Raw genomic sequence first — 55,869 nt, forward strand, 5'->3', positions numbered from 1 at the left:
TATCTTCACCTGTCAGGCCCCCTTTGGCTGTCTGCATCCGGACGCAGATTGAAACGGTTTGCGGTGTCATGACCTATATTGCGCAACAAAATTTCGCAAGCGCAGCATTGGTATTGGCCATTGGGTCATATTTCTCTCAGACCCAGCGCCGGGTTTTTTGCGCGTATCGCGCGAAGTCTGCCCGGAACGTGCGGCGCAGTGCTTTTTCTTCGGGAAGGATGAATCGGCGCTCTAGCACCCAGACGAAAATCGGAAGCAATGGCAGTGACAGAACCGCGTCAAAACGCAGGATCAGGCCCAGCAGGATCAGCGCATCCCCAAGATAGATCGGATTGCGCGTGCGCGAGAATATTCCGCTGGTGACCAGGGCCGAGGCCGTCTGATGCGGGATCGGTGTGGTGCGATAGCGGCGCAATTCCATCAGCGCCAGCACCATCAGCAAAATCCCCGCACCCACGCAAAGCCCGCCCAGCAGATCGGTCCAGGCCCCGCCAAGGCTGAACCCGAACGCGGCCCAACGCGCCTGCGCCCAGGCAATCAGGATGAAGCCGACCAGCCAGATCGGTGGGATATCGAGCCATTTCATCTTTCGGCCTCCGGGGTGATTTGCGCGCAATCTGCCACATCTGTCGCCCGGCTTCGCCAAGACGCAACGCCGCAGCACCCCTTGCCCACTGGCGCCGGGCAGGCCATCGTCGCGGCAATCACCGCCGACAGGATCACAGATGACCGATTTCGCCGCCACCAAAGCCCTGTTCCATCTGCCTGAGGGCATGATCTATCTGGATGGCAACTCGCTGGGTCCGCTGCCGATTGCGGCCATCGACCGCATGAACGACGTCATGCGCGGGCAATGGGGCGAGATGCTGATCACCGGCTGGAACAAGGCAGGCTGGATGGCGCAGCCCACGCATCTGGGCGACCGGATCGGTCACTTGATCGGGGCGGAACCCGGCCATGTGGTGGTGGGCGACACGCTGTCGATCAAGGTCTATCAGGCGCTCGCCGCTGCTCTGGAGCTAACCCCTGACCGGCGCGTGGTTCTGTCGGATACCGGCAACTTTCCAACCGATCTTTATATGGCGAGAGGGCTGCTGGACACGCTGGGACGGGGTCATGAGTTGCGATTGGTGCAACCGGACCAGATCGAGGCCGCGCTAAGCGACGAGGTTGCGGTGCTGATGCTGACCGAGGTCGACTTCTGCACCGGCCGTCGTCATGACATGCAGGCCCTGACCACAAAAGCACATGAGCTTGGCATCGTAACTATCTGGGATCTTGCGCATACAGCCGGAGCCGATGCGGTTGATGTCGCAAATATCGGGACGGATTTCGCGGTCGGTTGCACCTATAAATATCTCAATGCAGGCCCCGGCGCACCCGCTTTCATCTACATCGCACCACGTCATGCGCAGAACGCGCTGCCCGCCCTGTCCGGCTGGCTGGGCCATGAGGCGCCCTTTGCCTTTGATCTGGACTATCGCGCCGGGCCGGGCATCGAGCGGATGCGGGTCGGAACCCCGCCGGTTCTGCAGATGGCGGCGCTCGATGCGGCGCTGGACGTTTGGGATCGCGTTGATCTGGCGGATGTCCGGGCCAGATCGGTTGAACTGAGCGAGAGGTTCATTGCCAGGGTCGAAGCGCAATGCCCTGAGTTGCACCTTGCCAGCCCGCGCGATCCCGATCTGCGCGGCAGTCAGGTCTCATTCCGGTTTGCCGAAGGGTATGCGGTGGTTCAGGCGTTGATTGCGCGCGGCGTGATCGGTGATTTCCGCGAGCCTGATATCATGCGCTTTGGTATCGCGCCTCTGTTTCTGGACGAAAATGACATCGACAGGGCAGTTGCGACCCTGTCCGAGATCATGCGCGGCGCCCTGTGGGATCGCGACGATTACAAAATCCGACAACGGGTGACCTAAGCTATTTGGTGATGCCAGTGCCAAGCAGCACGGCCAGCAGCTTCGCCGATCTGCAATAATCCTCGTAAGACCGGGCCGTCATCTTTGCCCCTTTCAGCGAAGACGTGATCAGTGCGGCGGTATCTTCTGCGCTACCCGGCAAAGTCGCAGCACCCTCATCTGCGAGCCGGTTCAACCATCCTACGTAGATCTCGCGCAGCTTTGCCTCGCCCTCATGAACCGCTTCCGACGATGTCGTGGTCCCAGCCTCCAGCAATTCCATACCATGCGCCGAACTGAGCATCGGCTTCACAACAATCTCACTCTGCGCAAGAAAGGCTGCCTCCAGCACGTCTGACACCGCGCCGCCCCGAGACAGCGCCTCGCTAAGCGCGGCGGCGCACATATCGTAACAATATCGCACAAGCGTCTGAAAAATATCATCCTTGTTGCGATACTGCAGATAAACAGCCGCCCGTGACATACCCGCCCCACGCGCGATGTCGTCCATGGACGTCTTGCGATAGCCATAGGTTGCAAAGGCGGTCCAGGCTGCCTCAAGGATCGCTTTCTGCTTGGGATCGATATCCAAATCTTTCATGAATTCAGTCTTTGACATTTTGTGTTGATATTGTCAATTGACACCTTGACATAATTCGCTATTTTTGTCAGGACCCAGCCGATGCGGAGAAACGCGCCATGCCAATATCCCTGACCATCAACGGAACCGCTCATGAGGTCGATTTGCCCGAGGACGTGCCCCTGCTCTGGGTGCTGCGCGATGAGGTCGGGCTGACCGGCACCAAATTCGGCTGCGGGGTCGCTGCCTGCGGCGCCTGCACGGTGCATATCGATGGCGAAGCGGTGCGGTCCTGTCAGGTCGCCCTGTCGGATGTCTGGGGCGATGTCACCACCATCGAAGGCGTCGGCACGCCTGACGCGATGGCCAAGATCCAGCAAGCCTGGGTAGACCATCAGGTCGCGCAATGCGGCTATTGCCAGTCGGGCCAGATCATGCAGGCCGCCGCCTTATTGGCCGAAAACCCCAGCCCCTCGGATGCCGAGATTGATGAGGCGATGCAGGGCAATCTCTGCCGCTGTGGCACCTATCCCCGTATTCGCGCCGCGATCCACACCGCCGCTGGCAAGCTGAAGGAGGCGTGAACCATGGCATCTATTGGAAAAATCCTCCGCCGTACCTTCCTGATCGGGTCAGCAGCCATCGTGGGTGGCGTGGCCTTTGGCGTCTATTACGTCAATCGTCCCGCCCCCAACCCGCTGAAGCCGCAGGAGGGCGAAACCGCGCTGAACCCCTTTGTCCTGATTGATCAGGAGGGCGTCACGCTCTTTGCGCCGCGCGCTGAAATGGGTCAGGGTGTGATGACCACATGGGCGGCCCTGATCGCCGAAGAACTGGATGTGGAACTGGACGATATCCGGGTTTTGCATGGGCCAGCAGCCGCCGCATACTACAACAGCGCCATGCTGGGTGAAGCGCTGCCCAACAAGGGCTATGACATCTCCGATTTCCAGCACAATCTGGCCGAGGCGCTGGGTGTGCTGGGCAAGGTGCTGAGCCTGCAGGTCACCGGTGGATCGACCTCGATGAAGGACGGGTTCGAGCGCATGCGCGAGGCCGGGGCCACGGCGCGCGAGACCCTGAAGCAGGCAGCAGCCGATCAGCTTGGCGTCGACCGCGGCCTGCTGAAGACCGCAAAGGGCGCGGTCATCGCGCCGGATGGCACAACCATTCCCTATACCGAATTGGCCGTGGCTGCCGGTCAGATCGATCCGCCTCATGTTGAGCTGCGCGACCCTTCCGAATGGCGCATTCTGGGCAAGCATCATCCGCGTGTGGACATGGTGGAAAAATCCACCGGCACCGCAGAATATGCCATCGATGTGCGCCCCGAAGGCCTGAAATTCGCCAGCGTGCGGATCAACCCGAAACTTGGTGGCGAGATGAACAGCTTCGATGCCAGCGCCGCCGAATCCATGCCCGGCGTCGAAAAGATCGTCGATCTGGGCAATGGCGTTGCGGTTATCGCCTCCAACACCTGGCTGGCCATGCAGGCGGTCGAGGCCATCGAGGTGGACTGGGGCGAGGCCCCCTACCCGCCGGAAACCGACGCCCTGTTCGACGTGATCGCCGCCAGTTTCGATGGCAAGGCCAATTCCGCTATGCGCGACGATGGCGATGTCAGCGTGATGCCCGAGGGCGCGACCGAGATCACCGCGGCATACAAACTGCCCTATTTGGCCCACGCCACGATGGAGCCAATGAACGCCACCGCGCTCTTCACCGGCAAGACACTCGATATTTGGGCCGGCAATCAGGCCCCCACGATCATCCAGTCAAAAGCAGCCGAAGTAGCCAATCTCGACACCGAGGCGGTCAATGTGCACACCACCTATCTGGGCGGCGGGTTTGGTCGCAAGGGCGAGTTCGACTACACCCAGATCGCCACAAAGGTCGCCATGGCGATGCCCAATGTGCCGGTCCAGACCACGTGGTCGCGCGAAGAAGACATGCGCCATGACTTCTACCGCCCCGGCGCGATGGCCCGGATGCGCGGCGCGGTGAAAGACGGCAAGGCGGTGCTGTATGACGGCCAGATCGCCGCGCAATCGGCGGTCTATCAGGCGATGGGCCGGATCGGCGTACCCTCGGGCGGGCCGGACAAGGTGCTGGTCGAAGGCGCGTTCAACCAGCCTTATGCGATCCCCAACTACCGGGTCCGGGGCTACGTCACTGATCTGCAAGTACCCGTCGGCTTCTGGCGCTCGGTCGGCAACAGCTTCAACGGCTTCTTCCACGACACCTTCCTGGATGAGATGGCCCATGCTGCCGGGCGTGATCCGCTGGAGTTTCGGCTGGAGTTGATGAAATCCGAACATGCACCATCGGCAGGCTGCCTTGAAGCGGTGCGCGAAATGTCGGGCTGGAGCGGTGAGACACCTGACGGTGTCGGGCGCGGCGTCGGCTTCTGCTACAGCTTTGGCACGCCGGTGGCGCAGGTGATCGAGGTGGTTGACGAAGACGGCACGATCCGCATCAACAAGGCCTGGATTGCCTGTGATATGGGTCTAGCGCTTGATCCCAACACGGTCGAGGCGCAGATGGTCGGTGGCATGATCTATGGCCTGTCGGCGGCGGCCTATGGTGAGATCACCTTCGCGGAGGGCGAGGTCGAGCAATATAACTTCCCCGACTATGACGCGATCCGCATGCACACGGCCCCGGTGACCGAGGTGCGGGTGCTGGAAACCAACCGCCATATGGGCGGCGCGGGCGAGCCGGGCACGCCGCCTGCGATGCCGGCGCTTGGCAACGCGCTTTTTGACCTGACCGGTCAGCGCGCACGCACGCTGCCGCTGTCCCATAGCTTCGATCTGCTGATCTGAGCGAAGTTGGACGCACCGCCGGACCTTTGGCGGTGCGTTCGCTTGCGCAAAAGCGGCAAGTGCCCTTCCCCTTCCCGACCCCATTCGCTATTGCAGGCCTGACCCGAATTCGTTGACGCAGGACGCATCCCATGGCGATGGAAAAGACATTCAACGCGGCCGAGGCCGAGGCCCGCATCTATGAGGCTTGGGAACAGGCCGGAGCCTTCAAGGCAGGCGCGAACAAATCACGCGACGAAAGCTTTACCGTCATGATCCCGCCGCCCAACGTGACGGGCGCGCTGCATGTGGGCCATGCCTTCAACAACACGCTGCAGGATATTCTGATCCGCTGGCACCGCATGCGCGGCTTTGACACGCTCTGGCAGCCCGGTCAGGACCATGCAGGCATCGCCACCCAGATGCAGGTGGAAAAAATGCTGATGCTGACCCAGCAACCCGGTCGTCGCGAGTTGGGGCGTGAGAAATTTCTGGAAAAAGTCTGGGAATGGAAGGGCGAATATGGCGGCACGATCATCGAACAGCTGAAACGCCTGGGTGCCTCGTGTGACTGGTCGCGCAACGCCTTCACTATGGCAGGTGCCACGGGAGATCCGCGCACCGGCCATGAGAACTCGGCCAACTTTCACGACGCGGTCATCAAGGTTTTCGTCGATATGTACGAAAAGGGCCTGATTTATCGCGGCAAGCGGCTGGTCAACTGGGACCCGCATTTCGAGACCGCAATCTCGGACCTTGAAGTCGAGAACATCGAAACTCCGGGTCATATGTGGCACTTCAAATACCCGCTGGCGGGGAGCGAGACCTATACCTATGTCGAGAAGGACGAAGATGGGAATATCGTGCTTGAGGAAGAGCGCGACTATATCTCGATCGCCACCACACGGCCCGAAACCATGCTGGGCGACGGCGCGGTGGCCGTTCATCCTTCGGATGAACGGTATGCGCCAATCGTCGGGAAACTCTGTGAAATCCCGGTTGGCCCGAAAGAGCATCGCCGCCAAATTCCGATCATCACCGATGACTACCCCGATCCAGATTTTGGCTCGGGCGCGGTGAAGATCACCGGCGCGCATGACTTCAATGACAACATGCTCGCCAAGCGCGGCGGCATTCCGATGTACCGCCTGATGGACACCAAGGGCGCGATGCGAGCCGATGGCGCGCCCTACGCCGAGGAAGCGGGCAAGGCGCAGGACTACGCACGCGGACGCGCGTTCACCGAGAACGAGATCGACGCGATCAACCTCGTCCCCGATCACCTGCGCGGGCTCGACCGATTCGAGGCGCGCGCAAAGGTCGTCGAAGAGATCACCGCCGACGGTCTGGCCGTCATGACCCGCGCCGATGATCCGGTTCTGGGCACCAAGCTGGGCGAAGATGACGATCCGGCAACGTTCGTCCCGCTGGTCGAGAGCAAGCCGATCATGCAGCCCTTCGGCGACCGCTCGAAAGTTGTCATTGAGCCGATGTTCACCGACCAGTGGTTTGTCGACGCCGAAAAGGTTGTTGGGCCTGCGTTGAACGCGGTCAAGGACGGCACGGTCAGGATCATCCCCGAGTCGGGTGAGAAGACCTATTACCACTGGCTGGAAAACATCGAACCCTGGTGCATCTCGCGCCAGCTCTGGTGGGGGCATCAGATACCGGTCTGGTATGGTCTCGATCTGTCCGCCGAAGACTTCAAGAGCGACGAGGATGAGGGCGCGCTTGATCTGGTCGAACTTGGTCGCCTGCTGAACGAAGGCGGCATGCTGCATCGTGGCAATGTCATGGAATGCGCCGCAAGCCTTGAGGCCGTTACCGAAAAGTTCTTCGATGACAACGCCAATATTCCCAGCCCGCTGAGCCATGCAAGCGTTGTCGAGGTTGCCGACAAGCAGGAAGCGATTCATCAGTTCGCGGAAAGCCTCGCCCAATACGCGGTTGAACAGGACCCGACAAAGCTGGTCTACCCGGTCTGGCGCGACCCCGACGTGCTCGACACGTGGTTCTCTTCCGGCCTCTGGCCCATCGGCACGCTGGGCTGGCCCGAGCAGACCGAGGAGTTGGAACGCTACTTCCCGACGGACGTTCTGGTCACCGGCTTCGACATCCTGTTCTTCTGGGTCGCCCGGATGATGATGATGCAACTGGCCGTGGTCGATCAAATCCCGTTCCACACCGTCTATCTGCACCAGCTCGTCCGCGACGAGAAGGGCAAGAAGATGTCCAAGACCATCGGCAATGTCATCGACCCGCTGGAGATCGTGGACGAATTCGGCGCCGACGCGCTGCGCTTCACCAACGCTTCGATGGCGGCGATTGGCGGCGTGCTGAAACTGTCTCGCGAGCGCATCACCGGCTATCGCAATTTCGGCACCAAGCTTTGGAATGCCGTCCGCTTTGCCGAGATGAACGAGGTCTTTACGGACGCTGTGCCGCAACTGGATGTTGCAGACCTGAAACCCAAAGCCGCCGTGAACCGCTGGATCATCGGCGAAACCTCCCGCGTGCGCGAAGAGGTCGACGCGGCGCTGGAAAGCTACCGCTTCAACGACGCGGCGAACGGGCTTTATGCCTTTGTCTGGGGCAAGGTCTGCGACTGGTATGTGGAACTGTCCAAACCGCTGCTGCAAGGCGACGATGCCGAAGCACAGGCCGAGACCCGCGCCACCATGCGCTGGGTTCTGGATCAGTGCATGGTACTGCTGCACCCAATCATGCCCTTTGTCACCGAAGAGCTGTGGGGCCTGACCGGCACCCGCGCGAAAATGATCGTCCATGCCGACTGGCCCAGCTATGGCACCGAACTGGTCGATCTGGATGCGGATCGTGAGATGAACTGGGTAATTTCGGTGATCGAAAACACTCGCTCAGCCCGAGCGCAGATGCGGGTTCCGGCAGGGCTCTATGTGCCGATGCTGGTGACCGAGATCGACGCGCATGGACAGGCCGCCTGGGAGCGCAATGTGGCGCTGATCAAGCGCCTGGCGCGGATCGACAGCCTGACCAAGGCGGATGAACTGCCCAAGGGTACGATTTCCATCGCCGCCCCCGGCGCGTCCTTTGGCCTGCCGCTGGCGGATATCATCGACATCGGCGCCGAAAAGGAACGGCTGGAGAAAGCCAAGGGCAAGCTGGCCAAGGAGTTGGGTGGATTGCGCGGGCGTCTGAACAATCCGAAATTCGTCGCCTCGGCCCCGGAAGAGGTTGTGGCGGAGGCCAAGGCCAATCTCGCCGCCCGTGAAGAGGAAGAGGCCAAGCTGAACGAGGCGCTGGCCCGTCTGGCTGAAATCGCCTGATCTTCTTCTCGTACCAAATACGGAAGCTCCGAACCCCGCCGCGCTCGCGCCCGGCGGGGTTCTGCGTTAGGCTGCACCCATGACACGGACCACACGAAATCTTGCCGAACGTCAGATCCTCAAGGCCAGGGCCGAGGGTCAGCTTGACGGGCTGCAAGGCGAAGGCCAGCCCCTGCCCGACCGCTCGGGCGAAGCGATGAGTGACCCGGCGCTTGCGGCCGGGCACCGGATCATGGCGCAGGCCGGGGTTCTGCCGGAAGAGTTCGCACTCAAGAAAGAGCTGGATGCCGCGCGGGCGGATTATCCGAACCTGACCGATCCCGACGCGCGCAAAGCGGCGATGGCGCGGATCGCGGAGCTGGAGATGCGCTATAACATGGCCCGCGACGCGCGACACAGCTTCATGCGTTAGCGCCTGACAAAGGCGCGACTGGAAACCGAGATCGCATTTTTCGACGGGTCTTTGGCATTTGCAAACTCATACCCGTCAGCTTTGTGGATCGCCCCGAATTCCAGCCCTCTTTCGCGCGCCTGCACACAGAACGCTGCGACATCGGGCACGTCAAAGACCAGTTTGACGCTCACCTGACCTTCGCGCGTGGCCTTGCCCGCGGGGTGCAGCATCAGGTGAGCGCCCCGCCCTGGTGGGATAAGTTCGACGATCCGATCACCCTCGCGCCGATCCGCGCGATATCCGAAATGGGTCTCGTAAAACGTGATCATCGCGTCCATACGCTTTGTATAAAGCACCAGACGCGACAGCGGCGGAGGCATAGCGACACCCTTATTTGAAGTCGGGCTTGCGACCTTGCATGTTGGAGGTGATGACCTCCATCTGATCGGCCTTGCCGATCAGCGAGAGCTGCTCGGCGGTTTCGGCCAGCAAGACATCCTGACGCCCGGCATGTTCGGCCAGATCGATCAGCCGCTTGGCAGCGCGAATGGCCGAAGGCGATTTCCCGGCGATCTCTTCGGCCAGCGCGCGCGCCGCCGAGAGCGGGTCGTCATGGATTTCGGTCACCAGTCCCCAATCCGCGCCGCGCTCGGCTGAGACGGGGCGGGCGGTATAGACCATCTGGCGCAGCACGTCCGAGCGCATCAGATGCGGCAACAGGACCATGCCGCCCATGTCCGGGATCAGGCCCCATTTCATCTCCATGATCGCCAGTTTCGTGTCCGATGCGGCGATACGGATATCCGCACCCAGCGCCAGTTGCAGCCCGCCGCCATAGACCGCACCCTTGAGCGCAGCGATCACCGGCACGGGGACGCGCCGCCAGACCAGCGCCACTTCCTGCATCTCATTGGCGTCGTGATAGTCGCGCGCATTCAACCAGGCCTCATTATCGCGCCCAGCAGCGGCTGCGAAACTGGCCACATCCAGACCCGCGCAAAAGCTTGGCCCTTCCCCCGACAGCACCACTGCGCGCGCATCCGAGGCGGCGACCTCCTGACCGGCGGCGATGATGGCCTTGACCATGGCGTCATCCAGCGCATTCATCTTGTCGCTACGGGTCAGCGTCACATGGGCTACGTGGTTTTCATATTCGACGGATACGCGCGCCATATCATCCTCCGGTCTGGTGTTCGCTTACTATGATGGGGTTCTGAGGGGCGGTCCATTCTAACGCGGCGGCAGGTCGGCGGCTGGCATGCGCGCGTACCAAGGCGAGGTCAGCGTCATGACATAGAAGGTATCATTGATCTTCTTGGCGCTGGTGGTGATCCCCAGCCGCCCCTCCGGGTCCTGCAGATTGCGCAGGATGTTCCCCTCGCCATCGAACTGGATAACCATGCCGCGACGGATGGGGGCCGGGCGCACCAGAGGTCCCAGTCGCCACAGCACCTTGCGCAGGAACGGGTATGGCATCAGCTTTTCCGAAGGCACGCGCGGGCTGGCAAAGGCCAGCCAATAGGTCCCGTCCCCCTGCGCCTTGAGATTGTCGGGATAACCCGGAAGGTTGTCGAAAAAGATCTCCTGCTGCCCCGCCTTCTCGCCGGTCAGCCAAAGGCGATGCACCCGCGCGCGCCCGGTCTCGGAGATCAGCAGGAAATCCTCCTGCGGCGACAGCGCCACGCCATTGGTATAGACGAACCCCTCCGCGATTTTCTTGACCGTGCCATCCGGGTCGCGCCGGGCGACATATCCGGTGTTGGATTGTTCCCAGATCGCCATGACCGATGTCGGCTTTGTCCCGCCCATTGTCTCGGGATCGAACCGGTCCGTCGAGTTCGAGAAATAGATCGTGCCATCGCGGGCCACATCGAGGTTGTTGGCATAGACCACCGGTTTGCCGTCGATCTCGGAAACCAGACTTTCCAGCGTACCAGGGCCGGACCAGCGCATCAGGCCGCGAAAGCTGTCGGCGATGTAAAGCGCGCCATCGGGCCCACCCCTCAGGCCCAGCGGACGACCGCCAAGCGTGTCGATGCGCACCGGTTCCGGCCCGTCAATGCGAAAAAGATCTCCGGACAGGCTGGTGGTATAGACATGGCCATCGGGTGTGACCGCGACATCTTCGGGACCCAGTTCGCCGTCGGGCAGCGAGATCAGCTCCATCTGGTCCAGCACCCTGTTGACGGCGAAATCGCCCGTGAACCCCGGGGCTCTGGGCGGATCATAGGCAACCGGGTTGACTGGAACAGGCCAGAACAACAGATAGGCGATGGCGATGACCACCAGCGATCCCAAAATGCGCATCACGATCCCTGCCCTTCCGTTGTGGTCAGGCAAGTCTTGGCGCAAGCCCGGGTTCGAGGCAAGGCTTGTTCCCCCGCCTGCGATCCGCTTATCTGCAGCCATGACCTATCCGCGCTATACCCCGCTTGCCCAATCCCTGCCCGCAACCGTTCCCTTTGTCGGGCCGGAAACGCAGGAGCGCGCGCGCGGCGCCGCTTTCGAGGCGCGGATCGGGGCGAATGAGAACGTGTTCGGCCCCTCGCCCAAAGCCATCACGGCGTTGCAGGACAGCGCCATCGGATTATGGATGTATGGCGATCCGGAGAATCACGACCTGAGGCAGGCGCTGGCCGCACATCATGGCGTGAGCCCCGACCATATCGTGGTTGGCGAAGGCATCGACAGCCTGCTGGGCTATCTGGTGCGCCTGATGGTGGGGCCGGGTGATGCGGTGGTGACCTCTGACGGGGCCTATCCCACCTTCAACTACCATGTGGCAGGCTTTGGCGGCGTTCTGCACAAGGTGCCCTATCGCGACGATCACGAAGACCCAGAGGCGTTGTTCACCAAGGCCGCCGAGACGGATGCCAAGCTGGTCTATCTGGCCAATCCCGACAATCCCATGGGCAGCTGGCACTCCGGCAGCCGAATCCTTGCCGCATTGGAGCAGCTGCCCGAAGGCACGCTGCTGGTGCTGGACGAGGCCTATATCGAATGCGCGCCCGAAGGGACCGCGGCAGCGATAGCCGCCGATGATCCACGGGTGATCCGCATGCGCACATTCTCCAAGGCGCACGGGCTGGCGGGTGCGCGTGTCGGTTATGCGATCGGCGCGCCGGAGCTGATCGCGGCTTTCAACAAGGTGCGCAATCATTTTGGCATGAACCGCTCGGCCCAGATCGCGGCCCTTGCGGCCTTGCAGGACAGCGCGTGGCTGAGCCATGTGACGGCCTGGATTGCCGGGTCGCGGGAACGGATCGCAGAGATTGCGCGACAAAACGGGCTGACGCCGCTGTCCTCCGCCGCCAATTTCGTGGCCATAGATTGCGGGCGTGATGCGAAATTTGCAAAGCGCGTGCTTGAAAACCTGATCGCGCTTGGCATTTTTGTGCGTATGCCGTTTTCCGCCCCCCAGAACCGCTGTATCCGCATCAGCTGCGGAACCGACGCTGATCTGGACGCCTTTGCTGCCGCCCTGCCCCGTGCGTTGGAAGGTGCATTGGACCGGGCCGCCAAGGGCTGATATCCTGCGCCAGCAACGGCACAGGAATCCGACAGGATCAGCATGGACGACCACAGGATACCCCGCGCACCGGATTACACTCTGGCCGCCCTGATCATGGCCGGGATCAACCTGACATGGATTTTTATCGTGATCTGGGCAATCTACGGGTTGCTGGCGGTGCTGGCGCTTGCGGCTCTGCTCAATCACGGCATCTCGCGCCTGCGCGCAAGTCGGCGCGCTTAGAGCCCCGCAATCACGCGTGCGGCAGCATCTACCGCTCCGCTGCCATGGGGAATGTCGAGCGCGGTCAGGCCCGCCTCAATCCCGCCGAGCAATCCCAGGATCATATGCCCGTTCACATGGCCCATATGGCCCAGCCGGAAATTACCGTCCCATTCTGGCGTCCGGTATTCGGCCAGCCCCAGCCCGATGCCAATGGTCAGGCCGAGATTCTGCTCGACCCAGTGCCGCAGGCGGGTGCCATCTGCCCCGTCCAGATGCAACGCAGTCACCGCATGCGAGCGCTGCGCGGGATCGGATATGTTGAACCTAAGCGCGCCTGCACTGCCCCAGACGTCGCAGGCCGCCCAGATTGCCTGTGCGAGAACCGCATGACGCCGCCAGACATTTTCCATCCCCTCGGCATGGATCAGGTCCAGCGCGGCGCGTAGACCAAAAAGATGCTGTGTCGGCGGCGTGCCTCCGAAATACTGATAGAACAGGGGCGGATCGACCCGCGTGGTCCAGTCCCAGTAGCGCGAGACCCGCTCCATGCCGCTGCGAACCGAGGCCGCCTTGTCGTTGAAGAAGACAAACCCGACACCGGCAGGCACCATCAGCCCCTTCTGGCAGGCGGCCACCGTGATATCGACACCCCAGGCGTCCATCTCGAACCGGTCGCAGCCCAGCGAGGCAATGCAATCGGCCATCAGAAGCGCCGGATGCCCGGCCTCGTCCAGCGCCCGGCGCAGCGCCGGGATGTCATTTCGCACGGAACTGGAGGTATCCACATGCACCGCAAGCACGGCCTTGATGCGATGCGTCTTGTCTGCGCGCAGCGCCTCGGCCACCTGCTCCGGGTCCCAGCCCGATCGGGTTCCGAAGTCGAGCATCTTGACCTCGGCCCCGAGCCCGCGCGCCATCTCAGCCCAGCCTTGGCCGAATGCGCCGGTCGCGACGCTCAGAACCCGGTCGCCGGGCGCGATGACATTGGCAAGCGCCGCCTCCCAGACGCCGTGACCATTTGCAATATAAATGGCCAGATCCCCGTCGCTGCGCGCCACCCGCAACAGATCCGGGATCAGCGCATGGGTCAGGTCGACCAACTCGCCTTCGTAGATATTGGGTGAGGCCCGGTGCATCGCGCGCAGCACCGCATCGGGCATCACCGAGGGGCCGGGAATGGCCAGATAACTGCGCCCATGGGACAGGCTGAATCCGTCGATCATGCTGAAACCTCTGGTGTTTTTTGTACACACTAGGGGGCCGTGATGCTGCGTCAATGCCCGAGCTGCAACCCCAACAGCTTGCAACGTGCCCCCCACCTGCTTAAATGGGCGCGTCATGACCAATCATATGTCATTCTCCGACCCTTTCCCTCACAAGGCCCTTTTATGAGCAAACCAATCTATACCGCCCGCGAACTCATTGCGTGGGTCTGGACAGACTATCTGCGGCGGTATCGCTGGGTATTGTTGGTTGCCTCGTTCTTCATGATTCTCGAAGGCAGCATGGTCGGCGCGCTCAGCTACATGATGCAGCCCATGTTCGACAACGTCTTCGTTCAGGGCAACCAAGACGCGCTGGTCTGGGTCAGTGTGGTGTTCTTTCTGATCTTCACGACACGCGGTCTGGCCGGTGTCGCCCAGAAGGTTCTGCTGGCCCGCGTGTCACAGAAGATGGCCGCGAATTTGCGTATCGACATGCTGGCGCAGATGGTAAGGCAGGACACGTCCTTTCACCAGGTCCATCCCCCCGGCTACCTTATCCAGCGCGTTCAGACCGATGTCGGGTCCGTCAATGCCGTCTGGCAGATGATCATCACCGGTATGGGCAAGAACGTTGTCTCGCTTGTGGTGCTGCTAGGCGTTGCGATGAATGTGGACGTGGTCTGGACCGCGATCATGCTGGTGGGCATCCCGCTGATGTTCCTGCCTATCGGTGCAGCGCAGCGCTATGTCAGGAAACAGGCCTCGAAGGTGCGCGACCTTGGCGCATCGCTTGCGGTGCGACTGGACGAGACCTTTCACGGGATCACGCCGGTCAAGCTGAACAGCCTGGAAGAGTATCAGGTCAGCCGCTTTGCCCAAGGCAACGAAAAGTTCGTCCGCGCCGGCATCAAATCGACAATTGGAACGGCCTCTATCACCGCCCTTATCGACGTCATGGCCGGTGTCGGTTTTATGGGCGTTCTGCTTTATGGCGGGGCCGAGATCATCAACGGGGACAAGACCGTTGGTCAGTTCATGAGCTTTTTCACCGCGATTGGTCTGGCTTTTGACCCGGCCCGGCGCATCGCGGCGATGAGCGGCAAATGGCAGGCCGCTGCCGCCGCCCTGGAGCGTGTGAAGCAGTTGATGGATGCGCCGGTCAAACTGCTGCCGCCCGACAAGCCCAAGCCTGCCCCCAAGGGCCGCCCGGGCGTAGAGCTGAAAGATGTTTCGCTCAGCTATGGCGACGCGCAGGTGCTGCGCGATCTGTCACTGGTGGCCGAGTCGGGCAAGACCACGGCGCTGGTGGGGGCGTCGGGGGCCGGGAAATCCACCGTTTTCAATGTTTTGACCCGTCTTGTTGATCCCGCGCAAGGCGAGGTGACTGTTGGCGGTGTGCCGGTCAACGCGTTGAGCTTTCCCGATCTGCGCGGGCTGTTCGCCGTGGTGACGCAGGATGCGCTGCTATTTGACGAATCCGTGCGCGAGAACATTCTGCTGGGCCGGACCGATGTATCCGAGGAAGACCTGCAGAAAGTGCTGGAGGCCGCGCATGTCGCGGATTTCATTCCCAAGCTGGCCAATGGTCTGGACACGCAGGTCGGCCCGCGCGGCTCGGCCTTGTCCGGTGGCCAGCGCCAGCGGGTTGTCATTGCGCGCGCGCTGTTACGCGACACGCCGATCCTGCTGCTGGACGAAGCGACCAGTGCGCTGGATGCGCAATCGGAAAAAGTGGTGCAGGCAGCGCTGGACCGTCTATCGGGCGGGCGCACGACCATTGTGATCGCCCACCGGCTTTCGACCATTCGCAACGCCGACAAGATCTTGGTGATGGATCGCGGTCGCGTCGTGGATCAGGGCACGCATGACGAGATGCTGGCGCGCGGCGGCATATATGCCGATCTCTACCGGCTGCAGTTCCAGGACGGGTTGACGGTCGTGGATCAGGCAGGCGTCGACGCATTGACCCCGAAAGCCCCGCATCTGGGCGCCCCCAAGGAAACCTGGTTCCGGCGCATGGTGAACAAACTGGCGAGCTGAGGTGCCCTCAGCCCAGCGCGGCGGCGTCGCGGGCCAGCGCCTCGATACCGGCCCAGTCACCGGCCTGAACCTTGTCTTTCGGGGCCACCCAACTGCCCCCGGCACAGACCACATTGGACAGTGACAGGTAGCTTTGCGCGTTGGAGGGCGAAACGCCCCCGGTGGGGCAGAACGAGATCTGCGGCAGCGGCGCGCCGATGGCTTTCAGAGCAGGTGCGCCGCCCGACGCCTCGGCCGGGAAAAACTTGAGCATGTCATAGCCCGCCTCCAGCAGGCGCATAGCCTCGCTGGCGGTGGCGGCCCCCGGCAGCAGCGGCAGATCCTCAGCCTCGCAAGCCGCGATCAAAGCATCCGTCGCACCGGGAGAGACACCGAACTGCGCCCCCGCGGCCTTTGCAGCGTGCACGTCATCCGGCGTCATCAAAGTGCCTGCCCCAACCACGCCGCCCGGCACTTGTGACATGGCGTGGATCACATCCAGTGCAGCAGGGGTGCGTAGGGTCACCTCAAGCGCGGGCAAGCCCCCCGACACCAGTGCCTGCGCCAGCGGCGTTGCATGTGCCACGTCATCGACCACCAGAACCGGAACGATGGGTGCGAGTGCGCAGATTTCACGAGCGCGGGTGGATTTCGATACCATCAGAAGTCTCCAAATACGGTTGCGCCGGCATCGGCACGGCTCACATTGCGGCGGAACAGGGCGAACATCTCACGCCCGGTGCCGAATTCGTTTCCACTCAGGTCGGCCTGTACCGGATCACGGTCCAGCACCCCCTCGGTCAGGATCTCAAGATCACCCGAGACCGCATCCACCCGGATAAGATCGCCGTCCTGCAATTGGGAGATTGGGCCACCATCCAGCGCCTCGGGACAGACATGGATCGCGGCGGGCACCTTGCCCGAGGCCCCGGACATCCGGCCATCGGTGACCAGTGCCACCTTCTGCCCCCGACCCTGCAGGATCGATAGTACCGGCGTCAGCGAATGCAGTTCTGGCATGCCATTGGCCCTTGGCCCCTGGAAGCGCACAACGACGACCACGTCGCCAGTGAACTCTCCGGCCTTGAACGCCGCTTTCACCTCTTCCTGATCGTTGAAGATACGCGCGGGCGCTTCGACGATGCGATGTTCGGGCGCAACCGCCGAGACTTTCATGACCCCGGTGCCGAGCGACCCGGTCAGCCGCGACAGACCGCCAGTGCCCTGAAACGGGTCTGCTGCGGGGCGCAGGATCTTTTCGTTCAGCGACGTGCCTGCACCATCCTGCCAGACCAGCGCGCCATCGATCAGCTTGGGCTCGCGGGTATATTCAGCCAGCCCCTGCCCCGCCACGGTGGTGGTGTCGGGATGCAGCAGGCCTTCGTCCATCAAGGTATGAATGGTGTAGCCCAACCCACCAGCGGCGTGGAAATGGTTCACATCCGCCAACCCGTTGGGATAGACCCGCGCGACCAGCGGCACGACTTCGGAAATCTCGGAAAAGTCCTGCCAATCCAGATGGATACCACCTGCGCGCGCCATCGCCAGCAGATGGATGAGCAGATTGGTGGACCCGCCTGTGGCCATCAGCCCGACGATGCCGTTCACATAAGCCTTCTCATCCAGAACCTTGCAGGCAGGTGTGTAATTGTTGCCCAGCGCGCTTAGCGACAGGGCGCGTTTCGCGCCCTCCTCAGTCAGCGCGTCGCGCAGGGGCGTGTTGGGGTTCACAAAGCTGGCACCGGGCAGGTGCAACCCCATGAACTCCATCAGCATCTGGTTTGTATTCGCCGTGCCGTAGAAGGTGCAGGTGCCCGGCCCGTGATAGGCGGCCATCTCGGCGGCCATCAGCGCGTCGCGCCCGACCTCTCCGGTGGCGAATTGCTGGCGCACCTTGGCCTTTTCGTCATTGGGCAAGCCGCTGGTCATCGGACCGGCGGGCAGGAACACGGCAGGCAAATGACCAAAGCTTTGCGCCGCGATGACAAGCCCCGGAACGATCTTGTCGCAGACCCCCAGAAACACGGCCGCATCAAAGGTGTTGTGGCTGAGCGCCACGCCGGTCGCCATCGCAATCGCATCACGCGAAAACAGCGATAGTTCCATCCCCGCCTCGCCCTGCGTGACACCATCGCACATGGCCGGAACCCCGCCCGCCACCTGCGCCGTGCCGCCCGCGTCACGGGCAGCCGACCGGATCAGATCGGGGAAGCGTTCAAATGGCTGATGCGCCGAGAGCATGTCGTTATAGGTGGTCACAATCCCCAGATTGCCCGCCGAGCCGGTGGCCAGCGCCTGCTGGTCCGATCCCGCCCCGGCATAGGCATGCGCCTGCCCGCTACAGCTGAGATGGGCGCGCGCCGGACCTTTGCTGGCGGCCTGATCCATCCGGTCCAGATAGCGGTCGCGCGAAGGGGCGCTGCGCTCGATGATGCGCCGGGTCACATCGTCAATGGTGCGGTGCACGTCCATGTCACCCTCCTATATGGCGCCAGCGGCGGTCGTCACGATGCATCAGCATAAGCGCTTCTTCGGGGCCGGAACTGCCCGGATCATAAGCTGCTGGCCGATCGCCGCTTTCTTCCCAGTTTCGGATGATGGGATCAACCCAGGCCCAGGCCGCCTCGACCTCATCGCCGCGCATGAACAGCGTCTGATCGCCGCGGATCACATCCATCACCAACCGCTCATAGGCGTCCTGCTGACGCATATCCGCGCCCAGCGCCTCGGCAAAGCTCATATCCAGCGACACCTCGGACAGGCGCAATCCGCCCGGTCCGGGGTCCTTGATCGTGGTGCGCAGGGTGATCCCCTCATCCGGTTGCAGGCGGATTACCAGAACGTTGCCGCGCAACCGACCCACATTGGGGAAGATCGTATGGGGCGGGTCCCGGAACACCACAGCGATCTCGGATTCCCGCGCCCGCAGCCGCTTGCCCGTGCGTAGATAAAACGGCGTGCCGGACCAGCGCCAATTGGCGACGCTGACCTTCATAGCGATGAAGCTTTCGGTATTGCTGGCGGGATTGCCGACGTGGTCGCGATAGCTGTCGCCGCCCGTGTCGGCCCGGTACTGGCCACGCGCGATATCGGCGGAGTCAACCGGTTCCAGCGCTTCGATCACCTTGACCTTTTCGTCACGCACCGCGTTGGGCGTGAATTTCGAGGGTGGCTCCATCGCGGTCAGGCACAAGAGCTGCACCAGATGGTTCTGCACCATATCCCGCATCGCGCCGGACTGATCATAATAGGCCCCGCGCCCGTCGATACCGATGCTTTCGGCCACCGTGATCTGCACATGGTCCACATGGGTGGCATTCCAGAGCGGCTCGAACAGCGAGTTGGCAAAGCGCAGCGCCATCAGGTTCTGCACCGTTTCCTTGCCCAGATAATGGTCGATCCGGTAAATCTGATGCTCTTCGAAACAGGCCCGCAGCCCTTCGTTCAGGGCACGGGCCGAGGCCAGATCGCGGCCAAAGGGTTTTTCAACGACGATCCGGCTGTCCGGCGTGGCCAGACCGCAATCGTGCAGGCGCCCAGCGATATCGGCAAAAAGCGAGGGGCCGACCGAGAGGTAGAAGGCCCGCACCACATCCGGCCTGAGTGTCTGCGCCAATTCCTGCCAACCCTGTTCGGAGGAGACATCGACCGTCACATAATCCAGACGCTCAAGGAACGCCGCCAATGTCTTGGCGCGAGTCGGGCTGTCGGGCGTGAACTGCTCGATGGCGTCTTTGGTGGCCTGACGAAACGCCTCTGCATCCATCTCGGTCCGGGCGGAACCGATGATGCGCGCTTCGGGCGGCATCTGACCGACCTCGAAGCGGTGAAACAGACCCGGCAAGATCTTGCGTTTCGCCAGATCACCGGTCGCACCGAACAGGACGAGGTCAAAGGGGTCCACGGGGATGACACGCGACACCATGGCTTGGCTCCGGTTCTGGCCTGCAGGCGGGTTGCTACCCGCCGCATAGCGGTCACTGTTAGCGATAACATTCACCGGCTTAATTGCCGATCTGAACCCGAATTGCAAGAGTGAACTCACTCAAACGGTCCAAAGCCCCGTCTCGCCGCCGGTTATCGGTTCTGCCGAAACCATTCCATCACCGCCGGGCGCACGCTTTGTTCCCCTCGATGGCGGGCATCGAGGATGACCTTGCGCAGATCATCAAGGTTTGTCCGCAACAGCAGGCTTTTGACCGGTCCGATAGAGGCCGGGCGCATGGACAGCGTCCGCATCCCCATCGCGGCCAGGCACACCGCCTCGACCGGGCGGCCCGCATCCTCGCCACAGAAACTCAACGACGTGCCCGATATGGCACAGCGTTCCACGATCCGTTCGATCAGGCTGAGGAAGCTCACGTTCAGTGTGTCATAGCGGCGGCGCACGCGCTCGTTCTCGCGGTCGGCGGCAAAGAAGAACTGCTTCAAATCGTTGCCGCCGATGGACAGGAACCCGACCTCGTCAAAGAATTTCTGCGGCGCGAAGGCAAGCGAGGGGGTTTCCAGCATCGCCCCCACCTCCAGCGTTTCGGGCAGCACATGGCCCAGCCGCTCCTCCAGAGCGATGGTCTTGTCGACCTCGGCGCGGGCCGTGCGGTATTCGTCAGCCTGCGCGACAAAGGGGAACATAATGGTCAGCGGCCGCCCGTTTGCGGCCCGGATCAGGGCCTGCAACTGCATCCGCATGATGCCCGGCTTGTCCAACCCAACCCGGATCGCGCGCCAGCCCAGCGCGGGGTTCGGTTCATCCGTGGGTTTCATATAAGGCAGAACCTTGTCGGAGCCGATATCGAGCGTGCGGAACACCACACGCTTGCCGCTCGCCGCGTCCAGCACCCGGCTGTAAAGCGCCACAAGTTCCGAGCGTCTGGGCATCTGGTTGCGCACCAGAAACTGCAATTCGGTCCGGAACAGCCCGACCCCTTCGGCCCCGGAACTGGGCAGTGAGGGCAGGTCCGCCATCAACCCGGCATTCATCACCAGGCTGATCTGCTTGCCATCAACGGTGATCGCAGGCTTATCCCGGATCGAGGCATAGCGTTCCTGCGCTTCGGCCTGCATCGCGATCTTGTCGCGGAAGGCGGTCACCACGGTGTCATCCGGGCGCAGATGCACGATGCCCTGATCGCCATCGACCATGATGTGATCGCCGTTCAGCGCCTCGGTCGTGATGCGCTTGGCGTGAACCACCAGCGGAATGGCCAGCGCGCGTGCGACGATGGTGGCGTGACTGCCGACCGACCCTTCCTCCAGCACGATCCCGCGCAGGGACCGTCCATATTCCAGCAACTCGCCAGGCCCGATATTGCGCGCGATCAGAATCGGATCGGGCGGCAGATCGACGCCGGTCTCTTTGCCCTGCCCGGTCAGAATCCGCAGCAACCGGTTGCTGAGATCATCCAGATCCGCCAGCCGTTCGCGCAGATAGGCGTCCGACACCTGCTCCATCCGGGCGCGCGCCTGGGATTGTTCCTTTTCAACGGCAGCCTCAGCACTCAACCCCCGCGCGATATCCTCCTCCATCCGGCGCATCCAGCCTTTGGAATTAGCAAACATCCGATAGGCTTCGAGAACCTGCAACTGCTCCTTGTCACCGTTCTGCGACATCTCAAGCATCTTGTTGACGCCGACCCGCAGCTCTTCGACCGCTTCTTTGAGACGGGCATGCTCGGCATGAGGGTCATCCGCGATTGGATTGGTGATGACAACACGCGGCTCGTGCAGCCACACATGCCCTTCGGCAGTGCCTTCCTGACCCGTGCCGCCACGCAAAAGCACCGATTGCTGGTGCAAGGGCGACAGGGCCGCGCCCTCGCCGACAAAGGCACCAAGCTCGGTCATCTCGGCCAGAACCATGGCCACCACTTCCAGCGCATAGACCTCATCGGCGAGGTATTCACGCGTGTCGCGGGACTGCACGACCAGCACGCCCAGCTTCTCTCCAAGCCGCTGGATCGGGATGCCGAGGAAAGAGGAAAACCGCTCTTCGCCGGTTTCTGGCATGAAGCGGAAGCCCTTGGCCGCAGGCGCATCGGGCGTGTTCACAACCTTGCCATAGCGGGCAACCCGGCCAACCAGCCCCTCGCCCATCCGCATCCGGGTCTGGTGCACGGCCTCCGCTTTCAAGCCTTCGGTTGCGCAAAGCTCCAGCGTATCCTCATCCCGGAACAGGTAGATGGAACAGACCTCTGTGCCCATGCTGTTGGCAATCAGATGGGTGATTTTGTCCAGACGTTCCTGACCAGCGGAATCGCTGGCCATGGCCTCGCGCAGACGCCCGAGGAGTTTTCTGGATCCGCTTTCCGTACTATCTGCCATGGGCCCCGTTCAATCTGATTTGACCGGCGGCCTTAGGGCGTGTCTGCCTCAGGCTGCCTTGTCCAAGTCAAACGCATCATGCAGCGCCTGAACAGCAAGTTCCATGTATTTCCGATCAATCAGAACCGAAATCTTTATCTCGGAGGTTGTGATGACGCGGATGTTGATTCCTTCATCAGAAAGTATCTTGAACATCTTGGCCGCAACCCCTGATTGTGACCGCATTCCGATCCCCACCACCGAAACCTTGGCGACGTCTTCGTCAGCAACCAGCTCAGCATAGTTCAGCTCGCCCGCATCCTTGATCTCCTGCAGCGCCTTTTCCGAGCGCGTCACCTGATCGGTGGGGCAGGAGAAGGTCATGTCGGTACGCCCTTCATCCGAGATGTTCTGCACGATCATGTCCACATTCACCCCCGCCTCGCTGAGCGCGGTGAAGATGGTGGCGGCGATGCCGGGGCGGTCGGCGACCGAGACCAGCGTCATCTTTGCTTCGTCGCGGGAATAGGCCACACCGGCCACGACATTGGATTCCATAATATCCTCCTCGGCACAGACCAGCGTGCCCGCATTATCGGATTGTTCCTCGAAACTGGACAGCACGCGCAGCCGCACGCCAAAGCGCATGGCCAGTTCGACCGAGCGGGTCTGCAGCACTTTGGCCCCGAGCGAGGCCAGTTCCAGCATCTCCTCGAACGAGATCTTGTCCAGCTTGCGCGCCTTGTCGCAGATGCGCGGATCGGTGGTATAGACGCCATCCACATCGGTGTAGATGTCGCAGCGTTCAGCGTCGAAAGCGGCGGCAAAGGCGACGGCAGTGGTGTCCGAGCCACCCCGGCCCAGAGTGGTGATGCGACCCTCGGGGCTGAGCCCCTGAAAGCCCGCGACCACCGCCACTTTCATGCCTTCGGCGAACTTCGCATTGATGTTCTCGGTCGGGATCTCTTCGATCCGGGCCTGGCTGTGGGCGGAGGTGGTCAGCAGCGGCACCTGCCAGCCCTGCCAGCTGCGCGCGGGCACATCCATTTCCTGTAGGGTCAGCGCCATCAGACCGGCAGTGACATTCTCGCCCGAGGACACAACCGCATCATATTCTCGGGCATCATAAAGCGGCGAGGTATCATCGACCCAGCCGACCAGTTCGTTGGTCTTGCCCGACATGGCCGAAACGATGACGATCACGTCATAGCCCTTGGCCACTTCGACACCGACGCGTTTGGCCGCGCGGCGGATACGGTCGAGATTGGCCACCGAGGTGCCACCGAATTTCATCACGAGCGTGGGCATAGGGCTTGTCGTCTCCGCGCCTTGGATTTGCGATCAGTGGGGTCTTATGCGAGGGGGCGCACAAGGGCAAGTGGGCATGCCGGTCCGGACCTGCCCCGTGACGCTGCGGACAGGCAGGGCCGCAACATCCCGCTTTACATTGCCGGGGGTGGCTGCCACCGTCCGGGCGATCAAAAGCCCAAAGGATTTCTCATGCGTATTCTTGCTCTGGCCCTTACGCTCGCCGCCACACAAGGCGCAGCACAATCCGCGACCGTGTCCGGCACGGACGGCCAGAACGCATTGGGGACGGTGCCCTGCGCCGCGCTGGTGGATCAGCCTATCGCCGATTGCCCCGCCGAATTGCGCCGCAAGTACGATGGAGGGGCCACGCTGGCGGTACAACTGCCCACCGGAGAGGTGCGCCGCATCTATTTCGAGAATGGTGAGCCGACCTCGTCCAGTTCCACCTCGCCGATGAGCCACGAGGTCAGCGGAAACCTCATGGTGATCTTCATCGAGCCCAACGAGGTATTCGAGGTCCCGGCAAACGCCGTCAAACCTCAATAGGCAATCGGCGATCCGTCCCAGGTTTCGAAACAACCCGTTGTCGCAAGCGAAAGCGCGTTGAACCGGTCGACAAGGCCTGACGTGGCCTCATCCACGTGTAGGTCGGCACCGGTTCCGCCCATATCCGTGCGCACCCAGCCCGGATGGTAGATGCCCACCGCGATGCCTTGCGGCTCAAGATCCGCCGCAAGGTTGCGCCCCAGATTGAGCACCGCTGCTTTCGAGGCCCGGTAGACATAGCTGCCACCCGGCGCGCGGGTGTGCGACGCCATGATTGAGGACAGCACAGCGATCTTGCCGCCAGCGACGCGAAGATTCGGCAACAGCGTCTGAACGGTCAGGAACACGCCGGTGACATTGGCCGCAAATGTCTGCGCCCAGATTTCGCTGTCGTAATCATCAAAGCTGTGCCCCTTGTCCAGATAAACCCCGGCATTGCAGATCAACAGATCGACCGCACGCCCGGCAAGCGTCTCAGCCATTCTTGCGTGCTGTTCCGGGTTGGTGACATCCAGAGTGATGGCCTCACTGCCATCACGCGCCGTCCCGGTGACCGCATGTCCGTGCGCGCGATAGCGTTCGGCCAAGGCCCGGCCAATGCCGCGATTGGCACCGGTGATCAGGACATGCATGTCAGTTCGACTTGCGATTCGGCATAAAGGGCAGCGGAGCGACCGGCACGCCATCCTCGACCAGCGCGCGTGCCTCGTCCAGCTTGGCCTCACCATAGATCGCGCGGGCGGGCGCATCGCCCAGATGCATCTTGCGCGCCTCGCTGACAAATTCACGCCCGACATAGTCGGAGGTGTCCTCGACCCGTTTGCGCAGCTCGGCAAGCGCCTGTTCAGCGGCGTTGCGCGGCACGCTCAGCGGTACCGCATCTTGTGTCTCGGGCGTGGGTTTAGGAGTTTCGGCCGCGTTGCGGGCCGGGCGGACGCGGGGCGTCATGATCGCCTTTTCCACCTGCACATCACCACAGATCGCGCAGGACACCATGCCCGCTGCCCGAAGCTTGTCATAGGCTGCTGCGGACTGAAACCAGCTGTCGAAACAGTGACCATGGCTACATTTTAACGCGTATTGAATCATCTAACTTCCAAAACCCGAGGTTCTGATTATGTCATACAAGCTGGGCGCTTAACATCAAAATAAACTTGTCGAGGATAACTCAGAATTGACGCAGGGGAAATTGAGCATCCTCTACTGGTGTGGTGGTGGAAGATTCAATCTTGCAGCGAGAAGTGCGACCAAATCCTGCTGCGGCATGTCGGCATGGATGGCCAGCCTGCGCAGGCCGAAATGCACATGCGCCACCTGCTGATAATAGCGCGTATAGACATAGTTCGTCCCCGCCCCGGCTACGGCGCCAAGCAGCGGTACGGTCTGCGCCGCCAGTTTCTGCCCCAGAACGGTGGCCAGCCGCGGCGCAACCATCGCTATCAGCTTCTGCATCGCAGTGCCGGTCAGCGTCAGACGGACCGAGAGAAAGCCCAGATCGGCCCCGTCATCAACCTCCAGCGGTCCGGCGGCGGAAAAGACGCGCACGCAGTCAAACCGCACATTTTCGGCGGCAGGATCGAAGCCCTCGACCGCCGCAACCCCCTGAATGGCGCGCAGCAGCATGGTGGTTGTCAGCGGCAGTTCCACCAGAGCAGACGGCATCCCGCCCAAGCCCCCTGCCGCGCCCATAGCTGTGGTCACGGCGGTATTGACCCAAGGCTTCTGGTCGGGCACCGCCCGGCGAGAGCCCTGAGCGGCCTGCATCGCCACCTTGAGAGCCTGTTCCGTGCCGTTATACAGCCCTGCGCGCACCGGTCCGGGCAGCCGGTCCAGCAGCCCTTCGGCCTTGCCGCCCAGCAGGTTGAGCATCTGCACCCCGGCCCCTCCGGCGGATTTGTAGCAGGCAGCGATCCGATCCAGTTCGGCATCCAGATCGACCGGTGCCGGGGTAATGACATCATGCATCCGAAACTCTCCTGCCCTTCAAGATCGGGGGTGAGCCTGCGAAATTCAATGCTTTACCGACACCAGCGGGAAACGGCGCCCGAAATACCCCGCCACGCATCCGGAACCAGATCATGACCAAGAACCCGCTCCGGATTGGTCGGCGGCGGCATCTCGACCGCCTCCAGCCGGTCAAATCCGAAGCGGCCATAATAGGGCGCGTCGCCCACCAGCATCACCCGCTGCCAGCCCTTGTCGCGCCCGGCCTCCAACCCTTCCTGGATCAGAAAGCCGCCCAGACCTTCGCCCTGATGGGTCGGGTGCACCGCGATCGGCCCCAGCAGCAGCGCATCCGCCGCCCCCACATGCACCGGCCAGAACCGGATCGCACCCGCCAGCGTGCCATCACCGTCGCGCGCCACATGCGACAAGCCGCGCACCGGGTCCACCCCGTCGCGCAACCGGTACGAAGACAGCGCCTCGCGTCCCGGCGCGAAACAGAGGTCGAGCAGAGCCTCAACCTCCCACCAGTCATCGGGTTGTTCCGGCCTGACTTCGATCACCTGCCCGCGCGCCTTTCATTCAACGGTGGCAATCGCCCTATCACTTCGCTACCCCTTGGGCAAATGCTTGGAGACTCACGCAATGTTCTATCGCCCCGAGGATGGCCACGGGCTGCCCCACAACCCGTTCAATGCCATCATCACACCGCGCCCCATCGGTTGGATATCCAGCCGGGATGGTCAGGGCGTGAACAACCTCGCGCCTTATTCCTTCTTCAACGGCGTCGCTTATACACCGCCACAGGTGATGTTCGCCTCGACCGGCAGCAAGGAAGACCAGGAACAGGGCAAGGACAGCCTGTCCAACATCCGCCAGACGGGCGTATTCTGCGTCAATATCGTCGAATACGCCTCCCGCGACGCCATGAATGCCAGTTCCGAAGCGCTGCCACATCATGTGGACGAGTTCGCCCATGCAGGATTGGCCGCGCTGGACTGCGAAACCATCAACTGTTCGCGCATCGCAAACGCGCCCGCCGCTCTGGAATGCAAGCTGACGCAGATCGTGTCCCTGCCGGGCGCGTCGAACTATGTGGTCTTTGGCGAAGTGACCGGCATCCACCTGCGCGATGACTGCCTGCGCGATGGAGTCTTCGACGTAACCACTTATCAACCACTCGCGCGGCTGGGCTATCGTGACTATTCGGTGGTCACCGAGCTTTTCAGCCTTGCCCGGCCCGACGACTGATGCCCTTTCCCGACCCAACCCGCCGCTATCCGATCACGCTGCCCGATGGCACCGACCACACGGGTTCGGTCTTTCTCAACCGGGTGATCGATCATCCCCGGTTTCAGGCGGGTGATTTCACTTACGCGTCCGATTTCGACCCACCCGAGAACTGGTGCGCGCATCTGGCCCCCTATCTGTTCGACTTCTCGAAAGAGACCCTGCGCATCGGCAAATTCTGCCAAATCGCCCATGGAGTGCGCTTCATCACCGCCTCGGCCAATCACGCTATGAACGGGCTGACCACCTTCCCCTTCCCCGCCTTCGATCTGGAAAACCGCGCCGAGTATCAGCCCGACACACGCGATACGGTGATCGGCCACGATGTCTGGATTGGCTATGGCGCCCTGATCCTGCCCGGCGCGCAGATCGGCAGCGGCACCATTATCGGCGCCGGCAGTGTCGTGCGCGGAGACATCCCGCCCTATTCCGTCGTTACCGGCAATCCGGCTCAGGTCGTCCGGCCTCGTTTCGCGCCCGAGATGGTTGCTGTGCTTCTTGATCTGGAATGGTGGGACTGGCCAGTCGAGTTCGTCGAACGGGCAGTACCCGCTCTGCTCACAGGTGAGATCGGCCAATTGCAGGCATTCGCTCCGCCCCGCTGAACCACCCCGGAGCGCGGCGTAAAACCTCGCAACCGAGCACTAGCAAAAAACAAAAAGAGCGCGCGCCGAAGGCGCGCTCCGCTGGATCAGAAAACCTCAGTGACCGCCCAAGATACCGGTGCGCACCGAGTAATCCACCGCCAGCCCGTATTCGGGATCATCGTCGCTGTCGATCATCAGATGGCCCGCCTTAGTCAGCAATTGATGGCAATCGCGGCTCAGATGACGCAACATCAGCGTCTTGCCTGCTGCCTCATACTTACCGGCCACCGCTTCAATCGCTTGCAGCGCGGATTGATCGACAACCCGGCTGGCAGCAAAATCCACAATCACGGTATCGGGGTCGTTGGAGATGTCGAACAGTTCCGCGAACCCGTCAGACGAGCCGAAGAACAGCGGGCCCTGGATCTCGTAAACCTTCGCGCCCTTCTCGGTCACCGACTCGCGGGTCACCGCATGGATGCGCCGCGCATTGTTCCAGGCATAAGCCAGCGCCGACACGATCACACCAACCACAACCGCAACGGCCAAATCCTCCATCACCGTCACAACGGTCACCAGCACGATCACGAAGGCGTCCATCAGCGGCACCTTGCGCATGATCTTGAACGAGTTCCAGGCGAAGGTGCCGATCACGACCATGAACATCACGCCCACAAGGGCGGCCAGCGGGATCTGCTCGATCAGCGGCGCGGCAAACAGGATGAAGATTAGCAGGAAGACCGCCGCAGCGATGCCCGCCACGCGGGTCCGGCCGCCGGATTTCACGTTGATCATCGACTGACCGATCATCGCACAGCCACCCATACCGCCAAAGAAGCCTGTGACCGTGTTGGCCACGCCTTGCGCGATGCACTCCTGCGAGGCACCGCCACGCTTGCCGGTCATGTCACCCACAAGGTTCAGCGTCAGTAGTGATTCAATCAGCCCGATCGCCGCCAGAATGACCGCATATGGCAGGATAATTTCGAAGGTTTCCCAGTTCAGCGGCACCATCGGGATATGGAGGGGCGGCAGGCTGCCCTGGATCGAGGCCAGATCACCCACGCGCGGCACGTCCAGCCCCAGCGCAATCACCAGAATGGCGACAATACCGATCCCGGCCAAAGGCGCGGGCACAATGCGCGTGACACGCGGCATCACCCAGATGATCGCCATGGTCAGCGCCACCAGCCCCAGCATCAGATAGAGTGGCATGCCCGAGAGCCACTCACCTCCGCTCATGCCATGGCCGGTATTCTCCATCGAGCCGGGCACCTTGAACTGCCCCAGCTGCGCCAGAAAGATCACAATCGCCAGCCCGTTCACAAAGCCCAGCATCACCGGATGCGGCACCAAACGGATGAACTTGCCCCACTGCATCACGCCCGCGATGATCTGCAAGATGCCCATCAGAACCACAGTCGCAAACAGATACTCGACCCCGTGCTGCGCCACCAGCGCTACCATCACAACCGCCAACGCCCCGGTCGCGCCCGAGATCATCCCGGGCCGTCCGCCGATCAGCGCAGTGATCAACCCGACCAGAAACGCCGCATAAAGCCCGACCAGAGGATGCACCCCCGCCACAAAGGCAAAAGCCACAGCCTCGGGCACCAGCGCCAGCGCCACGGTCAGGCCTGAGAGCAACTCGATCCGCAGACGCGAAGGCGTCAGTTTCTCATCCGGCATCCATCTGAGGTCGGGATAGGCGAATCGGCTTTCAAAAGCTGCCTTGAGGGCGCTTAGCATGGCTATGTCCTGATATCGGGTCTGTTCGCGGCGATGGGGCGTAATACAGGCTTGGCGGCGGCTGAGCCACCGCACTGGCCGGGATGCAGCCATGCAGCAGCAACATAGCTGGACGCTCTCACCAACGTGACTTGTCCCCGCCGCCTCCGCCAAGCATCCTGGCTGCTATGAAATGGATCGCGCTTTTGACAATTGGTTTGGCATTGCCCGCCGCCGCACAGGACAGGCAGGGCAACGACACCGCAAGTGACTGGCGCGTCACGCATTATCAGAGCTTCGGCATATGGAATTCTATCTGTGACGAGCGCATAGAAGATGCCGGGCTGGTCCAGCGATGCTATCTGCGCTGGGTCGATGTGTATTCGACCCGACCGGAGTTTGGCGGGCAGTTTGTCTTTGTTACACCCGACCCCGAGGGCTATCAGATCGAGTTTGGAATCGAACCCGGCACGGTCTTTTCGCCCAATGGTTTCAGAATCGAGGCCCAAGGCAATGTCACATGGCGCACGCACTGGCCAGGATGCCTGACCGGGTTGAGCTGCAGGTTTTCGGGCAACGATGCGGACGAACTGCTTGCCGCCATGAAAGGCGGGGGAACCTTCCGTTTCGCGTTCCGGGATCGCTACGGCGTCGCGCGGGATCTGAACTGGCCGCTTGCCGGGTTCCCGGCGGCGCTGGCTGATTTTGAAACACAGACGCAATCGCGCGCAATACGGCACTAGGCGCGTCACTCGCGCTTGTGAAACCGCCCCAAACCTTCCAATTATGCGCTAAAGTCAGTCAGTCGGGATTGGAGACTATCGTGAGCAGCAAGACCAAGATCGCCGTGATCGGCGGATCGGGCATTTATGACATTGACGGGCTTGAAAATCCCGAATGGGTGGGCGTGGAGAGCCCATGGGGCACCCCCTCGGACCAGATCCTGACCGGGTCGCTGGAGGGTGTGGATATGGCCTTTCTGCCCCGTCATGGTCGTGGTCATGTGCATGCGCCAACCGACGTGCCCTATCGCGCCAATATCGATGCGCTGAAGCGGTTAGGGGTGACGGATGTGATCTCGGTCTCAGCCTGCGGGTCGTTCCGCGAAGAGATGGCGCCGGGGGATTTCGTGATCGTGGATCAGTTTATCGACCGCACGTTTGCCCGCGAGAAGAGCTTCTTTGGCAGTGGCTGTGTTGCACATGTCAGCGTCGCCCACCCCACCTGCCCGCGCCTGAGCGACGCCTGCGAGACCGCCGGACGCGCGGCAGGTATCAACATTCATCGCGGCGGCACTTATCTGGCGATGGAAGGCCCGCAATTCTCGTCGCTGGCCGAGTCGAAGATGTATCGCGAGCACTGGGGCTGCGACGTGATCGGCATGACCAACATGCCCGAAGCCAAACTCGCCCGCGAGGCAGAGCTCTGTTACGCCTCGATCGCGATGGTCACCGATTATGACAGCTGGCATCCCGATCACGGCGAGGTGGACGTGACCGCGATCATCGCAACGCTGACCGGCAATGCCGAAAAAGGCCGCGCGCTGGTCAAGGGCCTGCCCGCGCTTTTGGGAACAGAGCGGGAGCCTTGCCCGCATGGCTGCGACCGGGCGCTGGAATACGCGATCCTGACCGCACCGGACAAACGCGACCCGGCCTTGCTGGCCAAGCTGGATGCCGTGGCGGGCCGCATCCTGTGACACGGCTGGAGGGGCTGGATGCCGCGCGGTATCTGGCCTTTTGCGGCATGGTTCTGGTCAATTTCCGGATCGCGGCAGAGGTCGCGCCGGGAACCGATTGGGCCTCGAGCCTGGTCGATGCGCTAGAGGGGCGCGCGGCGGCGCTCTTTGTGGTGCTGGCGGGGATCGGCGTGTCGCTCTCGCACATTGGCGCTGGCCTGCTGTTGCGCCGCGCGGCCTTCCTGTTTGCGCTCGGGATGGTCAATATGACGATCTTCGAAGCCGATATCCTGCATTTCTATGCGCTCTACTTCGTGGTCGGCACGGCGTTTCTGCGCGCGCCACCGGCAGTGCTCTGGGCCGGCGCACTCGGGATTGTTGCGGCTGCTTTTGTCGCTGTCTCGCTGTTCAACTATGATGCTGGCTGGGAGTGGGAGAGTCTGACCTATTCCGATCTCTGGACCCTGCCCGGATTCCTGCGCAACGCGATCTTCAATGGCTGGCATCCGGTCCTGCCCTGGGCAGCCTTCCTGCTGATCGGCATGGCCATCGGTCGATCGGACCTGCGCACCATCTGCATTCAGCATCGCCTGATCTTATGGGGCCTCGCCGCCGCGCTTGCTGCGCTGATCCCGCAATATCTGACGCAGGATCCCGAACTTGCGCTTTATTTCGGCACGCAATCCGTCCCACCCGGCCCGTTCTACATTCTTGCCGGAACCGGCACCGCCTGCGTCACAATCGGCCTGACTCTCAAACTCTGGCCCGTGACTGAGCGATTGCGGATCGTGCGCTTCCTCACTGCGCCGGGGCAACAGGCGCTCACGCTTTATGTCGCGCATATCCTGATCGGCATGGGCGCGCTGGACGCGTTCGACCTGCTGGACGGATCGCTCTCGGCACCACAGATCGTTGCGATCGCCCTGGGGTTCTGCGCGCTTAGTTCGATCTACGCCGTCATTTGGCAAAAGATCTTCCCACGCGGCCCATTGGAAAGCCTGATTCGTCGGGTCACTGAACCAGGTCGGACGGGCTGAAAACCCTCGGGTCTCGCGCAAACGCATCACTGTGTCCTCAGATGCAGTTGACGTTTCACTTCGTCCCAGAGGCCATGCGACCACAGATTGCCGTGATCCGCGCCTTCGACGATTTTCAGGGTCCGGGGTTCATTGGCATAGTCGAACAGGGCCTTGCCATGGGCCACCGGGATCACATCGTCAGCCGTGCCATGCAGGATCAGAACAGGTTCATCGACATCCCCGATCCGGTCGCGTGAGGCGAATTGATCCTTCATCAGCAAGGAAACCGGCAGCCAGGGATATTGCTCTGCCGCCAAGTCAACCGTTGCGGTATAGGGCGCCTCCAAGACCAGCAAATCGACGCCGGAGCGCTTTGCCGCGACAGCGGTGGCTACCCCGGTGCCAAGGCTCTGCCCATGTACGATCACCGGCCCGCCGCGTGCGGACACCAAGTCAAAATGCTCCAGCGCATCTGCGATGAACGCAGCTTCGGACGGCGCACCCTCGCTGCCCGGATAGCCCCGGTAGCCAGGCGCATAGAGGCCATAACCGCTGTCCAGAACGTACCGGAACCGGTCCGCGCGATCAGTCAGATTGCCGGAATTGCCGTGGAAGAACAGCACGGTCGGCGCACCTTCGATGGCCGGGGGTGCGGTCCAGACGATCACCTCGGTCCCGTCAGCCATGCGCACGGTCTCTGCTGTCACCTCCGGCACGCCCGCTTTCGTCGCAGAGATTACCTCGCCGCTCGGTTTGAAGACAAATGACCTTTGAAACAGGTACATGTAAGCCGAAGCTGCGACATAGGATGCAGCCACCGCCGCCAGGAGAGCGATCAGGATACGACGCGCGGGCGAGCGTCCGGGCACATCGTGCTCCGGTCTCTTGTCGGTCTCGATCTCAACCGTGTCGGACATGCCGCCCTCCGTTCGTTTCATGGGCCTGCCCTCCATGTGATTTCCTTGACTACCCCGTTCAAGGCGCTAGTGCCAAAGGGGAGATGAAGTCTTCTTCATCTTACCCCTTGACGTGGACATCCTGAGCTTGCAAAGGCGCCACCCTTCGCGCAGGCTGCGCCAAACTAACGGGATTCCGCCTATGTCATTCGATCTCTGGCTCGCCTTCGTCGCAGCCTCTACCGCGCTTCTGCTGATCCCCGGCCCCACCGTCCTGCTGGTGCTGAGCTATGCGCTCTCCAAGGGCCGCAGCGTGGCGGTGGCCTCGGCCTCGGGCGTGGCATTGGGGGATCTGATCGCGATGAGCGCTTCTCTGGCCGGGCTGGGCGCGCTGGTGATGGCCTCGGCCACGCTGTTTTCGGTGCTCAAATGGGTGGGCGCAGCCTATCTGCTGTGGCTGGGATACAAATTGCTGCGCAGCGCCCCGTCCGAGGGGCTGTCCACCGTCAAGACCGGCGGCGATGTCACTGCGCGCGGTGTCTTCTGGCACACCGCAGCCGTCACCGCTCTGAACCCCAAATCCATTGCTTTCTTCATCGCCTTCGTGCCGCAGTTCCTGCGACCCGATCAGGCGCTGCTGCCCCAGTTCACCATCCTCATCGCCACCTTTGTCGGCCTCGCCGCGATCAATGCACTGGCTTACGCGCTGCTCGCGGACCGGTTGCGGAGCTGGGTCGGGCGTCCTTCGGTGGTGACCGGGCTGACCCGCGCGGGCGGCGCGACGCTGATGGGCATGGGTGTGGCGACGGCGCTGCTGCGACGACCTGCCTGACCCAGCAGCAACGGGTTTTTCTTGCACCGTGACACCTGTTGGGCCACACCGCGAGACGTCGCAACAGGACCGAGCACGCCATGCCCAGACACGCCACCGTCAAGGATTACATCCGCACCATCGTCGATTTTCCGCATGAAGGGATCATGTTCCGCGATGTGACCACGCTTTTTGCCGATCCGCGCGGGTTCCGCATGGCGATCGACCAGATGCTGCACCCTTACGCGGGTGAGCGGATCGACAAGGTGGTGGGGCTTGAGGCGCGCGGCTTCATCCTGGGCGGCGCTATCGCGCATCAGCTCAGCGTCGGCTTCGTGCCGATCCGCAAAAAGGGCAAGCTGCCCGGCACCACGATCAGTCAGGACTACAAGCTGGAATATGGCGAGGCCATCGTTGAAATCCACGATGACGCGATCCAGCCGGGCGAGAAGATTCTGGTGGTCGATGACCTGCTGGCCACCGGCGGCACGGCGGCGGCGGGCATCAAGCTGATCGAGCGCCTCGGCGGCGAGATCATCTCCTGCGCCTTTATCATCGATCTTCCCGATTTGGGAGGCCGCAAGGCGCTGGAAAACCTGGGCATGGACGTCCATGCACTCTGCGCTTTTGACGGCGAATAGCGCACAGGACCTGCGCTCCATCTGGCTGAAAATATCCCGGGGAGGCGGCAAGGGCAGCGCCCCTACCCGCTTTCGGCCAGCACCGCGCCCGGGTTCATGATCCCCAACGGGTCCAGAGCAGCCTTGATCGTCCGCATGGCATCCAGCTTGGCAGGGTCGCCATAGCGTTCCAGATCTTCCACCTTGAGCCGCCCGATCCCATGTTCGGCGCTGATCGAGCCATCCATCTCATCCACCAGATCATGCACCGCGCGTTTCACCACCGGGCCCATATTGGCAAAATCGGCACGATCCCGGCCCTTTGGCGGAAACACGTTATAGTGCAGGTTGCCATCGCCCAGATGGCCAAAGCAGTTGATGCGGAACGGGCCGATCCCGGCAACCACCGCGCCGCCGCGTTCGATGAAATCGGGAATCGCCGAGATCGGGATCGAGATATCATGGCTCGACACCGACCCGATCAGCCGGTTCGCCTCGGGGATTTGCTCGCGTATCATCCACAGCTCGTGCCGCTGTGCCTCGGACTGCGCGATCAGCCCGTCGCTGACATCGCCGCGTTCCAGAGCGCGGGTAAAAAGCTGTTCCAGTTGCTCCTGCGGGTTCAGGCCCGAGGACAGGCCGAACTCGATCAGCACTGACCATTCGGGCGGGTCGTCAAGGGGCTGGCGCACATCCGGCAGAACCTCGGTCAGAAAGCGCAGCCCCTCGCCATGGATCAGCTCAAAGGCGCTGATCCCTTCGGCCACCTGTTCGCGCGCCAGCGACAGCAGCTCCAGCGCCGCCGCCGGAGAGGGCACAACCAATATCGCCGTCCCCACAGCTGCCGGGATAGGCGCCAGTTTCAGCGAGGCAGCCGTGATGATGCCCAGGGTACCCTCGGCCCCGATCAGCAGATCGCGCAGGGCATAGCCGGTATTGTCCTTGCGCAACCGGCTGAGCCCGTTCCAGATCTCGCCATTGGGCAGAACCGCCTCCAACCCCAGACACAGATCGCGTGTATTGCCGTAGCGCAGCACGTTCAGCCCGCCCGCATTGGTCGACAGGTTGCCGCCGATCCGGGCCGAGCCCTCAGCCGCCAGTGACAGCGGAAAGAGCCGCCCCGCCTCTGACGCCGCCGCCTGCAGGTCGGCGAGAATCGCGCCCGCCTCAGCCACCATGACGTTTTCGGCCGGGTAGATGTCGCGCACCCGGTTCATCCGTTCCAGCGAGATCATGAGCGGCACGGGACCGTCAGCTTTGACCTGCCCACCGACCAGCCCGGTGCCGCCGCCATAAGGCAGGATGCCGACCCGCGCCTCAGCCGCCGCGCGCACCAGCTGCGCGACCTGCGTGACGTCATGCGGCAGGGCCAATAGGCCGACCTGCCCCTGCCATCGCCCGCGCGGCTCTTCCAGATAGCGGGGTGCGACCGGGCGCAGCACATCTTCGGGAAGAAGCTCGGCAAGCCGTGCGGCAAAGCGCGCATCTGCGGGGTTCAGAACCATGCGCCACCCTCACCCGAACCGCGCCGCAGCTGCAACCGCTATTCCTGTTCGATCAGGTATTCTGGCTCCAGCACGACAACCGTCGGACGGTCCGGCAGGTTTGCCAGCGACACCTCGATCGAACTGCCGCCCGCATGCTGGACGGCGAACACATCCGAGATACCGGTCAGAAAGGCACCCAGCGAATAGCGCGAAAACCAGTGCATCGGAATGATCACCGAGCTTTTGAGCCGCCGCAGCGTCTGGATCATTTCGGGCAGCGGCATTGTGGTGCCGCCATCCACCGCCGCCATCACCACATCCAGCCGCCCCAACGCGGCAAATTGTTCATCCGTCGGCACGTGATGCAGATGGCCCAGATGACCAATGCACAGCCCCTCGACCTCGAACACGAAGATCGAATTACCCTCGTCCTCGCGCCCGCCATATTGCGAGCGGATATCGGTTGAAACGTTGCGGATCAGGATCTCACCCAGATCGAGATAGTGATCGATTCCCTTCCCGAACTCGCCCCACCCCTCCAGCACATGCGGGATCGCCGGATCAGGAAAGGCGGTCCAATGGGTGTCATGGGCGTGGTTCATCGTGACAATATCGGGGATCAGGGGGGCAGAGCCGACAAAACCGGTGAAATCTGTCACCGCGGTCAACCCGCCGCGCGTCTGGATCAGAAAGCTGGCATGCGCGATATAGCTGATCCGCACTGAATATTCCGGCACCGGCTCCTGCCAGTTCGCCTTATGCAGATAGCTGATCCCCGGCGCGGCATCGGCAACAGCGATGCAGTGGCTTGGCCGCCGCTCCTGCGCCGCCGCGCCGCTCGTCATCAGTATCAATGCCAGAATGATCCACCGCATGATGGGAGTTTAGCGCAACCATCCCACAAGTCACGTCCCTATCCGGTCAACGTCTTGCCACGCCGGTCCGAGCGCAGACAGGCATAGAGCACATGGGTCCGCCAGCGCCCGTTGATCTGCAGATAAGACTGCGCGACGCCCTCGTATTTGAAGCCGGAGCGTTCCAGCAATCCACGAGAGGCCTCGTTTCCCGGCAGGCAGGCGGCTTCGATCCGGCTCAGGTCGAGCCGGGCAAAGGCGTAATGCACCACGGCACCGATGGCCTCGCGCATATAGCCCTGCCGTGCATGGGCTTCACCGGTCCAGTATCCCAGCGTGCCCGCCTGTGCAGGGCCGCGCCGGATATTGTCCAGCGTGATCGCCCCGATCAGCCGATCATCCGAACGGCGGAACAGAAAAAGCGGCACCGCCGTGCCGCCCGCGACCGAGCGCTGCGCCCAGTAGACGCGGTTGGTGAACGCCTTGCGGCTCAGGTGATCGGGGGCCCAGCTGGGCTCCCACGGGACAAGGAAGTCGCGGCTGGACTGACGCAGCGCCGCCCATTCCCGGAAATCGGAATGGACCGGCGGGCGCAAGCTCAGCCGCTCGGTCTCAAGCTTCAGTCTGCGTTTGCCTAGCAGCATCACGCTGCCCGCCGCTCCTGCAAGTCGGCAAGGCTGGGTGCTCCGGCAACCGGGCCGTAAAGCGCCAGCGCGGCGGGTGCATGACCCGCCATCCGCGCGGCAAAGGCTTTCACATCCGCCGTGGTCACCGCATCGATCTTGGCGATGGCCTCGTCCAGCGAGGGCACCTCGTCCCAGATCTGCACCAGTCGCGCCAGACGTTCTGCCCGGTTCGAAGGGCTTTCCAGCCCCATCAGCATCCCGGCCTTCATCTGCGCCCGCGCCCGCGCGACCTCTTCCTGCGTCATGTCGTCGGCGGCGCGCTTCATCTCGTCGATGGTGATTGCGGCCAGCTCGCCGACCTGCTCGGCCGAGGTACCGGCATAGATGGTCGTGGTGCCGGTATCGGCATAAGCGCCGGTCTGGGCAAAGATCGTGTAACACAGGCCGCGCACCTCGCGGACCTCCTGGAACAGGCGCGAGGACATACCGCCACCCAGCGCGCTGGAATAGATTTGCGCGGTGTAGATCTCATCATCGCGATAGCCCGGCCCTTCGAGCGCCAGCGCGAAATGCGCTTGTTCCAACTCTTTGTCGTGTCGCGCCTCACCGCCGATGAAGCGGGCAGGCTCGGCGATCAGACCCTTGCGCGGCTCGAGGTGGCCGAACATCTGTTCCGCTGCTTTCACCAGCGCGTCGTGATCGACCGCACCGGCAGCGGACAGAATCATCTCTTCCGGCCCGTAATGCTCGGCCACAAAGGCCGACAGATCCTCGCGGGAAAAGACGCTGACGCGCTCGGTGGGGCCGAGGATGGTGCGGCCCAAAGGCTGGTCGCGATAGCTTTCTTCCTGCAGCCAGTCAAAGATCACGTCATCGGGCGTGTCATGCGCCTGACCGATCTCTTGCAGAATGACACCACGCTCCACCTCGATCTCGCGCGGGTCGAAGACCGGGTTCATCACGATGTCGCCGATCACATCCATCGCGAGCGCCACATCCTCTTTCAGGACGCGGGCGTAATAGGCGGTCACTTCGCGCGAGGTATAGGCGTTGATATAACCGCCCACATCCTCGATTGCCTCGGCGATCTGGAGCGCGCTGCGTCGCGCTGTGCCCTTGAACGCCATATGCTCAAGGAAATGCGCGATGCCGTTCTGTTCGATCCGCTCATGCCGCCCACCGGCGGTGACCCAGATGCCGATCGCCGCCGATTGCAGCCCCGGCATGTGTTCACTGACAATGCGAAATCCGTTGACCAATTGATCCTGTTGTACCGTCACGCAGGTATATGCCCTTTGATATGTTCTTCTATTGTGCCCAGATCATTGGCGATGCGGGTCACCCGTTCCGACCTCTCATACAGGTCCGACATGCGCGGGGGAAGAGGCGGAAATACGCCACTCGCCTTCTCGACCGCTACGGGGAATTTCGCGGGATGCGCCGTAGCCAATGTGATCATCGGCACATCAGATTTGCGTTGTTCTTCCGCGACTTTAGCGCCGATGGCGGAATGAGGGCAAAGCAGCTCGCCGCTTGACGCCAGTGTCGATTTTATTGCCGCCATCGTCTCGTCTTCCGAAACCCGGCCCGAATCAAAGCTCTCATGCAACGCCTGCAACGCGCCCTGGCTGACCTCGAAGCCGCCGTCTTTCAGCTCCTCCATCAGCGCAGCGATGGCGCGGCTGTCCTTATCGTAGGCGTAATAAAGCGCGCGTTCGAAATTCGAGCTGACCTGAATATCCATCGACGGGCTGACCGAGGGAATGGTGTCGCCCTTGTGGTATCCCTGCCCCGAGAGACAGCGGTGCAGTATGTCGTTCTGGTTGGTTGCCACCACCAACCGGTCGATGGGCAGGCCCATGCGCTCGGCTAGATACCCTGCAAAGATGTCACCGAAATTGCCGGTGGGCACGGTGAAGCTCACCTTGCGGTGCGGCGCGCCCAGGCTGACGGCGGAATAGAAGTAATAGACGATCTGCGCCAGCACGCGGGCGAAATTGATCGAGTTCACCCCGGCCAGCTTGACCCCATCGCGGAAGTCGAAATCGTTGAACATATCCTTGAGCGCGGCCTGGCAATCGTCGAAGTCACCATCCACGGCCAGCGCATGCACGTTGCTATCTGCGGGCGTGGTCATCTGGCGGCGCTGCACCTCGCTGACGCGGCCATGCGGGTAGAGGATGAACACATCCACCGCATCCAGCCCCCGGAACGCCTCGATCGCTGCCGAGCCGGTATCACCACTGGTCGCCCCCACGATCGTCACCCGCTCGCCGCGCTTTTTCAGCGCCACCTGAAACAGCTGCCCGATCAGCTGCATGGCGAAGTCCTTGAAGGCCAGAGTCGGGCCGTGGAACAGTTCCAGCAGGAAGTGATTTTCGTTGAGCTGTTTCAGCGGCGCGCGGGCCGCGTGACCAAACCCCGCATAAGCGCGGGTGATGATGTCACGGAACTCCTGCTCGTTGAAAGAGCGGTTCACATAGGGCCACATCACGCGAAAGGCGATTTCCTCGTAAGGCTGCCCCGCCATCGCGGCGATCTCGTCATGGCTCATCTGCGGGATTTCTGATGGCAGGTAAAGCCCGCCATCACGCGCAAGCCCGGTCAGCATCGCCTCTTCAAAACTCAGTTCGGGCGCCTGCCCGCGGGTCGAGATGTATTTCATGCGGTCTCGCTTTCAGGTCGGGCGCGGGTGCGCCACAGGAAGAACCCCGTCATCCCGGCCCAGACGGCGGCAAGGCCAAACCAGGTGACGGCATATTGCAGATGGTCGTTCGGGATGCCGACGCTGTCCACCGGCAGGGGCGTTATATTCGGATCGGTCGGGCTGCGCGCAATCAGCAGGATCGGTTCGGTGCCCAGCGCCTCGGCCAAGGCGGGCACATCGCGGGCGAACCAGATGTTTTCCTTGGTGTCCGGTTCGGGCGTGAAGCTGTCGATTTCCTGCGGCCAATGCAGATTGCCCGTAACCTCCATGATGCCCAAGGCGCGGGGCGTATCGCGCTCCTCCAACGGTATGAAACCCCGGTCTATCAAGATCATGCGCCCGTTGGTCAGAAACGGCGCGATGATGCGATAACCGGGTCCGACCCGCTTGAGCGAAACCAGCACATGGAGCTCGTCTGGCCGCATCTCTCCGGTGACGGTCACGGGGCGGTAGCGGTTGACATCCGGATCAGGATTGTCTGGCAAAGCGGCGGGCGCGCCGCTGATGCGGGCGTCGATATCGGCCAGCACGCCCTCTTTCCAGGCCAGCCGCTGCACCTGCCAACTGCCCAGCGCGACAAGCACACCGAACCCGGCCAGTCCAAACATCAGCAAGAACAGAACGCGGCGCATCTGGAGTTCCGACAATTATCATCCACGCGGCAGCACCGCGCGCTGCCTTGTTTCCTTTGCCCGGGTCGAATTTGCAACCATGCAATTGCACAAGGACCCGCATCGCGGCCTCCGGGAACGAAAAAAGCCGCGTGTGAGCGGCTTGAAAGCGGTTTGCCAACCGCTTGGACAAGGCGTTTTGACACGCCTTGTCTGCGAGGTCGCCCGCTTAGTAGAGCGGCGCCTGTCCCCAGATATAGACGGCCACGAAGAGGAACAGCCAGACAACGTCCACGAAGTGCCAGTACCAGGCCGCCGCCTCGAAGCCCACATGCTTCTCGGGGGTGAAATCTCCCCTCAAAGCCCGGATCAGGCAGACCGTCAGGAAGATGGTACCGATGACCACATGGAAGCCATGAAAGCCAGTCGCCATGAAGAAGTTCGAGTAAAACTGATCGCCACCAAAGGTCCAGTCTTCGTGCAGCAGCAACTCGGCATATTCATAGGCCTGCAGCGCTGTAAAGGCGATGCCCAGAACGATGCCGATGGCCAGGCCCTGAACCAGCGCCTTGCGGTCGCCCTCATGTACCAGCGCGTGGTGCGCCCAGGTTACAGCACAGCCCGATAGCAGCAGCACCAGCGTGTTGATCAGCGGCAGGTGGAACGGGTCGACCGCATGGATCGCAGGCGCGACGTATTCGGATCCCACATAGTCCTGCATTGGGTAGATGCGATGTTTGAAGAAGGACCAGAACCAGGCGAAGAAGAACATCACCTCGGACATGATGAACAGGATAAAGCCATAGCGCAGGCCGATCCGCACCACTGGCGTGTGATCCCCGACACGGCTTTCCACCACCACCTCGGACCACCAGGCGAACATGGTATAAAGCACGCCGACAAAGCCCATCCAGAACATCCAGGCCGTGATCCCGTGCATCCACAGCACCGCGCCAAACAGCATGACAAAGCCGCTGATCGCACCGATGAGCGGCCAGATAGAGGGGTTCAGAATGTGATAGTCGTGGTTCTTAGCATGTGCCATGAGTGTCCCTCACCTTGCGGCTTAATTCGTAGTGGTTTGCGCCTGCGTATCGAGGGCGGCATATCCCTCGGGCAGATCTATTTCGTAGAAGGTATACGACAGCGTGATCGTATGTACATATTTGCCATCCCGGTCATCGACGATTTCGGGGTCGACAAAGAAGGTCACCGGCATCTGCACCCGCTCGCCGGGCTGCAGCACCTGCTCCTCAAAGCAGAAACAGGCGATCTTTTCAAAGAAACCGCCCGCCGTATACGGCGTCACATTGTAGGAGGCTTGCCCCGCAACGGGGCGATCGGTCGGGTTATAGGCCTCATAAAATGCCAGTCCGGTTTCACCGATGCGCAGTTCCATCTCGCGCTCCATGGGAGTGAATTCCCAGGGCATGCCCCGTTCCCTGGAGGCGTCAAAGCGTACCTTGATGGTCTGGTCGAGGATCGTATCAGAGCTTTCGGTGGCAACACCGGTCACGCCGCCAAACCCCGTGACCCGGCAGAACCAGTCATAAAACGGCACCGAGGCCCAGGCGAGACCGCCCATCAGCACCACAACGCCCACGGTCTGCAGCACGGTTTTCTGAGGTCCGCTGATCGCCATCAGTTTTGCACCTCGCCACGCGGCGGTTCAAAATCGCCACGGGTCACTTTGACCACAGTCAGGCCAAAGACAATCACGATGAAAGCCGCCAGCGTCAGCGCGACGCCCAGGTTCCGGCCATAGCGGCGCTTGTGCAACTCATGGGTCTGGCGCAGGCTCATGACCAGCCTCCCAGCCCGTAGGGTTTGAGCAGCGCCTCGACCAGAATCGCGCCGAAATGCAGGAACAGGTAAAGCAGCGACAGTTTGAAGAACCCGCGCTCGACCTTGAAATTATCGGCCTCGGACATGTCTTCGTCGCGGCGCCAGATGCGCCACGCACCGCGCAGGAACAAGGCGTTCAGCACCAGCGCAACCGCCAGATAGATCGGACCGCCAATGCCCGAAAAGGCAGTGCCGACGGCCAGCAGCGACAGCAGCGCGGTATAGACAAGGATGTGAACCCGCGTGGCGCGGCGACCATGGGTCACGGTCAGCATGGGCACGCCCGCATCGTCGTAATCGGTGCGCATGAACAGCGCCAGCGCCCAGAAATGCGGCGGCGTCCACATGAAGGTCAGCGCGAACATCAGCCAGGGCTCGATCGACATGGTGCCGGTCGCGGCGATCCACCCGATCACTGGCGGGAAGGCCCCCGCCGCACCGCCTATCACGATGTTCTGCGGTGTCGAACGCTTGAGCCACATGGTGTAGACCACGGCGTAGAAGAAGATGGTGAAGGCCAGAAAGGCGCCCGCGAAGATATTGGTCGCCAGACCCAGCATGATCACGCTGAGCCCCGACAGCGCCAAACCCAGTGCCAGCGCCTCGCCCGCTTCGACCTTGCCAGCCGGGATCGGACGGCCCTTGGTGCGTTTCATCACCTTGTCGATATCAGCGTCCCACCACATGTTGAGCGCGCCTGATGCACCGCCCCCGATGGCAATGAACAGGATCGCACAGAACCCGATCACCAGATGCACGGGCACCGGTGCGGCCAGCAGACCAACCAGCGCCGTGAACACCACAAGCGACATCACGCGGGGTTTCAGCAGGGCGAAATAATCACCGAAGCTGGCCTCGTCCTGGCGGCCCACGCTCTGGGCTGTGCTGGCATTGATGCTCGCGTCGCTCATCTTGGTCCTTTTGGGTCGAAAGGTGCGTGAAATCACGCACCCTGCATCACGTCGTTCTCAGGTGCTACGTTACTTGGACGCCACATCATAGCTTTGAGGCAGACCGGCATATTCGTCGATCGCACCCTTGAGCCATTCATCATAAGCCTCCTGGCTGACCACCTTGACGGTGATCGGCATATAGGCGTGATCCTTGCCGCACAGCTCGGAACACTGACCGAAATAGATGCCTTCTTTCTCGGCCTTGAACCACAGCTCTGCCAGACGTCCCGGCACCGCATCCTGCTTCACGCCGAAGGCGGGGATGGTCCAGGAGTGGATCACGTCCGCCGCGGTCACCTGCATCACGACAATCTTGTCGACCGGAACAACCACGGCCGTGTCGGTGGCCAGCAGATACTCATCCTGGCTGTAACCGGCTGCTTCCAGACCCTCGCGGCCCAGCATGAAGCTTTCGAACTCGAACTCGTGATCGACGTATTCATAGCCCCAGTACCACTGGTAGCCGGTAACCTTGATGGTGATATCCGCCTCGGGGATTTCCTGCTGCTTGAACAGGACCGGCAGCGAATAGGCTCCGATCAGCACAAGGATCAGGATCGGCCCGATAGTCCAGGCGATCTCGACCGGGGTGTAGTGCGAGAAATTCGCAGGCTTCGGATTCACCCGGCTGTTGAACCGGAAAATCGCATAAACCAGCAGGCCGGCAACAAAGACGCAGATGATCGTGATGATCACCAGAATCAAGTTGTCCAGCGATTGCAGGTCACGGGCCAGTTCGGTTGCTGCGGGCTGAAACCCGATGCCGCGATCGACGGGCTTGCCGATTATCTCAAGCTCCTGCGCCATGGCCGGTAGGCTCGTAAGGGTGGCGAGAAGCCCCGAAAGCGTCAAAACGTTCTTCATTTTCTGTCCTGATCGGTTGATCTTTGCGTCCCTGTCCGGCCGAGATGAATCAATTGAGATTCCGACCGTTGTCATTGGCTGCGGTAAAAACCATATTCCGGGAGGCAGATAAAGCAAAATGCTTGCGTCAAACAGACGCTATTTTTGATCTGGATCAAATAAAGAGACCAATACCCATGGCTGAGAGCCCCTTCCGCCCCTTTGACACCGCCCTTCCGCAGGATGAAGCGCTGGACGTGTTGCGCCACGCCACCAGCGGCGCGGATGACGGGGAACTCTTTGTCGAGCGCCGCCGGTCCGAGTCGCTGACCTTTGATGACGGGCGGCTGCGCAGCGCCTCTTATGATGCGGCCGAGGGGTTCGGGTTACGCGCGGTCCGGGGCGAGGTGGCGGGTTATGCCCATTCCACCGATGTCTCGATACCGGCTTTGCGACGGGCGGCGGAAACCGCGCGGCTTGCCGTGGGCGATGGCGGCGGAACGCTGGCTGATGGCCCCGCCCCCACCAATACCCGCCTTTACACCGATGAAGACCCGATTGCCTCGGCCGAGTTTCCGGTGAAAATCGAAACCCTGCGTGAGATTGATGCCTTTACCCGCGACCTTGATTCGCGCGTGGTGCAGGTGACAGCCTCGATCGCCGCCTCGCTGCAAGAGATCGAGATTCTGCGTCCCGACGGCGCGATTGTGCGTGACACACGCCCGATGACCCGGCTGAACATCTCGGTCATCGTTGAACAGTACGGACGCCGCGAAAGCGGGTCGGCCGGTGGCGGTGGCCGTGTCGGGCTCGACGGGCTGATCGACCCGGCGGACTGGCAGGCCAGAGCGCGCGAGGCCTTAAGAATCGCCAAGGTGAACCTGGATGCGGTGCCTGCCCCTGCCGGGGTGATGGAGGTGGCGCTGGGGCCGGGATGGCCCGGCATCCTGCTGCACGAGGCGATCGGCCACGGGCTGGAGGGCGATTTCAACCGCAAGGGCAGTTCGGCCTTTGCCGGGCTGATGGGCCAGCAAGTGGCGGCCAAATGCGTGACCGTTCTGGATGATGGCACGATCCCGGACCGGCGCGGCTCGATCTCGGTAGATGACGAGGGTACGCCTTCGGGGCGGACCACGCTGATCGAGGACGGTATTCTGGTGGGCTACATGCAGGACCGGCAAAACGCGCGGCTGATGGGTGTGGAACCCACCGGCAACGGGCGACGGCAGAGCTACGCCCATAAACCGATGCCACGCATGACCAACACCGTGATGCTGGGCGGCGATGCAAAACCCGAGGATCTGGTGGCCGACATCAAGGACGGCATCTGGGCGGTCGGTTTTGGCGGCGGTCAGGTGGATATCACCAATGGCAAATTCGTGTTCTCCTGCACCGAGGCCTACCGGGTCGAGAACGGCAAGATCGGCGCGCCGGTCAAGGGCGCGACGCTGATCGGGGATGGCCCCTCGGCGCTGCGGCAGGTGCGCGGGTTGGGCAATGACATGGCGCTTGATCCCGGCATGGGCACCTGCGGCAAGGATGGGCAATGGGTGCCGGTGGGCGTGGGCCAGCCGACCGTGCTGATGGACGGGCTGACCGTGGGCGGTTCAGCGACCTGAACGGGAGATCCGTCAAACTTCGGTAAATTTGCGCCGATTCATAGGATGTTAACCTCGTGAGTCGTACACCGGTTCTGCACAGAAGCGGAGCCACGGATGACCGAAGATCACATTTCTTCCTATCACCCCCCACTCCCACCCACCACGGAAGACGATCAGATTGCGTGGCTCCGTCTTCTGCGCTCGAGACGGGTTGGTCCGGCGACATTTCGTCGGCTCATGTCGGAACATGGCACAGCGCAGAATGCGCTGGTGGCGTTGCCCGAAGTGGCACGCAAGGCCGGGGTCGAGGATTATGAAACATGTCCCCCCGGTGTGATCGAGGCAGAGTTCAAGGCCGCAAAAGCCGCCCGCGCGCGGCTTTTGTGCCTGGGCGATCCGGACTATCCGCGCCAGTTGATCGACCTGAACGACGCGCCGCCGATTCTCTGGGCGATGGGGGATGTGTCGCTGCTGCACCGTCCGATCATCGCCATGGTTGGTGCGCGCAACAGCTCATCACTTGGGACCCGCATGGCCCGGGCGCTGGCCCATGATCTGGGGGCGCAGGGTTTTGTGATCGTGTCAGGGCTGGCCCGCGGCATCGATACCGCCGCGCATCTGGCCGCGCTCAAGACCGGGACCATTGCCGTCATGGCGGGCGGCGTCGACGTAATTTACCCTGCTGAAAACACCCATCTGGCGGGGGATATCGCGATGCAGGGTCTGCGACTCTCCGAACAACCTGCCCGCCTGTCGCCACAGGCGCGGCATTTTCCGCGCCGCAATCGAATCATCTCTGGCCTGGCGCGGGCCGTTGTGGTGGTGGAGGCTGCCGCCAAATCCGGCAGTCTGATCACCGCGCGCGATGCGCTGGATCAAGGGCGCGAGGTGCTGGCCGTGCCCGGCCATCCCTTTGATGCGCGGGCGGCAGGCTGTAACCATCTGATCCGTGACGGCGCGCAACTGGTGCGCAATGCCGAGGACGTGATCGCCGCATTACCAGCCGAGGAGGTCACCGCACCGCAGCCCGACCTTAACACGCTGATGCAGGACCTGCCGCAAACGCCTCAGACGCGGAGCCTGCGCGACACCGCCCAGTTGCACGGTCAGATCCTGAACCGCCTCGGCCCCTCTCCGATCGCCGAAGATCAGTTGATCCGCGATATCGGCGCCGCGCCCGCCGAAATAGGACCCGCCATCGTGGATCTGGAACTTGATGGCAAGATCCAGCGACAGGCGGGTGGTTTATTGGCCCTTGCGCATTGACCGCTGGCCGAGATGGGCATTCTTGCATCAAAGATCGGAGTGGACCCTATCGGAGCCCCTCTCATCCCCGGTCGCGCACCTGCAGAAAATCGCGACCTTTCGTCGGGGCAGGTTCTGGCGGATTGACAATTCCCTCTTGCAACCCACATGTTGCCCGGCCATAGAACGCGCCGTGTCCGTTGCATGAGGTCTGACGATAAATGCCTGTAGTTGTTGTAGAATCCCCTGCCAAGGCAAAAACGATCAACAAATATCTTGGCTCTGACTACACGGTTCTGGCCTCTTACGGCCATGTGCGTGACCTGCCGCCCAAGGATGGATCGGTCGATACCGAGCATGAATTTGACATGAAATGGGAGGTCGGAACTGACAGCCGCAAACATGTCAAAGCCATCGCCGACGCGCTCAAGGACGACAACGAGTTGATCCTCGCAACCGACCCCGACCGCGAGGGCGAGGCGATCAGCTGGCATCTGCAGGAGGCGCTGACCAAGCGCCGCTCGATCAAGAAGGACACGCCGGTCAGCCGGGTGGTGTTCAACGCCATCACCAAATCCGCCGTGACCGAGGCGATGCAGAACCCGCGCCAGGTCGACATGCCGCTGGTCGAGGCCTATCTGGCCCGCCGCGCGCTGGACTATCTGGTGGGCTTCAACCTGTCCCCCGTTCTGTGGCGCAAGCTGCCCGGCGCAAAATCGGCGGGCCGCGTGCAATCGGTCTGCCTGCGCCTGATCGTCGAACGCGAGATGGAGATCGAAGCCTTCAAGCCGGTGGAATACTGGTCCGTAAAGGCCCTGTTCGAAACCCCGCGTGGCCAGACCTATGAGGCGCGGCTGACCACGCTGGCGGGCAAGAAGCTCGACAAGCACGATATCGGCAATGTCACCCAGGCCGAGCTGGCCGTGCAGGCGATCACCAGCCGCGCGCTGAGTGTCGCTGCGGTCGAGGCGAAACCCGCCGCCCGCAACCCTTCTGCCCCGTTCATGACCTCGACCCTGCAACAGGAAGCCAGCCGCAAATTCGGCATGGGCGCGCGCCAGACCATGAGCACGGCGCAGCGGCTCTACGAGGCGGGCTATATTACCTATATGCGAACCGACGGGATCGACATGGCGCCCGAGGCGGTCACTGCGGCGCGCGACGCGATCAAGGATCGGTTTGGCTCGCAATACGTGCCCGACAGCCCGCGTATGTACAAGAACAAGGCGAAGAACGCGCAGGAAGCGCATGAGTGTATCCGCCCCACGGATATGACGCGCGATGCCGAGGCGCTGAAGCTGAAGGAACCGGATCAGCGCAAGCTCTATGATCTGATCTGGAAACGCACACTGGCCTGCCAGATGGCGGCGGCGCGGCTGGAGCGAACCACGGTCGATATCGCCAGCGATGACGGCCAGGTGGGCCTGCGCGCCACCGGTCAGGTGGTGCTGTTTGACGGGTTTATGCGCGTTTATGAAGAAGGCCGCGACGATGTGGCCGATGATGACGACAAGCGCCTGCCCCAGATCATGCAGGGCGAGCGGGCGGTCTTCGCCAAGACCTCGCTCGCCGATCAGTTCGCCAAGGCCACCGGCGAGGCGCAGGTGACCGAAGGCGCAAAAGTAGCCAAAGAAGCGGTGCTGGCCGAAAACGAGGCGGTTCTGGCGCTGCAACACCACACCCAGCCGCCTCCGCGCTATACCGAGGCGACGCTGGTCAAGCGGATGGAAGAGCTGGGGATCGGACGCCCCTCGACCTATGCCTCGATCGTGACGACGATTCAGGACCGCGAATATGTGCGCAAGGACAAGAACCGGCTGATCCCCGAGGAAAAGGGCCGCATCGTCACCATCTTCCTGCTGAATTTCTTCCGCCAATATGTGGGCTATGAATTCACCGCCAATCTGGAAGAGCAGCTCGACAATGTCAGCGCCGGGGATGCCGATTACAAGGATCTGTTGGGCCGGTTTTGGCGCGATTTTTCTGCGGCGATCGCCGAAACTTCGGAACTGCGCATCACCGAAGTGCTCGACAAGTTGGACGAGGCGCTGGCCCCCCAGCTTTATCCGCCGCGCGAGGATGGCTCGGACCCGCGGATCTGCCCCAAATGCGGCGTGGGTCAATTGCATCTGAAAACCTCGCGGACCGGCGGCTTTGTCGGCTGCGGCAACTATCCCGAATGTCGCTATACCCGCCCGATCAGTGGCGACGCCGATGACACGGGCGACCGGGTGCTGGGTGAGGACGAGGGCGACGAGATCAGCCTGAAGAAGGGCCGATTCGGGCCGTATGTACAGCGTGGCGAGCCCACCGAAGAGAATAAGAAGCCTCCGCGCGCCAGCCTGCCCAAAGGCTGGTCGCCGGATGATCTGGACCTTGAGAAGGCGCTTATGCTGCTCTCACTGCCCCGCGAGGTCGGCGCGCATCCCGAGGATGGCGAGATGATCGAGGCCGGGATCGGGCGCTATGGCCCCTTCGTGAAACATGGCCGCCTCTATGCCAACCTCAAGGACGCGGATGAGGTGTTCACCATCGGCATGAACCGCGCGGTCGAGGTGCTGGCGCAAAAGGCCGCCTCGCGCGGTGGGCGTGGTGCGGCGGTCAAGCCCTTGAAGGAATTGGGCGAACACCCGGCAGAGGGCGGTCCGGTGAACGTGATGGAGGGCCGCTATGGGCCTTATGTCAAATGGGCGAAGGTGAACGCCACCTTGCCCAAGGACGTGGAGCCCGCCGACGTGACCATGTTGATGGCTGTCGAGTTGATAGCCGAAAAGGCCGCAAAGAAGGGTGGGCGCAAGAAGGCCGCTCCAAAGAAGAAAGCCGCGCCCAAGAAAGCGACAGCGAAAAAGGCTGCGGCGAAGGACGCCTGAAGCGGCAGTTCCTGCGCGGTCACAAATCCAAGGCGCATTGCGCGGGCGTGCCCGTCCGGGCAGGCGGGGCGCGTCACCTATCGATGTTCTGCACCCGCTGACACCACAAGCCGCTCCAGCACAGTGATATAAGGCGCGGCCTCAGCCCCTTCGGCGATGGCCAGCGCAGCGCGGTCGTAAGCTGCGGAAAGTGTGATCGCCAACGCCTCCAACTCGGCCGCGTCGAGATCGGGGGCCGCATGGGACAACCCGGCGCGCAGGCTGGCCCGCCCGCCCCCGGCATCGATTGCATCCATTTCATCCCAGCCCAGAACCGCCGGGCCGTCCACCAGCAGCAATCGGGCCCGTCCCGGCGCGGCCATGGCTTCGAAATACGCGGCGCTGCCCTGGGCCAGCGGGTTCTGATCTGGATCGGCTGCCCTATCGATGGCCTGCGCCAGCGCCGCGGCTTCGGCAGCAACCACGGCGCGGAACAGATCCTCTTTGTCCTTGTAGTGATGATAGAGCGCGCCGCGCGTCACCTCAGCCGCTTTCACGATCTCGGGGGTGGAGGTCTCGGCATAGCCCTTGTCCAGGAAAAGCCGCCGCGCCGCTGCGATCAGACGCGCCTTCATCGCCGCCCGGCGGTCGGCATTGGGAATCGCTTCAGGTTTCTCTTGCATGCATACAGCCTGTATGTTTATTTGTCACATACATACAGACTGTATGCATATCGGAGGAAACGCAAGATGAAGACCACACAATATTATCCCGTGATCCAGACCGAAGATGTTGCTGGCACCGCTGCTTTCTACGAGGCCCATTTCGGCTTTCGCCCGGCCTTCAGCGCCGATTGGTATGTGCATCTGCAATCCAAAAGCGACCCGTCGGTAAATCTCGCCGTGCTGGATGCCCATCACGAGACCATTCCCGAACCGGGGCGCGGCGCGGTGGGCGGCGTGATCCTGAATTTCGAAGTTGCCGATGCGGCGCAGGAATATCAGCGCCTGAACAACGCTGGCCTGCCAATGCTCAAGCCGCTCACTGACGAGGCGTTTGGCCAGCGCCACTTCATCACGCAGGACCCCAATGGCGTTTTGATTGACATCATCACGCCAATCCCGCCTTCGGCGGAATTTGCTGCGCAGTATACCGAAGATGCGCTGCCTGGCTGACCCAATATCCGTAGAAATACTCGCCCACCCAAGTTTCGTTGACTTCACGGTAACGCGGCGGCACAACCTGTCGCGTCACCAGGATTTGGGGAGCTATCCATGAATAAACTCTATCCCGACGCCGATGCCGCGTTGGAGGGCGTGCTGAAGGACGGCATGCTGATCGCGGCGGGCGGGTTCGGCCTGTGCGGTATTCCGGAATTGCTGCTCGAGGCGATCAAACGCTCGGGCGTCAAGGACCTGGCCTTTGCCAGCAACAATGCTGGCGTCGACGATTTCGGGATCGGCATTCTGTTGCAGACCCGACAGGTCAGCAAGATGATCAGCTCTTACGTGGGCGAGAATGCCGAGTTCATGCGCCAGTATCTGAGCGGCGAGCTGGAGCTTGAGTTCAACCCGCAGGGCACTCTGGCCGAACGCATGCGCGCCGGTGGCGCGGGCATCCCCGGCTTCTACACCAAGACCGGTGTGGGTACCGTGATCGCCGAGGGCAAGGAACACAAAGACTTCCCCACAGGCCCCGATGGCCAGCCCGAGACATATATTATGGAGCAAGGCATTTTTGCCGATCTGTCCATCGTGAAAGCCTGGAAGGCGGATGAGACCGGCAACCTGGTTTTCCGCAAGACCGCGCGCAACTTCAACCAGCCCGCTGCCACCTGTGGACGGATCTGCGTGGCCGAGGTCGAAGAGATCGTGCCGACCGGCTCACTGGACCCGGATTCGATCCACCTGCCCGGCATCTATGTGCATCGCGTGATCAGCGGCAGCCATGAAAAGCGCATCGAACAGCGCACCACCCGCAAGAAGGAGACCGCCTGATGCCCTGGGATCGGAACCAAATGGCCGCCCGCGCGGCGCAGGAATTGCAGGATGGCTGGTATGTGAACCTCGGCATCGGCATCCCGACGCTGGTGTCGAACTACATCCCCGATGATGTGCATGTGACGCTGCAGTCCGAAAACGGCATGCTGGGCATGGGCCCCTTCCCTTATGAAGGCGAAGAGGACCCCGATCTGATCAATGCGGGCAAGCAGACGATCACCGAACTGCCTCAGACCGCCTATTTCGACAGCGCCCAGAGCTTTGCGATGATCCGTGGCGGCAAGATCGCGATGGCGATCCTGGGCGCGATGGAAGTGGATGAAAACGGTGATCTGGCCAACTGGATGATCCCCGGCAAACTGGTCAAGGGCATGGGTGGTGCGATGGATCTGGTCGCGGGCGTCGGCCGCGTGGTGGTGGTGATGGATCACACCAACAAGCATGGCGACAGCAAAGTGCTCAAGGAATGCACCCTGCCGCTGACCGGCAAAGGCGTCGTCGATCGCATCATCACCAATCTGGGCGTTCTGGATGTTGTAGATGGCGGATTGAAGATCGTGGAACTGGCCGAGGGCGTCAGCGAAGACGAAATGCGCGCCGCAACGCAGGCAACGCTGGTCGACTGAACGATCTTTCGAACAAATTCATGGCCCCTGCCACCGCGCGGGGGCCGTTTTCATGTCTCGCGGATCAGTTCATGACCGTAAAGACGCAACCATCCGTGATAAGCTCGGGCGGCGTGGCGCAGAGGCCCCGGGCGGTCTGAAACGCGGCCAGCACCTTTGGCACATAGTCGCGGGTTTCGGCAAAGGGCGGCACCCCCTTGTGTGTCCGCACTGATCCCTCGCCAGCATTATAGCCTGCCAGCACCAGAATCGGATCGTTGTCGAACTCGTTCATCAGCCAATCCAGGTATTTGACGCCCCCGGCGATGTTGTCCTGCGGCGACAGACTGTCCTCAACGCCGAAACGCTCGGCTGTGGCGGGCATCAACTGCATCAACCCTTGCGCCCCGGCCCCGCTGACCGCATCGGGTTTGCCAGAGGATTCCACCGCGATCACCGCCAATACCAGCGCGGGCGAGACATTTGTGCCAACGGTGGATTGCAGGATCGGTACGCCGCGCTCTTTTGCGATATCCTGCATCGATTGCAGGCGCGGCGCGGCGACCCCCCCATCGCTGACCGCCTGCATTGCCTCGTTCAGACGCCCCGGCTTCGAATCCGCCATCGCCGGAGAGACCTTGTCCCAGAACCACGCATAGCTGGCCTTGGGACGATCCGGTGCAGCGTTCGGCGCATTTGGGACCTGCGGCGCTGCGGGCGCCATGACGACCTCTTCAACGGGTTCCCGATAGCCGGTCGATGGCGCGAAGGGGGCTTTGGCATGTTCTTCAGGGGATATTTGCACATTGATCCGCGCGCCCGACCCGGCGGATGGCGGCTTCACACGTTTCGACAGGGCCTCGGCCAGGCCGGACTCGGGCACACCCGCGCCCAATACAAGACCTGTGGTGACGACGAGTCCCCCCAGCCTCAAGGATTTGTTGAGAAACATCTGCTCTTCTCATCGTTATTTTGAGTCTTTCTCCCCCCAAACAGGGCTCTTAGACCAGAAAAACTGTATGAAATGAGGCATTTTCGCCCAAATTGCCGCCATTTTGCATCGCCCACCAACGCACAAGAAAAAAACCCACGTATAGTTTTTCTTAAAAATCAAAAGGTTATCAATTTTATGAGCGAAAAGTTAAACTTAGGCACGAAAATCCGCGTTTTGGCCCAATTCCTGCCACGCGGAACAGGCAAAACTCTATGCATACCACGACGGACACGGGCCACGAGAGAGAGACGGTTCAAACGGACGGCGAGGTTAACGAAACATACCGTGATCCTTAGGAGGGACATACAATGATCAAATTCTTCAAAAACTTCCGCAAAGACGAAGACGGCGCCGTGACTGTTGACTGGGTCGTTCTGACCGCAGCTGTTGTTGCTCTGGGCGCAGTTGCCTACCAGGGCATCGCAGACGGCGCATCGGGCCTCGCAGGTAATGTGAACTCCGCAATGACCGGCACGACCGTTACTGTTGGCACCGGCGGTGCGATCTCGGGCGGCACTGGCGGCTAAACCAAACTAATCCGAATTGTAGGGGCCATGCCTTGCGAAAGGTGTGGCCCCTATTTTATCGGGGGTACTGTCAAATGATGCCAAAACATCTCAGATACTTCCTGAGATCGGAACTTGGTGCTGTAACGGTCGATTGGGTTGTACTTACCGCTGTCGTTGTCGCGATGGGCGGGGCAACTGTGGTTGCGCTCGGGGGAACGCAAGGCGATGGATTTGCGGATAACATAGGCAGGCAGATCGGCGAAGCCGAGGTTCAGATAATACTGCACCCGGAATCCGATTGAAGCACTAACGCGTGACTATGGACGTTTGGTTCAAAATCTCCGCAAACAGCGTGCTTTGTCCCTTATTTCGACACATTTCATGTGTATGAAAAACTGGTTCAGTGCGTGCCGGGCTACCGACATGCTCTGAACCGCAGCAGATATGAGGTGCGGGAATGCGAGCAGTATTTGGTCTTGTCCTGATCGTTGGGGTGGCGCTGGCCGGAGGCGCCGTAATGATGGCACGTGGCTATATCGAAGAACATCGCCTACAGCTTGCGCAAGAACGCCAGGCGCGCGCGCAAATCGTGCCGACGCAAGAGGTGCTGGTTGCGAACACGCAACTGAGATATGGCGCGCAACTTGAACCTGAGCATGTGCGCGTGGTCAGATGGCCGGTAGACGCAATACCGGAAGGCACTTTCACCAATGCCGAAAATCTGTTTGCTGCAGAGGCAAAAGACAACCGCTTTGTCATCCGCACTATGGAAAAGGGCGAAGCGATCATGGCGGTCAAGGTCACAGAGATCGGTGAGGATGCCGGGTTGACCTCTCGCCTAGAACGCGGCATGCGCGCCTTCGCTGTAAAGGTGGATGTGACCAGCGGCGTGTCGGGCTTCCTGCGCCCCGGCGACAGGGTCGATGTCTATTGGACGGGTGGCACCGGTGGGGCCATCGAAGGCGAAAGTGGTGAGGTAACGCGCCTTATCCAAACGAATATTCAACTGATCGCAATTGATCAGCAAGCTGGAAACGAACGCAACGGCGCTTCGATCGCCCGTACAGTGACCGTTGCTGCCAAGCCCGAGCAAATCGCAATTCTGGCGCAGGGCCAGAACACTGGCAAACTCACGCTCGCCCTTGTCGGCGCGACCGATGACACAGTCGCCTCCACTGTGGAGGTCAACAAGCGCGCCCTGCTGGGATTGGGAGATCGCGAAGTGGTACCCGAAGTGCAACAGAAAAAGGTCTGCACGATCCGCAACCGGCGCGGAGCGGAAGTGATCGAAATCCCGATCCCTTGCACAAACTGACGCCTTTTCAACCCGTTAATATGGCGAACCAGGCAAGCAGCCTGGTTCGTCTTTTTTATATTGTTGCCGGTTATCCACATAAAAGCGCGCGCTCAAACCATTGATTATTGCAAAAAAACCGCTTCTGCCGCAGAGTAGCCGCGATAAAGGGCAA

54 protein-coding genes are annotated in these 55,869 nt (G+C 61.9%); 24 read left to right on the forward strand and 30 right to left on the reverse strand.

Annotated features, from left to right (window positions below):
* Window positions 1–136: 136 nt before the first annotated feature.
* Window positions 137–586, reverse strand: coding sequence for a methyltransferase family protein (locus Q5Y75_RS25155; protein ID WP_306202722.1), 450 nt, complete (start codon window positions 584–586; stop codon window positions 137–139).
* Between the two features lie 139 nt (window positions 587–725).
* On the opposite strand from Q5Y75_RS25155, the gene kynU reads away from it, so the two are divergent.
* A complete protein-coding gene (gene kynU, locus Q5Y75_RS25160) occupies window positions 726–1,919 on the forward strand; it encodes a kynureninase (RefSeq protein ID WP_306202724.1) in 1,194 nt (397 codons plus the stop codon).
* 1 nt (window position 1,920) lies between these two features.
* Here kynU and Q5Y75_RS25165 read toward each other — a convergent pair whose 3' ends face one another.
* Window positions 1,921–2,499, reverse strand: coding sequence for a TetR/AcrR family transcriptional regulator (locus Q5Y75_RS25165; RefSeq protein WP_306202726.1), 579 nt, complete (start codon window positions 2,497–2,499; stop codon window positions 1,921–1,923).
* Between the two features lie 98 nt (window positions 2,500–2,597).
* Between Q5Y75_RS25165 and Q5Y75_RS25170 the strand changes: the two genes are divergently transcribed.
* From Q5Y75_RS25170 to Q5Y75_RS25185, 4 genes are all read left to right on the forward strand, one after another.
* Window positions 2,598–3,062, forward strand: coding sequence for a (2Fe-2S)-binding protein (locus tag Q5Y75_RS25170; protein ID WP_306202729.1), 465 nt, complete (start codon window positions 2,598–2,600; stop codon window positions 3,060–3,062).
* A gap of 3 nt (window positions 3,063–3,065) precedes the next feature.
* Window positions 3,066–5,303 carry a xanthine dehydrogenase family protein molybdopterin-binding subunit gene (locus Q5Y75_RS25175; protein ID WP_306202731.1) on the forward strand — a complete coding sequence of 746 codons (2,238 nt, stop codon included), beginning with the start codon at window positions 3,066–3,068 and terminating at the stop codon, window positions 5,301–5,303.
* 131 nt (window positions 5,304–5,434) lie between these two features.
* Entirely contained in the window at window positions 5,435–8,587 is a 3,153-nt protein-coding gene (locus Q5Y75_RS25180) for a valine--tRNA ligase (protein ID WP_306202733.1), read from the forward strand.
* Between the two features lie 79 nt (window positions 8,588–8,666).
* The gene (locus Q5Y75_RS25185; RefSeq protein WP_306202735.1) at window positions 8,667–8,999 is read left to right on the forward strand and encodes a DnaJ family domain-containing protein; all 333 of its coding nucleotides are present in this window, start codon (window positions 8,667–8,669) and stop codon (window positions 8,997–8,999) included.
* Here the strand turns inward: Q5Y75_RS25185 and Q5Y75_RS25190 are convergent.
* From Q5Y75_RS25190 to Q5Y75_RS25200, 3 genes are read right to left on the reverse strand one after another with little or no spacing between them, the layout of a single operon-like run.
* Window positions 8,996–9,361, reverse strand: a complete 366-nt coding sequence (locus tag Q5Y75_RS25190) for a VOC family protein (protein ID WP_306202738.1) — start codon at window positions 9,359–9,361, stop codon at window positions 8,996–8,998. The genes Q5Y75_RS25185 and Q5Y75_RS25190 overlap by 4 nt on opposite strands.
* Window positions 9,362–9,371: 10 nt before the next feature.
* On the reverse strand, window positions 9,372–10,154 hold the full coding sequence (locus Q5Y75_RS25195; RefSeq protein WP_306202739.1) for a crotonase/enoyl-CoA hydratase family protein: 783 nt from the start codon (window positions 10,152–10,154) through the stop codon (window positions 9,372–9,374).
* 57 nt (window positions 10,155–10,211) lie between these two features.
* Window positions 10,212–11,390, reverse strand: a complete 1,179-nt coding sequence (locus Q5Y75_RS25200) for an SMP-30/gluconolactonase/LRE family protein (RefSeq protein ID WP_306202741.1) — start codon at window positions 11,388–11,390, stop codon at window positions 10,212–10,214.
* Here Q5Y75_RS25200 and Q5Y75_RS25205 point away from each other — a divergent pair.
* Both Q5Y75_RS25205 and Q5Y75_RS25210 read left to right on the forward strand, forming a co-directional pair.
* Window positions 11,389–12,510: a pyridoxal phosphate-dependent aminotransferase gene (locus Q5Y75_RS25205; protein ID WP_306202743.1), complete on the forward strand. Its 1,122-nt coding sequence runs from the start codon at window positions 11,389–11,391 to the stop codon at window positions 12,508–12,510. The two genes, Q5Y75_RS25200 and Q5Y75_RS25205, sit on opposite strands and share 2 nt — an antisense overlap.
* A 42-nt stretch (window positions 12,511–12,552) precedes the next feature.
* On the forward strand, window positions 12,553–12,735 hold the full coding sequence (locus Q5Y75_RS25210; RefSeq protein ID WP_306202745.1) for a hypothetical protein: 183 nt from the start codon (window positions 12,553–12,555) through the stop codon (window positions 12,733–12,735).
* On the opposite strand, the gene Q5Y75_RS25215 is transcribed toward Q5Y75_RS25210, so the two are convergent.
* Entirely contained in the window at window positions 12,732–13,940 is a 1,209-nt protein-coding gene (locus tag Q5Y75_RS25215; protein WP_306202747.1) for a pyridoxal-phosphate-dependent aminotransferase family protein, read from the reverse strand. The two genes, Q5Y75_RS25210 and Q5Y75_RS25215, sit on opposite strands and share 4 nt — an antisense overlap.
* Before the next feature lie 165 nt (window positions 13,941–14,105).
* On the opposite strand from Q5Y75_RS25215, the gene Q5Y75_RS25220 reads away from it, so the two are divergent.
* Window positions 14,106–15,962, forward strand: coding sequence for an ABC transporter ATP-binding protein (locus tag Q5Y75_RS25220; protein ID WP_306202750.1), 1,857 nt, complete (start codon window positions 14,106–14,108; stop codon window positions 15,960–15,962).
* Between the two features lie 7 nt (window positions 15,963–15,969).
* Here the strand turns inward: Q5Y75_RS25220 and Q5Y75_RS25225 are convergent, their stop codons facing one another.
* The 5 genes from Q5Y75_RS25225 to Q5Y75_RS25245 form a co-directional block, all read right to left on the reverse strand.
* Window positions 15,970–16,602 (reverse strand): bifunctional 4-hydroxy-2-oxoglutarate aldolase/2-dehydro-3-deoxy-phosphogluconate aldolase, encoded by a 633-nt coding sequence (locus Q5Y75_RS25225; protein WP_306202752.1) that lies wholly within the window; start codon window positions 16,600–16,602, stop codon window positions 15,970–15,972.
* Entirely contained in the window at window positions 16,602–18,413 is a 1,812-nt protein-coding gene (gene edd / locus Q5Y75_RS25230) for a phosphogluconate dehydratase (RefSeq protein ID WP_306202754.1), read from the reverse strand. Before edd ends, Q5Y75_RS25225 begins: the two co-directional genes overlap by 1 nt.
* Window position 18,414: 1 nt before the next feature.
* A complete protein-coding gene (zwf, locus tag Q5Y75_RS25235; RefSeq protein ID WP_306202756.1) occupies window positions 18,415–19,866 on the reverse strand; it encodes a glucose-6-phosphate dehydrogenase in 1,452 nt (483 codons plus the stop codon).
* 152 nt (window positions 19,867–20,018) lie between these two features.
* Window positions 20,019–22,262, reverse strand: a complete 2,244-nt coding sequence (gene ptsP, locus Q5Y75_RS25240; RefSeq protein ID WP_306202758.1) for a phosphoenolpyruvate--protein phosphotransferase — start codon at window positions 22,260–22,262, stop codon at window positions 20,019–20,021.
* 48 nt (window positions 22,263–22,310) lie between these two features.
* A complete protein-coding gene (locus tag Q5Y75_RS25245) occupies window positions 22,311–23,549 on the reverse strand; it encodes an aspartate kinase (RefSeq protein ID WP_306202760.1) in 1,239 nt (412 codons plus the stop codon).
* A gap of 192 nt (window positions 23,550–23,741) precedes the next feature.
* Between Q5Y75_RS25245 and Q5Y75_RS25250 the strand changes: the two genes are divergently transcribed.
* Entirely contained in the window at window positions 23,742–24,098 is a 357-nt protein-coding gene (locus Q5Y75_RS25250; protein WP_306202762.1) for a hypothetical protein, read from the forward strand.
* On the opposite strand, the gene Q5Y75_RS25255 is transcribed toward Q5Y75_RS25250, so the two are convergent.
* The 4 genes from Q5Y75_RS25255 to Q5Y75_RS25270 all read right to left on the reverse strand — a co-directional run bounded on the left by Q5Y75_RS25255 (window position 24,092) and on the right by Q5Y75_RS25270 (window position 26,605).
* Window positions 24,092–24,730: an SDR family NAD(P)-dependent oxidoreductase gene (locus tag Q5Y75_RS25255; RefSeq protein WP_306202764.1), complete on the reverse strand. Its 639-nt coding sequence runs from the start codon at window positions 24,728–24,730 to the stop codon at window positions 24,092–24,094. The genes Q5Y75_RS25250 and Q5Y75_RS25255 overlap by 7 nt on opposite strands.
* Window position 24,731: 1 nt before the next feature.
* Window positions 24,732–25,187, reverse strand: coding sequence for a DUF1178 family protein (locus Q5Y75_RS25260; RefSeq protein ID WP_306202766.1), 456 nt, complete (start codon window positions 25,185–25,187; stop codon window positions 24,732–24,734).
* 111 nt (window positions 25,188–25,298) lie between these two features.
* Window positions 25,299–26,063, reverse strand: coding sequence for an EcsC family protein (locus Q5Y75_RS25265; protein ID WP_306202768.1), 765 nt, complete (start codon window positions 26,061–26,063; stop codon window positions 25,299–25,301).
* A 53-nt stretch (window positions 26,064–26,116) separates the two neighbouring features.
* Complete coding sequence (locus Q5Y75_RS25270; RefSeq protein WP_306202770.1) at window positions 26,117–26,605, reverse strand: GNAT family N-acetyltransferase; 489 nt, start codon at window positions 26,603–26,605, stop codon at window positions 26,117–26,119.
* A gap of 82 nt (window positions 26,606–26,687) precedes the next feature.
* Here Q5Y75_RS25270 and Q5Y75_RS25275 point away from each other — a divergent pair, with 82 nt between their 5' ends.
* On the forward strand, window positions 26,688–27,293 hold the full coding sequence (locus Q5Y75_RS25275) for a flavin reductase family protein (protein WP_306202772.1): 606 nt from the start codon (window positions 26,688–26,690) through the stop codon (window positions 27,291–27,293).
* The gene (locus Q5Y75_RS25280) at window positions 27,293–27,937 is read left to right on the forward strand and encodes a CatB-related O-acetyltransferase (RefSeq protein WP_306202774.1); all 645 of its coding nucleotides are present in this window, start codon (window positions 27,293–27,295) and stop codon (window positions 27,935–27,937) included. The genes Q5Y75_RS25275 and Q5Y75_RS25280 overlap by 1 nt, the downstream gene beginning before the upstream one ends.
* Window positions 27,938–28,033: 96 nt before the next feature.
* On the opposite strand, the gene Q5Y75_RS25285 is transcribed toward Q5Y75_RS25280, so the two are convergent.
* On the reverse strand, window positions 28,034–29,668 hold the full coding sequence (locus tag Q5Y75_RS25285; RefSeq protein WP_371933309.1) for a SulP family inorganic anion transporter: 1,635 nt from the start codon (window positions 29,666–29,668) through the stop codon (window positions 28,034–28,036).
* A 185-nt stretch (window positions 29,669–29,853) separates the two neighbouring features.
* On the opposite strand from Q5Y75_RS25285, the gene Q5Y75_RS25290 reads away from it, so the two are divergent.
* The 3 genes from Q5Y75_RS25290 to Q5Y75_RS25300 all read left to right on the forward strand — a co-directional run bounded on the left by Q5Y75_RS25290 (window position 29,854) and on the right by Q5Y75_RS25300 (window position 32,362).
* Window positions 29,854–30,390 carry an invasion associated locus B family protein gene (locus Q5Y75_RS25290; RefSeq protein ID WP_306202776.1) on the forward strand — a complete coding sequence of 179 codons (537 nt, stop codon included), beginning with the start codon at window positions 29,854–29,856 and terminating at the stop codon, window positions 30,388–30,390.
* Between the two features lie 80 nt (window positions 30,391–30,470).
* Window positions 30,471–31,346 (forward strand): S-methyl-5'-thioadenosine phosphorylase, encoded by an 876-nt coding sequence (locus Q5Y75_RS25295; protein ID WP_306202778.1) that lies wholly within the window; start codon window positions 30,471–30,473, stop codon window positions 31,344–31,346.
* A complete protein-coding gene (locus tag Q5Y75_RS25300; RefSeq protein ID WP_306202780.1) occupies window positions 31,343–32,362 on the forward strand; it encodes a DUF418 domain-containing protein in 1,020 nt (339 codons plus the stop codon). The genes Q5Y75_RS25295 and Q5Y75_RS25300 overlap by 4 nt, the downstream gene beginning before the upstream one ends.
* A gap of 26 nt (window positions 32,363–32,388) precedes the next feature.
* Here Q5Y75_RS25300 and Q5Y75_RS25305 read toward each other — a convergent pair whose 3' ends face one another.
* Window positions 32,389–33,282 (reverse strand): alpha/beta hydrolase, encoded by an 894-nt coding sequence (locus Q5Y75_RS25305; protein ID WP_306202782.1) that lies wholly within the window; start codon window positions 33,280–33,282, stop codon window positions 32,389–32,391.
* A 160-nt stretch (window positions 33,283–33,442) separates the two neighbouring features.
* Here Q5Y75_RS25305 and Q5Y75_RS25310 point away from each other — a divergent pair, with 160 nt between their 5' ends.
* Both Q5Y75_RS25310 and Q5Y75_RS25315 read left to right on the forward strand, forming a co-directional pair.
* Window positions 33,443–34,072: a LysE family translocator gene (locus tag Q5Y75_RS25310; protein ID WP_306202784.1), complete on the forward strand. Its 630-nt coding sequence runs from the start codon at window positions 33,443–33,445 to the stop codon at window positions 34,070–34,072.
* A gap of 80 nt (window positions 34,073–34,152) precedes the next feature.
* On the forward strand, window positions 34,153–34,692 hold the full coding sequence (locus Q5Y75_RS25315) for an adenine phosphoribosyltransferase (RefSeq protein ID WP_306202786.1): 540 nt from the start codon (window positions 34,153–34,155) through the stop codon (window positions 34,690–34,692).
* A 62-nt stretch (window positions 34,693–34,754) separates the two neighbouring features.
* Here the strand turns inward: Q5Y75_RS25315 and Q5Y75_RS25320 are convergent, their stop codons facing one another.
* The 11 genes from Q5Y75_RS25320 to coxB all read right to left on the reverse strand — a co-directional run bounded on the left by Q5Y75_RS25320 (window position 34,755) and on the right by coxB (window position 44,618).
* On the reverse strand, window positions 34,755–36,176 hold the full coding sequence (locus Q5Y75_RS25320) for an FAD-binding oxidoreductase (RefSeq protein WP_306202788.1): 1,422 nt from the start codon (window positions 36,174–36,176) through the stop codon (window positions 34,755–34,757).
* A gap of 38 nt (window positions 36,177–36,214) precedes the next feature.
* On the reverse strand, window positions 36,215–37,033 hold the full coding sequence (locus tag Q5Y75_RS25325) for an MBL fold metallo-hydrolase (protein WP_306202790.1): 819 nt from the start codon (window positions 37,031–37,033) through the stop codon (window positions 36,215–36,217).
* A 38-nt stretch (window positions 37,034–37,071) separates the two neighbouring features.
* A complete protein-coding gene (locus Q5Y75_RS25330) occupies window positions 37,072–37,656 on the reverse strand; it encodes a GNAT family N-acetyltransferase (protein ID WP_306202792.1) in 585 nt (194 codons plus the stop codon).
* On the reverse strand, window positions 37,656–38,918 hold the full coding sequence (locus tag Q5Y75_RS25335; RefSeq protein ID WP_306202794.1) for a M16 family metallopeptidase: 1,263 nt from the start codon (window positions 38,916–38,918) through the stop codon (window positions 37,656–37,658). Before Q5Y75_RS25335 ends, Q5Y75_RS25330 begins: the two co-directional genes overlap by 1 nt.
* The gene (thrC, locus tag Q5Y75_RS25340; RefSeq protein ID WP_306202795.1) at window positions 38,915–40,303 is read right to left on the reverse strand and encodes a threonine synthase; all 1,389 of its coding nucleotides are present in this window, start codon (window positions 40,301–40,303) and stop codon (window positions 38,915–38,917) included. The genes Q5Y75_RS25335 and thrC overlap by 4 nt, the downstream gene beginning before the upstream one ends.
* Window positions 40,300–40,977 (reverse strand): SURF1 family protein, encoded by a 678-nt coding sequence (locus tag Q5Y75_RS25345; protein ID WP_306202797.1) that lies wholly within the window; start codon window positions 40,975–40,977, stop codon window positions 40,300–40,302. Before Q5Y75_RS25345 ends, thrC begins: the two co-directional genes overlap by 4 nt.
* Before the next feature lie 208 nt (window positions 40,978–41,185).
* A complete protein-coding gene (locus tag Q5Y75_RS25350; RefSeq protein WP_306202799.1) occupies window positions 41,186–42,001 on the reverse strand; it encodes a cytochrome c oxidase subunit 3 in 816 nt (271 codons plus the stop codon).
* A 21-nt stretch (window positions 42,002–42,022) separates the two neighbouring features.
* The gene (locus Q5Y75_RS25355; RefSeq protein ID WP_306202801.1) at window positions 42,023–42,598 is read right to left on the reverse strand and encodes a cytochrome c oxidase assembly protein; all 576 of its coding nucleotides are present in this window, start codon (window positions 42,596–42,598) and stop codon (window positions 42,023–42,025) included.
* On the reverse strand, window positions 42,598–42,759 hold the full coding sequence (locus tag Q5Y75_RS25360) for a cytochrome c oxidase system small membrane protein (protein ID WP_306202803.1): 162 nt from the start codon (window positions 42,757–42,759) through the stop codon (window positions 42,598–42,600). The genes Q5Y75_RS25355 and Q5Y75_RS25360 overlap by 1 nt, the downstream gene beginning before the upstream one ends.
* Entirely contained in the window at window positions 42,756–43,712 is a 957-nt protein-coding gene (gene cyoE / locus Q5Y75_RS25365) for a heme o synthase (RefSeq protein WP_306202805.1), read from the reverse strand. Before cyoE ends, Q5Y75_RS25360 begins: the two co-directional genes overlap by 4 nt.
* Window positions 43,713–43,781: 69 nt before the next feature.
* Entirely contained in the window at window positions 43,782–44,618 is an 837-nt protein-coding gene (gene coxB, locus Q5Y75_RS25370; RefSeq protein WP_306202807.1) for a cytochrome c oxidase subunit II, read from the reverse strand.
* A gap of 176 nt (window positions 44,619–44,794) precedes the next feature.
* On the opposite strand from coxB, the gene tldD reads away from it, so the two are divergent.
* The 3 genes from tldD to topA all read left to right on the forward strand — a co-directional run bounded on the left by tldD (window position 44,795) and on the right by topA (window position 50,313).
* Window positions 44,795–46,216: a metalloprotease TldD gene (tldD, locus tag Q5Y75_RS25375; RefSeq protein ID WP_306202809.1), complete on the forward strand. Its 1,422-nt coding sequence runs from the start codon at window positions 44,795–44,797 to the stop codon at window positions 46,214–46,216.
* 96 nt (window positions 46,217–46,312) lie between these two features.
* Window positions 46,313–47,464, forward strand: a complete 1,152-nt coding sequence (gene dprA / locus Q5Y75_RS25380; RefSeq protein WP_306202811.1) for a DNA-processing protein DprA — start codon at window positions 46,313–46,315, stop codon at window positions 47,462–47,464.
* A 200-nt stretch (window positions 47,465–47,664) separates the two neighbouring features.
* Window positions 47,665–50,313, forward strand: coding sequence for a type I DNA topoisomerase (gene topA / locus Q5Y75_RS25385; protein ID WP_306202813.1), 2,649 nt, complete (start codon window positions 47,665–47,667; stop codon window positions 50,311–50,313).
* 77 nt (window positions 50,314–50,390) lie between these two features.
* Here topA and Q5Y75_RS25390 read toward each other — a convergent pair whose 3' ends face one another.
* Window positions 50,391–50,975 (reverse strand): TetR/AcrR family transcriptional regulator, encoded by a 585-nt coding sequence (locus Q5Y75_RS25390; RefSeq protein WP_306202815.1) that lies wholly within the window; start codon window positions 50,973–50,975, stop codon window positions 50,391–50,393.
* 66 nt (window positions 50,976–51,041) lie between these two features.
* On the opposite strand from Q5Y75_RS25390, the gene Q5Y75_RS25395 reads away from it, so the two are divergent.
* The 3 genes from Q5Y75_RS25395 to Q5Y75_RS25405 all read left to right on the forward strand — a co-directional run bounded on the left by Q5Y75_RS25395 (window position 51,042) and on the right by Q5Y75_RS25405 (window position 52,918).
* Window positions 51,042–51,467 carry a VOC family protein gene (locus Q5Y75_RS25395; protein WP_306202817.1) on the forward strand — a complete coding sequence of 142 codons (426 nt, stop codon included), beginning with the start codon at window positions 51,042–51,044 and terminating at the stop codon, window positions 51,465–51,467.
* A 99-nt stretch (window positions 51,468–51,566) separates the two neighbouring features.
* Entirely contained in the window at window positions 51,567–52,289 is a 723-nt protein-coding gene (locus Q5Y75_RS25400; RefSeq protein WP_306202819.1) for a CoA transferase subunit A, read from the forward strand.
* Complete coding sequence (locus tag Q5Y75_RS25405; RefSeq protein ID WP_306202820.1) at window positions 52,289–52,918, forward strand: CoA transferase subunit B; 630 nt, start codon at window positions 52,289–52,291, stop codon at window positions 52,916–52,918. Before Q5Y75_RS25400 ends, Q5Y75_RS25405 begins: the two co-directional genes overlap by 1 nt.
* Window positions 52,919–52,982: 64 nt before the next feature.
* Here the strand turns inward: Q5Y75_RS25405 and Q5Y75_RS25410 are convergent, their stop codons facing one another.
* Window positions 52,983–53,849: a lytic transglycosylase domain-containing protein gene (locus Q5Y75_RS25410; protein WP_306202821.1), complete on the reverse strand. Its 867-nt coding sequence runs from the start codon at window positions 53,847–53,849 to the stop codon at window positions 52,983–52,985.
* Window positions 53,850–54,199: 350 nt separating this feature from the next.
* On the opposite strand from Q5Y75_RS25410, the gene Q5Y75_RS25415 reads away from it, so the two are divergent.
* Together Q5Y75_RS25415 and cpaB are read left to right on the forward strand one after the other, a co-directional pair.
* Entirely contained in the window at window positions 54,200–54,418 is a 219-nt protein-coding gene (locus tag Q5Y75_RS25415) for a hypothetical protein (RefSeq protein WP_306202823.1), read from the forward strand.
* A 439-nt stretch (window positions 54,419–54,857) separates the two neighbouring features.
* On the forward strand, window positions 54,858–55,715 hold the full coding sequence (cpaB, locus tag Q5Y75_RS25420) for a Flp pilus assembly protein CpaB (protein ID WP_306202825.1): 858 nt from the start codon (window positions 54,858–54,860) through the stop codon (window positions 55,713–55,715).
* Window positions 55,716–55,869: the final 154 nt, after the last annotated feature.

The organism is Ruegeria discodermiae (assembly GCF_030758345.1).
In the GTDB taxonomy this organism is placed as follows: domain Bacteria; phylum Pseudomonadota; class Alphaproteobacteria; order Rhodobacterales; family Rhodobacteraceae; genus Ruegeria_C.

What these genes read in the sequence shown, in the direction of transcription:
- Q5Y75_RS25155 (WP_306202722.1), bottom strand. Translation starts at nt 586, where the DNA reads ATGAAATGGCTCGATATCCCACCGATCTGGCTGGTCGGCTTCATCCTG.
- kynU (WP_306202724.1), top strand. Translation starts at nt 726, where the DNA reads ATGACCGATTTCGCCGCCACCAAAGCCCTGTTCCATCTGCCTGAGGGC.
- Q5Y75_RS25165 (WP_306202726.1), bottom strand. Translation starts at nt 2,499, where the DNA reads ATGAAAGATTTGGATATCGATCCCAAGCAGAAAGCGATCCTTGAGGCA.
- Q5Y75_RS25170 (WP_306202729.1), top strand. Translation starts at nt 2,598, where the DNA reads ATGCCAATATCCCTGACCATCAACGGAACCGCTCATGAGGTCGATTTG.
- Q5Y75_RS25175 (WP_306202731.1), top strand. Translation starts at nt 3,066, where the DNA reads ATGGCATCTATTGGAAAAATCCTCCGCCGTACCTTCCTGATCGGGTCA.
- Q5Y75_RS25180 (WP_306202733.1), top strand. Translation starts at nt 5,435, where the DNA reads ATGGCGATGGAAAAGACATTCAACGCGGCCGAGGCCGAGGCCCGCATC.
- Q5Y75_RS25185 (WP_306202735.1), top strand. Translation starts at nt 8,667, where the DNA reads ATGACACGGACCACACGAAATCTTGCCGAACGTCAGATCCTCAAGGCC.
- Q5Y75_RS25190 (WP_306202738.1), bottom strand. Translation starts at nt 9,361, where the DNA reads ATGCCTCCGCCGCTGTCGCGTCTGGTGCTTTATACAAAGCGTATGGAC.
- Q5Y75_RS25195 (WP_306202739.1), bottom strand. Translation starts at nt 10,154, where the DNA reads ATGGCGCGCGTATCCGTCGAATATGAAAACCACGTAGCCCATGTGACG.
- Q5Y75_RS25205 (WP_306202743.1), top strand. Translation starts at nt 11,389, where the DNA reads ATGACCTATCCGCGCTATACCCCGCTTGCCCAATCCCTGCCCGCAACC.
- Q5Y75_RS25200 (WP_306202741.1), bottom strand. Translation starts at nt 11,390, where the DNA reads ATGGCTGCAGATAAGCGGATCGCAGGCGGGGGAACAAGCCTTGCCTCG.
- Q5Y75_RS25210 (WP_306202745.1), top strand. Translation starts at nt 12,553, where the DNA reads ATGGACGACCACAGGATACCCCGCGCACCGGATTACACTCTGGCCGCC.
- Q5Y75_RS25215 (WP_306202747.1), bottom strand. Translation starts at nt 13,940, where the DNA reads ATGATCGACGGATTCAGCCTGTCCCATGGGCGCAGTTATCTGGCCATT.
- Q5Y75_RS25220 (WP_306202750.1), top strand. Translation starts at nt 14,106, where the DNA reads ATGAGCAAACCAATCTATACCGCCCGCGAACTCATTGCGTGGGTCTGG.
- Q5Y75_RS25225 (WP_306202752.1), bottom strand. Translation starts at nt 16,602, where the DNA reads ATGGTATCGAAATCCACCCGCGCTCGTGAAATCTGCGCACTCGCACCC.
- edd (WP_306202754.1), bottom strand. Translation starts at nt 18,413, where the DNA reads ATGGACGTGCACCGCACCATTGACGATGTGACCCGGCGCATCATCGAG.
- zwf (WP_306202756.1), bottom strand. Translation starts at nt 19,866, where the DNA reads ATGGTGTCGCGTGTCATCCCCGTGGACCCCTTTGACCTCGTCCTGTTC.
- ptsP (WP_306202758.1), bottom strand. Translation starts at nt 22,262, where the DNA reads ATGGCAGATAGTACGGAAAGCGGATCCAGAAAACTCCTCGGGCGTCTG.
- Q5Y75_RS25245 (WP_306202760.1), bottom strand. Translation starts at nt 23,549, where the DNA reads ATGCCCACGCTCGTGATGAAATTCGGTGGCACCTCGGTGGCCAATCTC.
- Q5Y75_RS25250 (WP_306202762.1), top strand. Translation starts at nt 23,742, where the DNA reads ATGCGTATTCTTGCTCTGGCCCTTACGCTCGCCGCCACACAAGGCGCA.
- Q5Y75_RS25255 (WP_306202764.1), bottom strand. Translation starts at nt 24,730, where the DNA reads ATGCATGTCCTGATCACCGGTGCCAATCGCGGCATTGGCCGGGCCTTG.
- Q5Y75_RS25260 (WP_306202766.1), bottom strand. Translation starts at nt 25,187, where the DNA reads ATGATTCAATACGCGTTAAAATGTAGCCATGGTCACTGTTTCGACAGC.
- Q5Y75_RS25265 (WP_306202768.1), bottom strand. Translation starts at nt 26,063, where the DNA reads ATGCATGATGTCATTACCCCGGCACCGGTCGATCTGGATGCCGAACTG.
- Q5Y75_RS25275 (WP_306202772.1), top strand. Translation starts at nt 26,688, where the DNA reads ATGTTCTATCGCCCCGAGGATGGCCACGGGCTGCCCCACAACCCGTTC.
- Q5Y75_RS25280 (WP_306202774.1), top strand. Translation starts at nt 27,293, where the DNA reads ATGCCCTTTCCCGACCCAACCCGCCGCTATCCGATCACGCTGCCCGAT.
- Q5Y75_RS25285 (WP_371933309.1), bottom strand. Translation starts at nt 29,668, where the DNA reads ATGCTAAGCGCCCTCAAGGCAGCTTTTGAAAGCCGATTCGCCTATCCC.
- Q5Y75_RS25305 (WP_306202782.1), bottom strand. Translation starts at nt 33,282, where the DNA reads ATGAAACGAACGGAGGGCGGCATGTCCGACACGGTTGAGATCGAGACC.
- Q5Y75_RS25310 (WP_306202784.1), top strand. Translation starts at nt 33,443, where the DNA reads ATGTCATTCGATCTCTGGCTCGCCTTCGTCGCAGCCTCTACCGCGCTT.
- Q5Y75_RS25315 (WP_306202786.1), top strand. Translation starts at nt 34,153, where the DNA reads ATGCCCAGACACGCCACCGTCAAGGATTACATCCGCACCATCGTCGAT.
- Q5Y75_RS25320 (WP_306202788.1), bottom strand. Translation starts at nt 36,176, where the DNA reads ATGGTTCTGAACCCCGCAGATGCGCGCTTTGCCGCACGGCTTGCCGAG.
- Q5Y75_RS25325 (WP_306202790.1), bottom strand. Translation starts at nt 37,033, where the DNA reads ATGCGGTGGATCATTCTGGCATTGATACTGATGACGAGCGGCGCGGCG.
- Q5Y75_RS25330 (WP_306202792.1), bottom strand. Translation starts at nt 37,656, where the DNA reads ATGCTGCTAGGCAAACGCAGACTGAAGCTTGAGACCGAGCGGCTGAGC.
- thrC (WP_306202795.1), bottom strand. Translation starts at nt 40,303, where the DNA reads ATGAAATACATCTCGACCCGCGGGCAGGCGCCCGAACTGAGTTTTGAA.
- Q5Y75_RS25345 (WP_306202797.1), bottom strand. Translation starts at nt 40,977, where the DNA reads ATGCGCCGCGTTCTGTTCTTGCTGATGTTTGGACTGGCCGGGTTCGGT.
- Q5Y75_RS25350 (WP_306202799.1), bottom strand. Translation starts at nt 42,001, where the DNA reads ATGGCACATGCTAAGAACCACGACTATCACATTCTGAACCCCTCTATC.
- Q5Y75_RS25355 (WP_306202801.1), bottom strand. Translation starts at nt 42,598, where the DNA reads ATGGCGATCAGCGGACCTCAGAAAACCGTGCTGCAGACCGTGGGCGTT.
- Q5Y75_RS25360 (WP_306202803.1), bottom strand. Translation starts at nt 42,759, where the DNA reads ATGAGCCTGCGCCAGACCCATGAGTTGCACAAGCGCCGCTATGGCCGG.
- cyoE (WP_306202805.1), bottom strand. Translation starts at nt 43,712, where the DNA reads ATGAGCGACGCGAGCATCAATGCCAGCACAGCCCAGAGCGTGGGCCGC.
- coxB (WP_306202807.1), bottom strand. Translation starts at nt 44,618, where the DNA reads ATGAAGAACGTTTTGACGCTTTCGGGGCTTCTCGCCACCCTTACGAGC.
- tldD (WP_306202809.1), top strand. Translation starts at nt 44,795, where the DNA reads ATGGCTGAGAGCCCCTTCCGCCCCTTTGACACCGCCCTTCCGCAGGAT.
- dprA (WP_306202811.1), top strand. Translation starts at nt 46,313, where the DNA reads ATGACCGAAGATCACATTTCTTCCTATCACCCCCCACTCCCACCCACC.
- topA (WP_306202813.1), top strand. Translation starts at nt 47,665, where the DNA reads ATGCCTGTAGTTGTTGTAGAATCCCCTGCCAAGGCAAAAACGATCAAC.
- Q5Y75_RS25390 (WP_306202815.1), bottom strand. Translation starts at nt 50,975, where the DNA reads ATGCAAGAGAAACCTGAAGCGATTCCCAATGCCGACCGCCGGGCGGCG.
- Q5Y75_RS25395 (WP_306202817.1), top strand. Translation starts at nt 51,042, where the DNA reads ATGAAGACCACACAATATTATCCCGTGATCCAGACCGAAGATGTTGCT.
- Q5Y75_RS25400 (WP_306202819.1), top strand. Translation starts at nt 51,567, where the DNA reads ATGAATAAACTCTATCCCGACGCCGATGCCGCGTTGGAGGGCGTGCTG.
- Q5Y75_RS25405 (WP_306202820.1), top strand. Translation starts at nt 52,289, where the DNA reads ATGCCCTGGGATCGGAACCAAATGGCCGCCCGCGCGGCGCAGGAATTG.
- Q5Y75_RS25410 (WP_306202821.1), bottom strand. Translation starts at nt 53,849, where the DNA reads ATGTTTCTCAACAAATCCTTGAGGCTGGGGGGACTCGTCGTCACCACA.
- Q5Y75_RS25415 (WP_306202823.1), top strand. Translation starts at nt 54,200, where the DNA reads ATGATCAAATTCTTCAAAAACTTCCGCAAAGACGAAGACGGCGCCGTG.
- cpaB (WP_306202825.1), top strand. Translation starts at nt 54,858, where the DNA reads ATGCGAGCAGTATTTGGTCTTGTCCTGATCGTTGGGGTGGCGCTGGCC.